We start from the raw sequence: 56,922 nt of genomic DNA, 5'->3' as shown, positions 1-56,922 counted from the left end.
GAGGGGCGGCGGGGTGGCGATAGTCCTGAGCTTCCTGCTGGCGCTGCTGCTGTCCTGGGGGATGGGCCTGACCGATACGCGCGCCATGCTTGCCCTGCTGCTGTCGGGGGGCTGGATAGCCCTGGTGGGTTTCATCGACGATCACCGACACGTACCGGCGCGCTGGCGCCTGCTCGGCCATTTCCTCGGCGCGGCCTTCCTGCTCTACATGCTGGGGGGGCTGCCGGCCCTGTCGTTCGCCGGCGTTCGCTGGGACCTGGGGCTATTCGGCTCGCTGCTGGCGTTGTTCTACCTGGTGTGGCTGCTGAACCTCTACAACTTCATGGACGGCATCGACGGCATCGCCAGCCTGGAGGCGATTACCGTCTGCGGCGGCGCGGCGCTCTGCTGCTGGTTGGCGGGGGCGGGGGCGGGGTCGGCCGCCTGGCTGCCGCTGTTGCTCGCCGCGGCCACCGCGGGGTTCCTGGCCTGGAACTACCCGCCCGCGCGGATATTCATGGGCGATGCCGGCAGCGGCTTCCTCGGCATCATGCTGGGCGGGCTCTCGCTGCAGGCGGCCTGGCAGGCGCCGCAGTTGTTCTGGTCGTGGCTGATCCTGCTGGGCGCCTTCGTGGTCGATGCCACCTGGACCCTGGCGCGGCGCTTGCTGCGCGGCGAACGGGTTCACGAAGCGCACCGCAGCCATGCCTATCAGCGGGCTTCGCGGCGTCTTGGCCAGCATCGCGCCATCAGTTTGTCGGTGGCTGCGATCAATCTGATATGGCTGTCGCCGATCGCCGTTTTCGTGGCGCTGGGCCGAATCGACGGCGTCGCCGGTCTGTTTCTTGCCTATGCTCCATTGGTGCTGGTCGTGGCATCGCTGGGCGCCGGTGGGCCTGAAAACGGCCAACCGAAGTGAACTCCATGGGAAATGGTGGTCAATGTAACGGGAGACTGCGCTCCCGGACTGGGAAGGATGAAAGGATATGCTGCGAGAGCGCCTGCTGAGGTTGCCCCGACGTTACAAGCGAATGCTGCAGGTCGTCACGGACGTGTTCCTGGTCTGGCTGGCCCTGTGGCTTTCTTTCGTGGTGCGCCTGGGCACGGATGACCTGACCTATCCCTTCCGTGTGCATGCCTGGCTGTTCATCGCCGCGCCCTTGATCGCGATACCGCTGTTCATCCGCTTCGGCATGTACCGGGCGGTCATGCGCTACCTGGGCAACGATGCGCTGATCGCCATCTGGAAGGCGGTGACCATTTCGGCTCTGGTGCTTTCGCTGGTGGTCTACTGGAACCGCTCGGTCGTCGAGGCGGTGCCGCGTTCCCTGGTGCTCAACTATTGGTGGCTGAGCCTGCTGATGGTCGGCGGGCTGCGCCTGGCCATGCGCCAGTACTTCATGGGCGACTGGTACCGCGCGATCCAGGTCGTGCCCTTCCTCAAGCAGGATGACGGCCTGATCAAGGTCGCGGTGTACGGCGCCGGCACTGCGGGTAACCAACTGGTCGCCGCGCTGCGCATGGGGCGGGTGATGCGGCCGGTGGCCTTCATCGACGACGACGACGAGATCGCCAACCGGGTGATCGCCGGCCTGCGGGTGTTCAAGCCCAAGCATATCCAGCAGATGATCGAGGAGACCGGGGCCCAGGAAATCCTCCTGGCGATTCCTTCCGCCTCGCGGGCGCGCCGTCGCGAAATCCTCGGTCTGCTCGAACCCTATCCGCTGCACGTTCGCAGCGTGCCCGGCATCATCGACCTGGCCAACGGCCGGGTGAAGGTGGACGACATCCAGGAAGTGGACATCGCCGACCTGCTGGGGCGCGACCCGGTGGCGCCGCGCAAGGAGCTGCTGGAGCACTGCATCCGCGGCCAGGCGGTGATGGTCACCGGGGCGGGCGGCTCCATCGGCTCGGAACTGTGCCGCCAGATCCTGCCTTGCGGGCCCACGGTGATGGTGCTGTTCGAGCACTGCGAGTTCAATCTCTACCGCATCCACCAGGAACTGGAGCAGCGCGTCCGGCGGCAATCCCTGCCGGTGCAGCTCGTGCCCATCCTGGGCTCGGTGCGCAGCGCCGAGCGCCTGCTGGAGGTGCTGGGCAGCTGGAAGATCAACACCGTCTACCACGCGGCTGCCTACAAGCATGTGCCCATCGTCGAGCACAATATTTCCGAAGGGGTGCTGAACAACGTCCTGGGGACGCTGTATGCGGCCCAGGCCTCGATCCAGGCCGGCGTGCAGAACTTCGTGCTGATCTCCACCGACAAGGCCGTGCGACCGACCAACGTCATGGGCGGGACCAAGCGCCTGGCCGAGATGATCCTCCAGGCGCTCAGTCTGGAGCCGGCTCCGGTGCTCTTCGGCGACAAGACCGGGGTCCACCATGTGAACAAGACCCGCTTCACCATGGTGCGTTTCGGCAACGTGCTGGGCTCGTCCGGCTCGGTCATCCCGCTGTTCCGCGAGCAGATCAAGCGTGGCGGCCCGGTGACCGTCACCCATCCGGCGATCACCCGCTACTTCATGACCATTCCCGAGGCCGCGCAGCTGGTGATCCAGGCGGGCTCCATGGGGCGCGGCGGCGACGTCTTCGTGCTCGACATGGGCCAGCCGGTGAAGATCCTCGAGCTGGCCCAGCGGATGATCCACCTTTCCGGGCTCAGCGTGCGCTCGGAGAGTTCGCCCCACGGCGACATCGCCATCGAGTTCAGTGGCCTGCGTCCCGGCGAGAAGCTCTACGAGGAGTTGCTGATCGGCGACGAGGTAGGCGCCACCGAGCACCCGATGATCATGAAGGCGAACGAGGAAATGCTGCCCTGGGAGGCGTTCAAGACGGTGCTGGTCTCGCTGCTGAAGGCGGTGGAGCGGGGCGACTACGCCCAGGTGCGCATGCTGCTGCGCGAGACGGTCAACGGCTACTGCCCGGATGGCGACATCGTCGATCTGGTCCACCAGCAGCGCCGTATGGAGCCCTGACAGATCAAGGCCGGTGCTCGGTCGGACGCTGCCTTGTTGCAGGAGGGGCTCTTCGTCCAATCGGCGAGGAAGCCCCTGATTCATTCAAAGTGTGATTTTCCCTTCTTCCCCTTGCCCCGCTCCTGTCGCTAAAGGTGAATGGCGAGCCCGTTCTGGCTCGCCATACCCAGTGACTAAAAGGAGTTATTCATGCATAAGGCATTCGCGCTACTGCTGGTCGTGCTTTCCTCCCTTTCCCTGTCGGGCATGGCTGCCGCCGCTCCCGCGCCGGAGAAGCTGACGCCGGCGACGGTCACCGTGCACGACGAGCAGGAAGGGCTGGTCAGCCTCAACACGGCGGACGCAGAGACGCTGCAAAAGCGGCTCAAGGGGATCGGCAAGGCCAAGGCCGAAGCCATAGTGGCCTATCGGCAAGCCAATGGCCCCTTCACCAGCCTGGATCAGTTGCTGGAAGTGAAGGGCATCGGCAAGGCGATCCTGGAGAGCAACCGGGAGGCGATCAGTCTCGACTGAGGCACTCCGCGATGGAAAGGCCGGTCCGGGTGACCGGCCTTTTTCGTTGCACAGGCGGGATGACGCTTGACCCTGGCCAGCAGTGGGCATGGGGCGATCACCCTGGGAGGACAGGCCGAGGGTGTCTGGCGCTGGAGGCGTCCAGGCGACGAACCAGTGCTGTTCTCAGGGCAAGCAGAGAGCCTGCACCGGCGGGCTCGGGGTTGATGTCTGCGGGAGAGATGGGACGGGAGAGGCCGCTCTTGGCAGATGGCCGGCTCTCGATCTAGAATCTCCCGATATGGGAGAAGTGAGGCAGATGCGAGTTATTGCAAAGAGCACGCTGGTGAAGTTCTGGGGGGTTCCTGGCCAGGAAGATACCAAGGCCCCTTTGGAGAGTTGGTACGACGCGGCGATCAATGCTGAATGGAAGACTCCGCAGGACGTGAAGAATCAATTCGGCAGCGCGAGCATCTGCGGCAACAACCGCGTGGTGTTCAACATCGGCGGCAACAAGTATCGCCTGGTTGTGGAGATGCAGTACCGCTGCGGCATCGCCTGGGTGAAGTTCATCGGCACTCATGCCCGGTACGACCAGATAGACGTGGAGACGGTGAATGAATATTAGGCCCATCCGAAACGACGAGGACCTGCGCGCGGCTTTCCAGCGCCTGGAATCCATCTTCCAGGCGGAGGAGGGCACGGCTGAGGCTGACGAAATGGAAGTGCTGGTGACGCTGATCGAGGCGTATGAGAACAAGCACTACCCGATAGGCCCGGCCGATCCCGTCGAGGCCATCAAGTTCAGCATGGAGCAGCGAGGGCTGACGCCGCGGGACCTGGAACCTTTCATCGGCAGCAGCGGCCGTGTCTCGGAGGTGCTGAATCGCAAGCGTGGCCTCAGCCTGGCGATGATCAAGCGCCTGCATGATGGCTTGAATATTCCCTATGAGAGTCTGCTGGCCGGGGCTGCCTAGGCCGGTCCCAGCGTTCCGTCATCGGTTCTGTCGAGGACTGCTTTCTAGGCGCGTTGCGGTTAGGAGGCCCCGAAGGACGGGACACCCACAAAGAAAAAGCCCCCGGCATATGCCGAGGGCTTTTGAATTTGGCTCCGCGACCTGGACTCGAACCAGGGACCCAATGATTAACAGTCATTTGCTCTACCGACTGAGCTATCGCGGAACAACGGGGCGTATCTTACTGATTAAAAAGGGGAAGTCAACATTCTGCCGATGACTTCCCCGATTTTTTTCAGAGCACCTGGACGATGGCGCGGGTGACGGTTTCCAGGTTGCCGTTGTTCAGCGCGGCGACGCAGATGCGGCCGGTGCCGACGGCGTAGATGCCGAACTCGTTCTTCAGGCGTTCCACCTGCTCGGCGGTCAGGCCGGAGTAGGAGAACATGCCGCGCTGCTGGGCGACGAAGCCGAAGTCGCGCTTGGCGCCCAGGGCGGCCAGTTGCTCGACCATGGCGACGCGCATGTTGCGGATGCGGCTGCGCATTTCGCCCAGTTCCTCTTCCCACAGGGCGCGCAGTTCCGGGCTGTTGAGCACGGCGGAGACGACGCTGGCGCCGTGGGTCGGCGGGTTGGAGTAGTTGGTGCGGATCACGCGCTTGACCTGGGACAGGACGCGGGCGGATTCCTCGCGGCTGTTGGTGACCACCGACAGCGCGCCGACGCGCTCGCCGTACAGCGAGAACGACTTGGAGAAGGAGCTGGAAACGAAGAAGTTCAGGCCGGACTGGGCGAACAGGCGCACTGCGGCGGCGTCTTCGTCGATGCCGTCGCCGAAGCCCTGGTAGGCGATGTCGAGGAAGGGCACGTGGCCCTTGGCCTTGAGCACGTCCAGCACCTGTTTCCAGTCGTCCAGGCTCAGGTCGACGCCGGTCGGGTTGTGGCAGCAGGCGTGCAGGACCACGATGGACTGCGAAGGCAGGGCGTTGAGGTCTTCCAGCAGGCCGGCGCGGTTTACGCCGTGGCTGGCGGCGTCGTAGTAGCGGTAGTTCTGCACCGGGAAGCCGGCGGCCTCGAACAGCGCGCGGTGGTTTTCCCAGCTCGGATCGCTGATGGCCACGGTGGCGTTGGGCAGCAGGCGCTTGAGGAAGTCGGCGCCGGTCTTCAGCGCGCCGGTGCCGCCCACGGCCTGGGTGGTGACCACGCGGCCTTCGGCCAGCAGCTCGGAGTCGGCGCCGAACAGCAGCTTCTGCACGCCCTGGTCATAGGCGGCGATGCCTTCGATCGGCAGGTAGCCGCGCGGAGCGTGTGCTTCGATGCGGGCTTTCTCCGCGGCCTGTACCGCGCGCAGCAACGGGAGGCGACCCTCTTCGTTGTAGTACACGCCAACGCCCAGGTTGATCTTGCCCGGGCGGGTATCGGCGTTGAAAGCTTCGTTCAGGCCCAGGATGGGGTCGCGGGGGGCCATTTCGACAGCGGAGAACAGACTCATTTTGGCAGCAGCTCTAAGGCGGGAGTGAAGATGCAATTGCAACCCCCCGCGCACGGCGCTGGGGGATGCGTCGACGGGCCGGTATTATATAGGCCTCTATGGCAGGCGGCGAGTTGATCGCGCATGCTTTCGCCTGGTTTGACGCCGCAGCCGTGCCCGCGTCACACCCCACAGCGAGGTTCCCATGTCGACATTCCAACTGGATTCGCGCTTCAAGCCGGCGGGCGACCAGCCCGAGGCGATCCGACAGATGGTCGAAGGCCTGGAGGCGGGCCTTTCGCACCAGACGCTGCTGGGGGTGACCGGCTCCGGCAAGACCTTCAGCATCGCCAACGTCATCGCCCAGGTGCAGCGCCCGACCATGGTCCTGGCGCCGAACAAGACCCTGGCCGCGCAGCTCTATGGCGAATTCAAGACCTTCTTCCCGCACAACGCGGTGGAATACTTCGTCTCCTACTACGACTACTACCAGCCGGAAGCCTACGTCCCGTCCTCCGACACCTATATCGAGAAGGACTCGTCGATCAACGACCACATCGAGCAGATGCGCCTGTCGGCGACCAAGGCCCTGCTGGAGCGCGAGGACGCCATCATCGTCTGCACCGTGTCGTCGATCTACGGCCTGGGCGACCCGGCGTCCTACCTGAAGATGGTCCTGCACCTGGACCGCGGCGACCGCATGGATCAGCGCGAGCTGCTGCGCCGCCTGACCAGCCTGCAGTACACCCGCAACGACATGGATTTCGCCCGCGCCAGCTTCCGCGTGCGCGGCGACGTGATCGACATCTTCCCGGCGGAATCCGAGCTGGAGGCCATCCGTGTCGAACTGTTCGACGACGAGGTGGAGAGCATCTCCGCCTTCGACCCGCTGACCGGCGAGGTGATCCGCAAGCTGCCGCGCTTCACCTTCTACCCCAAGAGCCACTACGTGACGCCGCGGGAAACCCTGATGCAGGCGGTGGAGCAGATCAAGGAAGAGCTCAAGGTGCGCCTGGACTACCTGCGCAACAACAACAAGCTGGTGGAGGCCCAGCGCCTGGAGCAGCGCACCCGCTTCGACCTGGAGATGATCCTCGAGCTGGGCTACTGCAACGGCATCGAGAACTACTCGCGCTACCTCTCCGGGCGCGGCCCCGGCGAGCCGCCGCCGACCCTCTACGACTACCTGCCGGCCAACTCGCTGCTGGTGATCGACGAATCCCACGTCAGCGTTCCCCAGGTCGGCGCCATGTACAAGGGCGACCGTTCGCGCAAGGAAACCCTGGTGGAATACGGCTTCCGCCTGCCCTCGGCGCTGGACAACCGGCCGCTGCGCTTCGAGGAATGGGAGGCCATCAGCCCGCAGACCATCTTCGTCTCGGCCACCCCCGGCCCTTATGAAGAGCAGCACGCCGGGCGGGTGATCGAGCAGGTGGTGCGGCCCACCGGCCTGGTCGACCCGCAGATCGAGGTGCGCCCGGCCTCCACCCAGGTCGACGACCTGCTCTCGGAAATCCGCCTGCGCGTGGCCAGCGGGGAGCGCGTGCTGGTCACCACCCTGACCAAGCGCATGGCCGAGGACCTCACCGACTACCTGGGCGACCACGACGTGCGCGTGCGCTACCTGCACTCAGACATCGACACCGTCGAGCGCATGGAGATCATCCGCGACCTGCGCACCGGCGCCTTCGACGTACTGGTGGGCATCAACCTGCTGCGCGAGGGCCTGGACATGCCCGAGGTGTCCCTGGTGGCCATCCTCGACGCCGACAAGGAAGGCTTCCTGCGTTCCGAGCGCTCGCTGATCCAGACCATCGGCCGCGCCGCGCGCAACCTCAACGGCAAGGCGATCCTCTACGCCGACAACGTCACCGGCTCGATGCAGCGCGCCATGGACGAGACCGAGCGGCGGCGCAACAAGCAGATTGCCTTCAACGAGCAGCACGGCATCGTGCCCAAGGGCGTGAAGAAGGACATCAAGGACATCCTCGAAGGCGCCAGCGTGCCGGGCGCCAAGGGCAAGCGCCGCGGCGTGGCCAAGGTGGCCGAGGAGAGCGGGCGCTACGAGGGCGAACTGCGCTCGCCGAACGAGATCGGCAAGCGCATCCGCCAGCTCGAAGAGAAGATGTACCAGCTGGCCCGGGACCTGGAGTTCGAAGCCGCCGCCGCGGTGCGCGACGAAATCCACAAGCTGCGCGAACGCCTGGTGGAGGTCGGCTGACCTCCACCGCGGGGCTCAGTGCGCGCCGGCGCCGGCTCCAGCCTGGGCGCCCAGGCCCGCGGGCAGGGGGCGCGTCAGCAGGGCGGCGAGCATGCTCACGGCAAGGACGATGCCGATGGCGTGGAAGGCGTCGTTGTAGGCCATGATCGCCGCCTGCTGGTGGACGATCACGCTCACTTCGCCCAGCGCCGCCTGCTGGCTGCCCAGTTGCGCGGCCAACTGCGCCAGGCGCTCTTCCACCGCGCCATTCATCGGCACCACCGCTTCGCGCAGGTAGTCGTAGTAGACCTTGGCGCGGCTATCCAGCAGCGTCGCCAGCAGGGCGATGCCAATGGCGCCGCCGAGGTTGCGCAGGATGTTGAACAGGCTGGAGGCGGAGCCGGCGTCCTGCGGCTGCAGGTAGGCGGTGGCGATCAGCGAGATGGTCACCATCACCATCGGCTGGCCGAGGGCGCGCAGCAACTGGATCTGGTTGAACTGCGGACCGGCGAAGTCCGGGTTGAGCACCCCGGAGCTGAAGCTGGCCAGGCCGAACAGGCCGAAGCCCAGGGCGCACAGCAGGCGCGGCTCGATGATCTTCATCAGCTTGGGGATCAGCGGGATGAGGAACAGCTGCGGCACGCCCATCCACATGATCACCTCGCCGATCTGCATGGCGTTGTAGCCCTGGATCTGCGCCAGGTACAGCGGCAGCACGTAGATCGAGCCGTACAGCCCCATGCCCAGGCCGATGCTGGAGATGCTCGCCAGGCCGAAGTTGCGGTTGCGCAGGATGCCCAGGTTGATCAGTGGGTTGGGCCGCGAGGTCTGCAGGATGACGAAGAGGATCAGGCTGACCAGGGCGATGCTGCCCAGGGCGACGATCAGGTTCGACTCCAGCCAATCCTTGCGGTGGCCTTCCTCGAGGAACACCTGCAGGCAGCCCAGGCCGATGGCCATGGTGACGATGCCGGCGTAGTCGGTGCTCTTGAGCAGTTCCCAGTGCGGCGCCTTCTTCTCCAGGCCGTAGAGCAGCCCGGCGATCATCAGCAGCCCCGGCGGGATGTTGATGTAGAAGATGTATTCCCAGCCGAAGTTCTCGGTCAGCCAGCCGCCCAGGGTGGGGCCGATGGACGGCGCGAAGGTGGCGGTGATGGCGAACAGCGCCATGCCCTTGGGCCGGTGGTGCTCCGGCAGCTTGAGCAGGCTCAGGGTGAAGGCCAGGGGGATGAGCGCGCCGCCGGTGAAACCCTGCATGGCGCGGAACACGATCATGCTCTCCAGGTTCCAGGCGAAGGAGCACAGCAGCGAGGAGAACAGGAAACCGATCGACACCATCACCGCCAGGCGCCGCGCCGACAGCAGCTGCACCAGCCAGGCGGTGAGCGGGATCATGATGATCTCGGCCACCAGATAGGAGGTGGAGATCCACGAGCCTTCCTCCAGGGTCGCGGCCAGCGCGCCCTGGATGTCCTTCAGCGAGGAGTTGGTGATCTGGATGTCCAGCACCGCCATGAAGGCGCCGAGCATCGCCGAGAGCACGGCGATCCAGTCGCGCCGGGTGGGCTCCCCGGCGGGGCGGACGAGGACGTCAGCGCTCACCGAGCTGCACCTCGGCCTCGACCGACATGCCCGGGCGGATCAGGCCCTTGAGCGGGTTGTCGGCGGCGAAGGTGATCTTCACCGGGATGCGTTGCACCACCTTGGTGAAGTTGCCGGTGGCGTTGTCCGGCGGCAGCAGGCTGAACTGGGCGCCGGAGGCGGCGAAGAGGCTGTCCACGCAGCCTTCGATGGGCGTGTCGGGGAAGCTGTCGAGGACCAGCCGGGCCTTCTGCCCGGGGCGCATGTGGCCGACCTGGGTTTCCTTGAAGTTGGCCTGCACCCAGATGCCTTCGTCGGGCACCAGCGCCAGCAGCTGGCTGCCGACCTGCACGTACTGGCCCACCCGCGCGCTGCGCTGGCCGACCAGGCCGGCGACGGGCGCGCGGATCTCGGTGCGCGCCAGGTTGATCTCGGCCTGGGCGATCTCCGCCCGGGAGGCGTCGATCTGCGCCTGCAGGCGCTTGATGTCGGCATTCAGGGCGTCGATCTGGATGCGCTGGGCCTGCAGGTCGGCCTGGGCCTTGGCCACCTGCGAGCGGGCCACGTGGGAATCGGCGGTCAGGGTGGTGACGCGCTCCTCGGAAACGTAGCCGGGCTTGCGCAGGGTCTGGGCGCGGTTGAGGTCGATCTGGGTACGGCCGAAGGTGGCCTGGGTGGCGTTCAGGTCGGCCTCGCTGGCGGCGATCATGCTGCCCTGGCCCTTGAGCTTGCTGCGCGCCTGGGCCAACTCCGCCTCGTGGGTGGCGAGGGCGGCCTTGGCGCGGTCCAGGGCCAGGCGGAAGTCGGCATCCTCCAGCTTGACCAGCAACTGGCCTTTTTCCACGTGCTGGTTGTCGGTGACCAGCACCTGGTCGATGCGCGCGCCCAACTGGCTGGCGATGCGGGTGATCTCGCCCTGGACGTAGGCGTTGTCGGTGGTTTCCTGGAAGCGGCCGATGAAGTACCAGCGGCCCAGGAACGCCAGGGCGACCAGGCAGAAAATGACGAAGAAGATGCTCAGGCGGCGTTTCAATTGTGCGGGCATGATAAACGAGCGTTTGTTTGGCAGAATTTTTCCCGGCAATGTAACAGTGTTCCCGGCCGGGGCGCAGTCGCTACAATTCGGAAACTTTGTTGTTTATAAGGAACAATAATGGGGCTGGATGATGCGCTGATCTTCACCCGCGTCGTGGAATTCCACAGTTTCACCCAGGCCGCCCACAGCCTGGGCATGCAGAAGTCCACGGTCAGCCGGCGCATCGCGCTGCTGGAAGAGCGCCTGGGCGTGCGTCTGCTCAACCGCACCACGCGCAAGCTGCGCCTGACCGAGGTGGGGCAGGCCTACTACGACCGCTGCCGGCAGATCATGCTCGACTTCGCCGAGGCCGAGCAGGCGGTGATGCAGTTGCAGCAGGAGCCTTCGGGTCTGCTGCGGATCACCGCGCCCATCGAGTTCGGCCAACTGTACCTGGCTGAAGTGCTCGGCGATTTCATGCGTCTTTATCCGCAGATCACCGCGGAAGTGGAGCTCAGCTCGCGCACCGTCGATCCGCTGGAGGAGGGCGTGGACATCGCCATCACCGTCGGCCAGCCGGAGGACTCGACGCTGATCGCCCGCCGCCTGCTGGTGACCAGCCGCTGCCTGTGCGCCAGCCCCGGCTACCTGCAGCAGCACGGGCGGCCGCTGCACGTCGAGGACCTGGCGCGGCACCGCGCGGTGCTGCTGGCGCAGGACTCGCAACGCTACTGGCCGCTGCTGAACGAGAGCGTGCCCTGCCTGCGCGTGCTGTCCTGCAACAACATCTCCTTCGCCCGCGAGGCGGTGCTGGCCGGGGCGGGCATCGCCTCGCTGCCGGAGCTGATCGTCGATGTGGCACTGGAAAGCGGCCGCCTGGAGCGCCTGTTGCCGGAGGTGCAACTGCCCATCGGCGAGCTCTATGCGGTCTATCCCTCGCGGCGCTTCCAGGCCATGAAGGTGAAGACCTTCCTCGACTACCTGATCCACCGCCTGCCCATCGACGAAGCCCATCGGCTGGAGCCGGGGGCGGCGCGCCTGATAACATCGCACCCATGAATGCGGGCCGCGGTCCGCATCTTTCATTCCGGTTTTCACGAGAGCTTTCATGACCACTGTCCGCACCCGCATCGCGCCGTCCCCCACCGGCGACCCGCACGTCGGCACCGCCTACATCGCGCTGTTCAACCTGTGCTTCGCCCGCCAGCACGGCGGCAAGTTCATCCTGCGCATCGAGGACACCGACCAGGTGCGGTCCACCCGCGAGTCGGAACAGCAGATCTTCGACGCCCTGCGCTGGCTGGGCATCGAGTGGGACGAAGGCCCGGACGTCGGCGGCCCGCACGGCCCGTACCGGCAGAGCGAGCGCGGCGCCATCTACAAGCAGTACAGCGACGAGCTGGTGGAGAAGGGCCACGCCTTTCCCTGCTTCTGCTCCGCCGAGCGCCTGGACGCCATCCGCGCCGAACAGCAGGCGCGCAAGGAAACCCCGCGCTACGACGGCCACTGCATGCACCTGCCGAAAGAAGAGTCGCAGCGCCGCATCGCCGCCGGCGAATCCCACGTGGTGCGCATGAAGGTGCCGACCGAGGGCGTCTGCGTGGTTCCGGACATGCTTCGCGGCGACGTCGAGATTCCGTGGGACCGCATGGACATGCAGGTGCTGATGAAGGCCGACGGCCTGCCCACCTACTTCCTGGCCAACGTGGTCGACGACCACCTGATGGGCATCACCCACGTACTGCGCGGCGAAGAATGGCTGCCCTCGGCGCCCAAGCTGATCAAGCTGTACGAGTACTTCGGCTGGGAGCAGCCGGTGCTGTGCTACATGCCGCTGCTGCGCAACCCGGACAAGAGCAAGCTGTCCAAGCGCAAGAACCCCACCTCCATCACCTTCTACGAGCGCATGGGCTTCCTGCCCCAGGCGCTGCTGAACTACCTGGGCCGCATGGGCTGGTCGATGCCCGACGAGCGCGAGAAGTTCAGCCTGCAGGAGATGATCGACAACTTCGACCTGTCCCGCGTGTCCCTCGGCGGGCCGATCTTCGACATGGAGAAGCTGTCCTGGCTGAACGGCCAGTGGATCCGCGAGCAATCCGTCGAGGAGTTCGCCCGCGAAGTGCAGAAATGGGCGCTCAACCCCGAGTACCTGATGAAGATCGCCCCCCACGTCCAGGGCCGAGTGGAGAACTTCAGCCAGATCGCCCCGCTGGCCGGCTTCTTCTTCAGCGGCGGCGTGCCGCTGGACGCCAAGCTGTTCGAGCACAAGAAGCTCGACGCCACCCAGGTGCGCCAGGTCCTGCAACTGGTGCTGTGGAAGCTCGAAGCGCTGCGCCAGTGGGAGAAGGAGCGCATCACCGCGACTATCCAGGCCGTCGCCGAACACCTGGGCCTGAAGCTGCGCGACGTCATGCCGCTGATGTTCCCGGCCATCACCGGCCACGCCAGCTCGGTGTCGGTGCTCGACGCCATGGAAATCCTCGGCGCCGACCTGTCGCGCTATCGCCTGCGCCAGGCCCTGGAACTGCTGGGCGGGGCGTCGAAGAAGGAAGCCAAGGAGTGGGAGAAGATCCGCGACGCCATCGCCGGCTGACGGATCCCGCCTGACAAAAGGCCGGCCGCCTCCGGGCGCCCGGCCTTTTTCATGTCCATAATCCCTGGGGCCGGGCCGCGGCTTAAGGGGCCGAAGGTGCGGCGCAGGGGAGGGGAAGCTGGGCTCCTTTGCTAAGTGATTGTTCTTTGGGAGAAAAAATTTAAAAAAGTCGAAAATTCTTGTTGACAGGGTTACCTCCCGCCCCTAAGATGCGCCCCGTTCCAGCGACGAACTGAACGACAGAGCGAAGCGGAACGGTAGATGTAGCGGTACTTTGGGGCTATAGCTCAGCTGGGAGAGCGCTTGCATGGCATGCAAGAGGTCGACGGTTCGATCCCGTCTAGCTCCACCAAATTACCAGTAGGTTTCGCCACTTCGGGGCGGAGCCGAAAATCGAAGGTTTGCGTCCCCTTCGTCTAGTGGCCTAGGACACCGCCCTTTCACGGCGGTAACAGGGGTTCGAGTCCCCTAGGGGACGCCACTTATTCCAGCGACGATGCGTTCGCGTCGTCCGCCAGAGTCATCTGGGGCTATAGCTCAGCTGGGAGAGCGCTTGCATGGCATGCAAGAGGTCGACGGTTCGATCCCGTCTAGCTCCACCAAATCGCCAGAGTCCGCCAGGCGCGGATTTTCTCGAAGGATACGTCCCCTTCGTCTAGTGGCCTAGGACACCGCCCTTTCACGGCGGTAACAGGGGTTCGAGTCCCCTAGGGGACGCCAATTTTCCCGCTCTGCGGGGCCTATAGGGCCACTCAATTTTCGAGTGGCCTTTTGTTTTTTCCCCTTTCGAAAATCTTCTCGCCCGACCAGCGGTCGCCATCGCCGCTTGCCGATTTTTATTATGAGCATAATATTTCAATCATAATATTTTTGGAGTGCGTCATGAGCCCGAAGACCGGCAGCAACGAAAAAGGCCTGGGCGAGAAGAAGGCCCAGACCCGTGAACGCATTCTTTGCGCGGCCGCCGACGCTCTGGTCCGCCGCGGCCCGCTGGAGCCGAGCGTGGCCGAGGTGATGGGCGCCGCCGGGCTGACCGTCGGCGGCTTCTACGCGCACTTCCAGAGCAAGGATGCGCTGATGCTGGAAGCCTTCCGCCACCTGCTGTCTTCGCGCCGGGCCAAGCTCAAGCACTTCGACCCGGACATGCCATTCAGCGAGCGCCGGCAACTGGTCGCGGCCTTCTACCTGTCGCGCAAGCACCGCGACAGCGAGGAGCCGGGTTGCCCCATCCCCAGTTCCCTGGGCGACATGGCGCAACTGCCGGAGAGCTTCCACGAAGCCCTGGCCGAACACCTCGAACTCATGGTCGCCGAGCTGGCCGAGCGTCCCGAGGACGCCGACACCGTGCTCGCCGACATCGCCCTGATGGTGGGCGGACTGGCATTGGCGCGGGCCCTGGGCCCGAGCGACCTGTCCGACCGTGTCCTGCGTGCCGCCAAGAAAGCGGTGGATTGAGACCTCGAAGGAGGGCCTGGCAATGAGCAGCTTGACCTGGATCCGTGGCGTCAACGCCACCCTGGGGCGTGTGGCGCCGGAATGGGCGGCGCGCCGCATGCGTGAAGTCTTCATGACGCCGCGGGCGCTGCAGCCGCGCGACTGGGAGTTGCCGCTGCTGGCCAGTTCCGACCGCATCACCCTGCGCTTCGGCCTCTCCGCGCTGCGCTGGGGCGAGGGGCCGGCGGTACTGCTGATGCACGGTTGGGAAGGGCGGCCGACGCAGTTCGCCCACCTGATCCGCGAACTGGTCGGCGCCGGCTATGCCGTGGTGGCTCTGGATGGCCCGGCCCATGGCCGTTCGCCGGGGCGTGAGGCCCATCCGCTGCTGTTCGCCCGTGCCTTGCTGGAAGCGGCCAGCGAGTTGCCGCCGCTGCGCGCGGTGATCGGCCATTCCATGGGCGGCGCCAGCGCCCTGCTGGCGACGCAGATGGGGCTGCGCACCGAGGCACTGGTCAGCATTGCCGCGCCGAGCCGGGTCATCTCCGTGCTGCGCCGCTTCGCCGGCTTCATGGGGTTGCCGGCCGAGGCGAGGCACCGCTTCATCCGTCAGGTCGAGGCCTACACCGGCATGCCGGCGGCGCAACTGGACGTCAGCCGCTACACGCTGAATATGCCCGGGCTGGTGGTGCACGCCGAGGACGACCCGCAAGTGCCAGTGGCGGATGCGCAGGACATCCATGCGGCCTGGCCGCGCAGCCGCCTGTTGCGCCTGGAAGGCGGCGGCCACCAGCGCGTGCTGGCCGACCCGCGCCTGAGCGACGCCGTGCTGGCGCTGCTGGAAGGCCAGGAAGAGCGGTATCTGCTGCCCATGGCGCTGGCCTCCTGACGACAGGGGAGGGGCGGGACGCCGCCGAGCCCTGTAAACTGCCGGCTTCGATCATGCGGCCGGGTCCCCGGACCCGGCCCCGGACTGGAGCAAGTGCATGGCCTGGGACCTGCCCGACCCCTTCGTCATCGACATCAGCGTGAACGCCGAGGACATCGACGGCCTCGGCCACGCCAACAACGCCGTCTACGTGAGCTGGCTGGAGCGCTGCGCCTGGCGCCATTCGCAGCGCCTGGGCCTGGACCTGGCCGAATACCGCCGGCTCGACCGCGCCATGGCGGTGGTGCGCCACGAAATCGACTACCTCGCTGCCGCCTACGAGGGCGAGGAACTGCAGATGGCCACCTGGATCGTCGAGTCCGACCAGAAGCTGCGCATGGACCGCCGCTTCCAACTGGTGCGCCCGGCCGACGGCGTGACCCTGCTGCGCGCCCGCACCACCTTCGTCTGCATCGAACTGTCCAGCGGCCGGCCCAAGCGCATGCCGGTGGAGTTCATCGAAGGCTACGGCCGCGCGCTGCTTGGCGCCGCGCCGGCCTGACGGCACTTTGCGCGGGCGGCGAGTCCCCCTAGAATTCGCCGCCTTCGACAGTAAAGGTTCCCCGCCGTGCAAATTGCCCTGGCCCCGATGGAGGGGCTGGTCGACGAAATCCTCCGCGACGTACTGACCCGCGTCGGCGGCATCGACTGGTGCGTCACCGAGTTCATCCGCGTCACCGATCGCCTGCATCCGCTGGCCACCTACGAGAAGCTGGCGCCGGAGCTGCTGCACGGCAGCCGCACCCGCGCCGGCACGCCGATGCGCGTGCAGTTCCTCGGTTCCGACCCGCAGTGCCTGGCGGAAAACGCCGCCTACGCCTGCGATCTGGGCGCCCCGGTGATCGACCTGAACTTCGGCTGCCCGGCGAAGACGGTGAACAAGTCCCGCGGCGGGGCCGTGCTGCTCAAGGAGCCGGAGCTGATGTTCGCCATCGTCGAAGCCGTGCGCCGCGCGGTGCCGGCGCAGATCCCGGTGACCTCGAAGATGCGCCTGGGCTACGAGTCCCCGGATGGCGCGCTGGACTGCGCCCGCGCCCTGGCCGACGGCGGTTCCGCCCACGTGGTGGTCCACGCGCGGACCAAGACCGACGGCTACAAGCCGCCGGCGCACTGGGAGTGGGTGGCGAAGGTGGCGGACGCGGTGAAGGTGCCGGTATTCGCCAACGGCGAGGTCTGGACCCTCGACGACTACCTGCGCTGCCGCGCCATCAGCGGCGTCGACGACATCATGCTGGGCCGCGGCCTGGTCTCGCGCCCCGACCTGGCCCGGCAGATAGCCGCCTGGCGCGAGGGCCGGGAAGTGCAGCCGATGCCCTGGCACGAAGTGCGCGTGCTGCTCGACGACTTCTGGCGCCAGGCCCGGCGCAAGCTGGCGCCGCGCTACGCGCCGGGGCGCCTGAAGCAGTGGCTGGGCATGCTCACCCGCAGCTACCCCGAGGCGGTAGAGCTGTTCGCGCAGATCCGCCGCGAGAGCGACTGCGAGCTGATCGACCGGTTGCTGCAGGTCGAGGTGGAAGAAGCCGCGTAGGGAGGGTTGCGCCGGTGCTCTTCGTAGGAGCGGGCCCTGCCCGCGATTTCGCGCGCAGGGCGCGCTCCTACATGGAATGGTGCGGGTGGGGCGGCGTAGGAGCGGATCCTATCCGCGAATCGTGCCGGTGGTTCCGGCTATCGCGGACAAGGTCCGCTACGCCGCCCCGCCCACGTCATTCCCATGTAGGTGCGGGGGAAATGCGGTGCCTCACGGAGCGTGTAGGGGCACGGAATCGAGCGAGCAGGCCTGTGGCCCCCTCACCCCAGCCCTCTCCCGGAGGGAGAGGGGGCCGTTCGGAGTACGTTGGTGTTTCAGCGTTAGCCGGCTAGCACAGGGGTGCCGGCTGAAACCAGGGCTTCTCTCGGCACGGACTGACTCTCTCCCGGGGGGAGTGGGAGTGTTCGGAGTCCGTTGGTGATTCGGCGTTAGCCGGCTAGCACAGGGATCGCCGGCTGAAGCCAGGCCTCCTCTCGGCACGGACTAGCCCCCTCTCCCTCCGGGAGAGGGCTGGGGTGAGGGGAAAGCCCGAGCGCCGATGTCATTCCCCCTGTAGGAGCGCGCCCTGCGCGCGAATCGCGGGCAGGGCCCGCCTACAGTTCGCCGTGAGGCATGACGTTTCCTCGTCCTACCGCCCGCCACTGACGTCGACGAATGTCCCGGTGCTGTAGCTCGACTCGTCCCCGGCCAGGAACAGGATCGCCCGCGCCACTTCCTCCGGTTCCCCGCCACGGCCCAGCGGAATGGCGCTCTTCAGCCGCTCCACGCGCCCTGGCTCGCCGCCGCTGGCGTGGATTTCCGTGTCGATCAGCCCCGGTCGCACGGCGTTCACGCGGATGCCTTCGGCGGCGACTTCCTTGGCCAGGCCGATGGTCATGCTGTCGATGGCGCCCTTGGCCGCGGCGTAGTCGATGTACTCGTTGGGCGAGCCCAGGCGCGAGGCCATGGACGACACATTGACGATGCTGCCGCCCGCGCCGCCATGGGATTTCGCCATGCGCCGCACCGCCTCGCGGGCACAGAGGAAGCTGCCGGTGACGTTGACCGCGAACACCCGCTGCAGGCGCGCCGCGTCCATGTCTTCCAGGCGCATCTGGCGCTCCAGCATGCCGGCGTTGTTCACCAGCACGTCGAGGCGGCCGAAGGCCCGGTCCAGTTCCCGGAACAGCTTCACCACTTCCTCTTCGCAGGCGACGTCCGCGGCGAAGGCCTCGGCCTGGCCACCGGCGTCGCGGATGCGCCGTACCAGCGCGTCGGCGGCTTCGCGCTGGCGGTGGTAGTTAATGGCGACGGCATAGCCGCGTTCGGCGGCGAGCAGCGCGGTGGCGGCCCCTATGCCGCGGCTGGCGCCGGTGATCAGCATGACTTTGCGCATGTGGCTGTTCCTTCGACGAGTGGTCTTGAAAGGCTGCGAGGCGACCCTATCTGTATCCGTGCGGGAGGCCGAAACCGGGTCCCGCTTCCGGAGTCCTGCAGACAGGCTCCACCAATGACCTTGCTGATTATTCAGGAGATTCGCCATGAGCAACGTACTTTCTCTTGCCCCGCTGTTCCGCCAGTCGATCGGCTTCGATCGTTTCAACGACCTCTTCGAATCGGCGTTGCGCAGCGAGAACGGCAGTTCCTACCCGCCCTACAACGTCGAGAAGCACGGTGACGACCAGTACCGCATCGTCGTCGCCGCCGCCGGCCTGCAGGAAGAAGACCTGGAGCTGCAAGTGGAGCGCGATGTGCTGACCGTTAGCGGCGGCAAGCGCGAGAAGGCTGCCAGCGACGTCACCTACCTGCACCAGGGCATCGCACAGCGCGCCTTCAAGCTGTCCTTCCGCCTCGCCGACCACATCGAGGTCCGCGGCGCATCGCTGAAGAACGGCCTGCTGAGCGTCGAGCTGGTGCGCATCGTCCCGGAAGAGGCCAAGCCCAAGCGGATCGCCATCAACGGCCAGCGCCCGGCGCTGGAGGGTTGATGACCCAGCCATGAAAAAGGCGCCGAAAGGCGCCTTTTTCTTTTCCGCCGGTTCAGACCACGCAGGCCATGGGCGCCACCGCCTGGGCGTCGAGCAGGGCCATGAAGGCCCGCGCGGCGTTGGACAGGGTGCGCTCGGTGTGCAGGATGTAGCCCAGTTGGCGGCTGAGCTGGATGTCCTGCAGCGGCAGGCGCACGACGGTCTCGTCGAGCATGGTGCGCGGCAGCACGCTCCAGGCCAGGCCGATGGAGACCATCATCTTGATGGTCTCCATATAGTTGGTGCTCATGCCGATGTTCGGCGTCAGCCCCTCGGCCTCGAACATGCGCCGCACGATGTGATGGGTGAAGGTGTTGCCGCCGGGGAACACCGCCGGGTGCCGCGCCACGTCGGCGAGGAACACCGGGCCCTGCATGGCCAGCGGGTGCTCGGGGGCGGCGACGAAGTCCAGCGGGTCGTCCCACACCGGCACCGCGCGCACCGGCTCGGCGGTTTCCGGGGCCAGGGTGATCACCGCCAGCTCGGCGCGACCGTGGAGAATCTCCTCGTAAGCCACTTCCGAATCGAGGAACTGGATGTCCAGCGCCACCTGCGGGTGCGCCCGGGTGAAGGCGCGCAGCAGCGGCGGCAGGCGGTGCAGGCCGATGTGGTGGCTGGTGGCGAGCACCAGGCGGCCGCTGACCTCGCCGCTGAGGTTGGTCAGCGCGCGGCGTGTGTCGTCCAGCACGTTGAGGATCTGGTAGGCGCGCGGCAGCAGGGCGCGGCCGGCTTCGGTCAGGCTCACCTCGCGGCCGACGCGGTCGAACAGGCGCACGCCGAGCTGGCTTTCCAGGGCGGCGATGCGCTTGCTCACCGCCGGCTGGGTCAGGTGCAGGCGCTCGCCGGCCTCGGAAAAGCTGCCGGACTCGGCGATGGCGAGGAAGGTATTGAGGCTGGTCAGGTCCATTTTTTGGAGCTCCAAGCGGCAAGCCGCAAGCTTCAAGAAAAAAGCTGCGGCGTTCGCTTGCAGCTTGTGGCTTGAAGCTTATAGCTGGTGGATTCCATTTGGGAATCCTTTGAATAAAAAATATGAATTTGAGTTATTCGTCGACAGACCATAGCATCATCCCCACAAGCCCAAGGGGCATAGAAATACGCTGATGAGGAATCTCTGATGGCCGGCAAGACGCTCTACGACAAACTCTGGGAACTGCACGAGGTGAAGCGCCGCGATGATGGCTCGTCGCTGATCTACATCGACCGCCACATCCTCCACGAAGTGACCTCGCCGCAAGCCTTCGAAGGCCTGCGCCTGGCCGGCCGCAAGCCGTGGCGCATCGACGCCAACATCGCCACCCCGGACCACAACGTGCCGACCACCCGCGCCGAACGCCAGGGCGGCCTCGAAGCCATCGCCGACGAAGTCTCGCGCATCCAGGTCAAGACCCTGGACGAGAACTGCGACGACTTCGGCATCCTCGAATTCAAGATGAACGACGTGCGCCAGGGCATCGTCCACGTGGTCGGCCCGGAGCAGGGCGCGACCCTGCCGGGCATGACCGTGGTCTGCGGCGACTCGCACACTTCCACCCACGGCGCCTTCGGCGCGCTGGCCCACGGCATCGGCACCTCCGAGGTCGAGCACGTGCTCGCCACCCAGTGCCTGGTGGCCAAGAAGATGAAGAACATGCAGGTGCGCGTGGAGGGCAAGCTGCCCTTCGGCGTGACCGCCAAGGACATCGTCCTCGCGGTGATCGGCAAGATCGGCACCGCCGGCGGCAACGGCCATGCCCTGGAATTCGCTGGCAGCGCCATCCGCGACCTGTCCATGGAAGGCCGCATGACCATCTGCAACATGTCCATCGAGGCCGGCGCCCGCGTGGGTATGGTGGCGGTGGACGAGAAGACCATCGAGTACGTCAAGGGCCGTCCGTTCGCCCCGCAGGGCGCCGACTGGGCCAAGGCCGTGGAAGCCTGGAGCGACCTGGTTTCCGATGAAGACGCCCACTTCGACACCATCGTCGAGCTGCGCGCCGAGGACATCAAGCCGCAGGTCAGCTGGGGCACCTCGCCGGAAATGGTCCTGGCCGTCGACCAGAACGTGCCGGACCCGGCCGTCGAGGCCGACCCGGTCAAGCGCGACTCCATCGTCCGCGCTCTCAAGTACATGGGCCTGAACGCCAACCAGGCGATCACCGACATCCAGCTGGACCGCGTGTTCATCGGCTCCTGCACCAACTCGCGGATCGAAGACCTGCGCGCCGCCGCCGCCGTGGCCAAGGGCCGCAAGGTCGCCTCCAGCGTCAAGCAGGCGCTGGTGGTGCCGGGCTCGGGCCTGGTCAAGGCGCAGGCCGAGCGGGAAGGGCTGGACAAGATTTTCATCGAGGCCGGCTTCGAGTGGCGTGAACCGGGCTGCTCCATGTGCCTGGCGATGAACCCGGACCGCCTGGAGAGCGGCGAGCACTGCGCGTCCACCTCCAACCGCAACTTCGAGGGCCGCCAGGGCGCCGGTGGCCGCACCCACTTGGTGAGCCCGGCCATGGCCGCCGCCGCCGCGGTGACCGGCCGCTTCATCGACGTCCGTGAATTGATGCAGGCCTGAGGAGACCGAACATGAAAGCCTTTACCCAGCACACCGGTCTCGTCGCGCCGCTCGACCGCGCCAACGTCGACACCGACCAGATCATTCCCAAGCAATTCCTCAAGTCGATCAAGCGCACCGGCTTCGGCCCCAACCTGTTCGACGAGTGGCGCTACCTGGACGTCGGCCAGCCGAACCAGGACAACTCCAAGCGCCCGGTGAACAAGGACTTCGTGCTGAACTTCCCGCGCTACCAGGGCGCCAGCGTGCTCCTGGCCCGCGAGAACTTCGGTTGCGGTTCGTCTCGCGAGCACGCGCCCTGGGCGCTGGACGAGTACGGTTTCCGCACGGTGATCGCGCCGAGCTTCGCCGACATCTTCTTCAACAACAGCTTCAAGAACGGCCTGCTGCCGATCATCCTGAAGGACGAGGAAGTCGACGAACTCTTCCAGCAGTGCGAGGCCACCGAGGGCTACCAACTGACCGTCGACCTCGCTGCGCAGACCGTGACCCGCCCGGACGGCAAGCAGTACCGCTTCGAGGTGGACGCCTTCCGCAAGCACTGCCTGCTCAACGGCCTGGACGACATCGGCCTGACGCTGCAGGACGCGGACGCCATCCGCGACTTCGAGGCCGGCTACAGGCAGCGCCAGCCCTGGTTGTTCCGCGACGCCTGAATGGCGTCGTACTACCCCGCGAGGAGAACGTCATGACCCAGAGTCGCCACGAAGCCGTGGTCGAGCGCCAGTTCGGCGCCCAGGCCAACGCTTACCTGAACAGCGCCGTGCATGCCCAGGGCGAAGAGTTCGCCCAGCTGCGCAAGCGACTGTCGGCGAGCAGCGGCGCCCGCGTGCTGGACCTGGGTTGCGGGGCGGGGCACGTCAGCTTCCATGTCGCGCCGCTGGCCGGCGAAGTGGTGGCCTACGACCTCTCCGAGCAGATGCTCGCCGTGGTGGCCTCGGCCGCCGCCGAGCGTGGCCTGGACAACATCCGCACGCGTCAGGGCGTGGCCGAGCGCCTGCCGTTCGAGGATGGCGAGTTCGACTTCGTCTTCAGCCGCTACTCGGCGCACCACTGGCGCGACGTCGGCCAGGCCCTGCGCGAAGTGCGCCGGGTGCTGAAGCCGGGCGGCGTGGCCTGCTTCATCGACGTGGCGGCCCCCGGGCTGCCGCTGCTGGACACCCACCTGCAGGCGGTGGAAGTGCTACGCGACACCAGTCACGTGCGCGACTATTCGCCGTCCGAGTGGGCGCGCCTGGTCGGCGAGGCGGGCCTGGCGGTCACCGCGTGCAGCCGCCAGCGCCTGCGCCTGGAGTTCACCTCCTGGGTCGAGCGCATGCGCACGCCGGAGGTGATGCGCCAGGCCATCCGCGCCCTGCAGCTTTCCGTGGGCATTGAGGTGCGCGAGTATTTCGAGATCGACGCCGAGGGTTCCTTCAGCACCGACGTGCTGGTGCTCTGGGCGAACAAGTAACAGCTGCAAGCGATAGGCTGCAGGCGGCAAGCAAGCGTCTGCGGCCTTTTACCTATTCCGAAGGAAGAAAGTGATGAGCAAACAGATTCTGGTTCTCCCCGGCGACGGTATCGGCCCGGAAATCATGGCCGAGGCGGTCAAGGTCCTGCAGCTGGCCAACGACAGGTTCCAGCTGGGCTTCGAGCTGACCGAGGACGTCATCGGCGGCGCCGCCATCGACAAGCACGGCGTGCCGCTGGCCGACGAGACCCTGGAGCGCGCGCGCAAGGCCGACGCCGTGCTGCTGGGCGCCGTGGGCGGGCCGAAGTGGGACAAGATCGAGCGCGACATCCGCCCCGAGCGCGGCCTGCTGAAGATCCGTTCGCAACTGGGCCTGTTCGCCAACCTGCGCCCGGCCATCCTCTATCCGCAACTGGCCGATGCCTCCAGCCTGAAGCCGGAAATCGTCGCCGGCCTGGACATCCTCATCGTCCGCGAGCTGACCGGCGGCATCTACTTCGGCGCGCCGCGCGGCACCCGCGAGCTGGAGAACGGCGAGCGCCAGTCCTACGACACCCTGCCGTACAGCGAGAGCGAGATCCGCCGCATCGCCCGCGTCGGCTTCGACATGGCCCGCGTGCGCGGCAAGAAGCTGTGTTCGGTGGACAAGGCCAACGTCCTGGCCTCCAGCCAGCTGTGGCGCGAGATCGTCGAGGAAGTGGCCAAGGACTACCCGGACGTCGAGCTGAGCCACATGTACGTCGACAACGCCGCCATGCAGCTGGTGCGCGCGCCCAAGCAGTTCGACGTGATGGTCACCGACAACATGTTCGGCGACATCCTGTCGGATGAGGCTTCCATGCTCACCGGTTCCATCGGCATGCTGCCTTCAGCGTCCCTGGATGCGAACAACAAGGGCATGTACGAGCCGTGCCACGGCTCGGCGCCGGACATCGCCGGCAAAGGCATCGCCAACCCGCTGGCGACCATCCTCTCGGTGTCCATGATGCTGCGCTACAGCTTCAACCAGGGCGCCGCGGCGGACGCCATCGAGAAGGCGGTGAGCCAGGTCCTCGACCAGGGCCTGCGCACCGGCGACATCTGGTCCGAAGGCTGCAAGAAGGTCGGAACCCGCGAAATGGGCGATGCGGTAGTCGCCGCGCTGCGGAATCTGTAATCTCTCCGGTTCGCCCGCCCCTGGGCACCCGCACAGAACGGGCAGGGGCGGCGGTCCACTACTTATTCGAAGGTGTAGTAGCGATGAAGCGTGTAGGTCTGATCGGTTGGCGCGGCATGGTGGGTTCGGTGCTCATGCAGCGGATGCTGGAAGAGCGGGACTTCGACCTGATCGAGCCGGTGTTCTTCACCACCTCCAACGTCGGTGGCGAAGGTCCGTCCATCGGCAAGGACATCGCCACCCTCAAGGACGCCTACAGCATCGAGGAACTCAAGACCCTCGACGTCATCCTGACCTGCCAGGGCGGCGACTACACCAACGAAGTCTTCCCCAAGCTGCGTGAAGCCGGCTGGCAGGGCTACTGGATCGACGCCGCCTCCAGCCTGCGCATGCAGGACGACGCGGTGATCGTCCTCGACCCGGTGAACCGTCGCGTTATCGACCAGTCGCTGGACGCCGGCGCCAAGAACTACATCGGCGGCAACTGCACCGTCAGCCTGATGCTGATGGCCCTGGGCGGCCTGTTCGAAGCCGGCCTGGTCGAGTGGATGAGCGCCATGACCTACCAGGCCGCCTCCGGCGCCGGCGCGCAGAACATGCGCGAGCTGATCAAGCAGATGGGCGCGATCAACGCCGCCGTGGCCGACGACCTGGCCAACCCGGCCAGCGCCATCCTCGACATCGACCGCAAGGTCGCCGAGGCCATCCGCAGCGAAGCCCTGCCCACCGAGCACTTCGGCGCGCCCCTGGCCGGCAGCCTGATCCCCTGGATCGACAAGGAACTGCCCAACGGCCAGAGCCGCGAGGAGTGGAAGGGCCAGGCCGAGACCAACAAGATCCTCGGCCGCTTCAAGAACCCGATCCCGGTGGACGGCATCTGCGTGCGCATCGGCGCCATGCGCTGCCACAGCCAGGCGCTGACCATCAAGCTGAACAAGGACGTGCCGCTGACCGACATCGAAGGCCTGATCAGCCAGCACAACCCCTGGGTCAAGCTGATCCCCAACCAGCGCGAAGCCAGCATGCGCGAGCTGACCCCCGCCGCCGTCACCGGCACCCTGAGCGTCCCGGTCGGCCGCCTGCGCAAGCTCAACATGGGCTCGCAGTACCTCGGCGCCTTCACCGTCGGCGACCAACTGCTGTGGGGCGCGGCCGAGCCGCTGCGGCGCATGCTGCGCATCCTGCTGGAGCGCTGATCGCAGCCTCCCCGAAGACGCCGGCCCTGTGCCGGCGTCTTGCTTTGTACAGGCGGAAAAAGTCGATCACTCGACAGAACGGCGAAGTCGCCGGCGCCGGTGTCGTTTTCTGTGACGGAGCGCGGGCTGGCGTCTGGCGCCCTGTGATTATCCTCGCTGCCCGGCCCGTTCGGGCCGGCCGGTGGGTTGGGGCCGCCGGGGGAGTCATCGACAGCAGGGGATGGGGATGTTCCGCTTCGCGCACGTATTTCTGGCCGCCGCCGTCGCGGCCGCTTTCCTGCCAGCACGCGCCAGCGCGCTGGAACTGGGGGATATCGCTTCGCAGGCCGCGCTGGGCCAGACGCTGGATGCGCGGATCGAGCTGCGCGGCATGGGCGATCTCGGCGCCGATGACCTCAAGGTCAGTCTGGTGCCGCAGCAGGAGGCCGAGCGGCTGGGCATGGAGCCCAACTACGTCTTCCTTTCCGGCTTGCGCTTCACTCCGGAGGTCGGGCGCAACGGCCGCGGGGTGATCCGCGTGCAATCCAGCGGCCCGGTGCGCGAGCCCTACGTCAATTTCGTCCTGCAGGTGGCCTGGCCGCAGGGGCGGGCCATGCGCGAATACACCCTGCTGCTCGACCCGCCGAACTACCAGGCCGTCGCCCAGGCGCCCAGCGCGCCGGTCGTTTCCGCCGCGCCGTCGGCGGCCATCGCGGCGCCGGTGAAGGCGCCCGGCGTTGCCGCACCGGTGCCTTCGGGCAGCCACCGCATCGTCGCCGGCGACACCCTGTGGGCCATCGCCTCCCGCCACCGGCCGGCCGGGGATGCCTCGGTAATGCAGACCATGCGGGCGATCCAGGCGCTGAACCCGCAGGCCTTCATCGACGGCAACGCCAACCTGCCGCGGGTCGGCGCCGTGCTGCGCCTGCCCGACGCCAGCCAGGCCCGTGCCCAGGGGCATGCCGAGGCGGTGAGCCACTTCCAGGCCCAGGAAGCCCGCTGGCGCGAACGCCCCCGCGCACTGGACGCCACCCGCAAGGCGGCGCCCGGCGCCGCGCCTGCCGTGGCGGAGGTGCGCGACCAACTGCGCCTGCAGTCCGGGCAGGCCTCGAAGCAACCCCAGGCGAAGGCCGCCGCGGAACGCCTGGCGCTGCTGCAGGAAGACCTGGACAGCGCGCGCCGCCAGGGCGAGGAGCTGACCAGCCGGATCGGTGACCTGCAGAGCCAGTTGGACAAGCTGAACAAGCTCATCGAACTCAAGGACGCGCAGATCGCCACCCTGGTGGCGCGCCTGGCAGCGCAGTCGCGGCAACAGGCCGCGCCCACCGAGGCTGAGCCGCCGGTCGCCGTGGCGGGCAGCCCAACGCCGCAGGCGGCGCCGGCCGCCGCGCAGGAAGTCGCCCGATAGGGGGAAGGCGAACGGTGATCGACGGGCACCGGCACGATTGCCTGGGCAGGGAAGGGGGCAGTAAAGTGCTGCGTCTTGTTTCCTTCTAGCCCATGGGATTTTCGATGTCCGTCGACGTTGCTGTAGTAGGGGCCACCGGTCTGGTTGGCGAAGCGCTGGTCGAATTGCTGGAAGAGCTGGATTGCCCAGTGGCCGAGCTGCACCTGCTGGCCAGCGGCGAGTCCGCCGGCAAGAGCGTGCCCTTCCGCGGCCGCAACCTGCGGGTGCGCGAGCTGGACGGTTTCTCCTTCGCCCAGGTGAAGCTGGCGCTGTTCGCCACCTCGGCCGAGGTCGCCGGCGAGCACGCCGCGCGCGCCCTGGCCCAGGGTTGCACGGTGATCGACCTGAGCGGCAGCGTGGAAGGCGCCCTGGTGCTGTCGGCGCTGAACCCGGCGCGCCTGGACGAGCTCAGCTTCCCGGCGCTGCTGCGCGTACCCTGCGCCCCGGCTGCCGAGGTGGCCGAAGTGGTCGCCGCCCTGGGCGATTGCGTCGAACTGCAGGAACTGTCGCTGACCGCCTGCCTGTCCGCCTCGCAACTGGGCCGCGAAGGCGTGCAGGAGTTGGCCCGGCAGACCGCCGAGCTGCTCAACGCGCGCCCGGTGGAGCCGCGCCTGGTCGACCGCCAGTACGCCTTCAACCTGCTGGGCCTGGTCGGTGCGGCCGACGCCTCGGGCTACAGCGCCATCGAGCGGCGCCTGAACGCCGAGCTGAACGAACTGCTGCCGCAACTGCAGGGCAGGGTGCAGGCGGACTGCCTGTTGGCCCCGGTGTTCTTCGGCGACGCCCTGAACCTCAACTTGCGCAGCGCCGTGCCGATAGCCTTGTCGGAAGTCCGGGCCGCTCTGGAGGCGGCCGAGGGCATCGAGCTGGTCGAGGACGATTACCCGACGGTGATCGGCGATGCCCTGGGCCAGGATGCCATTCACGTCGGCCGGGTGCGTCAGGGTGCCGCCGGCCCTTGCAACCTCAATTTGTGGATTGCGTCTGATAATGTGCGAAAAGGCCTGGGACTGAATGCTGCGAACCTGGCTGCATTATTGATAAAACACTATCTGTAAAAGATACTTATCGAATATTTGAAGAAGCATTCTAGCTTGGCAATACTGGCTTGGACGGCCCTGGCGGGGGGATATCCCGGCGTTTTCGACGCCGGGCATAGCGGGCGCCAGGTGTTGTTCCGAAACGCTCGAATCCAGAAGAAAGCTGTTAAAACAAGGGATTAGATTATGGTCCGGCTTCGTAAACTGGTGCAGGCAATTGCGGCTGCTTCGGCGTTGACCACCGGCATGGCGCATGCGCTGGGGTTGGGAGACATCCACCTGCACTCGGCGCTGAACCAGCCGCTGAATGCCGATATCGACGTGACGGACGTCCGCGACCTGACGGCCGGCGAGATCATTCCCAAGCTGGCTTCGCCGGAGGACTTCAGCAAGTCCGGCGTCGATCGCAACTTCTTCCTCACCGGGCTCAAGTTCACCGCGGTGGTCCAGCCCAACGGCAAGAGCGTCATCCATGTGACCTCCGACAAGCCGGTGCAGGAGCCCTACCTGAACTTCCTCGTGGAAGTGCTCTGGCCCAGCGGCCGGGTGCTGCGCGAATACACCGTGCTGCTCGACCCGCCGCTGTACTCGCCGCAGGTGGCTGCCGCCGCCGCGCCGCGTGCGCCGGTCGCCGCGCCCGCGCCCATCGCGCGCCAGCCCGTGGCCCCGGCCGCGCCCCGCGCCGTGGAGCCGGCCCCCGCGGCCAGCGCGCCGCGCCAGGCCCGCCTGGACGGTAACGAATACCGCACCGGTTCCCGCGACACCCTGTGGGAAATCGCCTCGCGCGCGCGGCCCGATGGCAGCGTGACCGTCAACCAGACCATGCTGGCCATCCAGGATCTCAACCCCGACGCCTTCATCGACGGCAACATCAACCGCCTGAAGAGCGGCCAGGTGCTGCGCCTGCCCGATGCCGAGCAGATCCGCAGCCGCTCCGCGGGCGAGGCCGACGTGCAGGTGCGCGAGCAGCGCAGCGCCTGGCGCGAAGGCCGCAGCCTGGCCGGTTCCTCCCGCCAGTTGGACGCCACCCGCCGCGCCAATGCCGGCGCGGCGCCCGAGCAGGCCGAGAGCAAGGACAACCTGCGCCTGGTCTCCGGCGAAGCCGGCAAGGCCAAGGGCTCCGACAAGGGCGCGAAGAACGGCAAGGCGCTTTCCGACAAGCTGGCCGTCACCCAGGAAAGCCTGGACAGCACCCGCCGCGAGAACGACGAACTGCAGAGCCGCATGACCGACCTGCAGAGCCAACTGGACAAGCTGCAGAAGCTGATCGAGCTGAAGGACGCGCAACTGGCCAAGTTGCAGGGCGAGCTGGCGACTACGCCGCAGCCCGCCGCGCCGGGCTCCGCGCCCGCCGGCCAGCCGCCGGCGCCCGGCGCCGAAGCACCCGCCGCCCCGGCAGCGGCTCAGCAGCCCGATGCCACGGCTGCCGCCCCCGCTCAACCGGCCGCGCCGGCAGCCGCCAAGCCGGCCGAACCCAAACCGGCGGCGCCCAAGCCCGCTGCACCTGCACCGGCCGCCGAAAACGAGCCGGGGCTGATCGAGGAACTGCTGGCCAACCCGACGCTGCTGGCCGCCATCGGCGGCAGCCTGGTGCTGGTCCTGCTGCTGGTGCTGCTCCTGCTGCGCCGCCGCGCGGCCCAGGCCGAGGCCGCCAAGGTCGAGCCCGCCGTGGCCGGCCCGAGCGGAACGGACGAGCCGCTGGAACTGGCTGCCGGCGAATTCGACAGCCTGAGCCTGGAAGACGAGGACGCAGCCCCGGCAAGCGCGCCGGTCGCCGGTGAAAAGGTCGCCGCGCAGACCAGCGATCCACTGGGCGAGGCCGACATCTACATCGCCTACGGCCGCTTCAACCAGGCCGCCGAACTGCTGCAGGGCGCCATCTACGACGAACCGCAGCGCGCCGACCTGCGCCTGAAGCTGATGGAGGTCCTGGCCGAGATCGGCGACCGCGAAGGCTTCGCCCGCCAGGAAAACGAACTGCGCGAACTGGGCGGCGCCGAACCGCAGGTGGAGCAGTTGAAGTCGCGCTACCCGGGCATGGTCGCGGCGGCTGCCGTGGCCGGCGGCCTGGCCGCGGCCGCAGCCAGCAGCGACGAGCTGGATCACTTCAGCCTCGATGACCTCGACCTGACCCACGACGGCGATGCGCCCGCCGGCGAACCGGTCGCGCAGGCCGCCGGCGACCTGGACGACGCCTTCGACCTGGGCCTGGACGACCTGCAGCTCGACGACGAGGTGCCGCACGCCGCAGCCGAGCCGCAAGCCAAGGCCGGCGAACTGTCGCTGGAGGGCTTCGACCTCGACGACGACCTGCGCCTGGACGAGCCCGCCGCGGCAGCCCAGCCGGCCCAGTCGGACGACGACTTCGCCTTCGACCTCGACCTGGAAGACGATCTGGCCAAGGCCGCCCCCGCGGCACCCACGGCCAGCGACGCGCTGGACGATTTCACCCTGGACCTGCCGGACGAGCCGGCGGCTCCCGCGGTCAAGGACGAGGACTTCCTCTTCGACCTGGGCGAGGAGGGCGCCGGGCTCGCCGCGAGCGCCGACGACGACTTCAGCTTCGACCTGGGCGCCGAGAGCGAGCCTGCGGCCAAGCCGGTCGAGGGCCTGGCGGACGACTTCGACCTGTCGCTGCCCGAAGAGGCTCCCCAGGAGCTGCCGGCCGACGACAGCTTCGCGGCCCAGCTGGACCAGGTCAGCGCCGAGCTGGACAAGCTCGCCAGCGACCTCGAGCAGCCGGCCAGCCCGGCGGCGGCGCTGGAGCCCGAGATCGAGCCGTCGCTGGACTCCGCGCTGGACGAGGGCGACATGGACGACGAGTTCGACTTCCTCTCCGGCGCCGACGAGGCCGCGACCAAGCTCGATCTGGCCCGTGCCTACATCGACATGGGCGACGCCGAGGGCGCGCGCGACATCCTCGACGAGGTCATCAGCGAAGGCAGCGACCAGCAGCAGCAGGAAGCCCGCGAGCTGCTCGAACGCCTGTCCTGAGCAGGTCGCAGGTAAAGCGATGGCAGCCTTCGGGCTGCCATCGCCGTTTCAGGGCGCGGACATTGCGCGCCTGGCGGCGCCGCGCCGATCGCGGCGCATCGCCCGGGCGCGGCAATCCAGGCAGAATAGCCCGCTGAATTGCCTTTTCGGATGGCCTGAGCAGTTGAACGAGTTCGAGAGTGCGGTGGGCGAAGTCGCCACCGCTGATGTCACCAGGATCGCCCTGGGCGTCGAATACAAGGGCGCGCGCTACCGCGGCTGGCAGCGCCAGGAGGACGGCGTGCCGTCGGTGCAGGGAGCGCTGGAGCGTGCCCTGTCCAAGGTGGCTGCCGAGCCGGTGAGCGTCATGTGCGCCGGGCGCACCGACGCCTCGGTGCACGGCAGTGGCCAGGTGGTGCACTTCGACACCCGCGTCGAGCGCCCGCTGAAGGCCTGGGTGATGGGCAGCAACGCCAACCTGCCGGCGGATATCAGCGTGACCTGGGCCAAGGTCATGCCGGCGGACTTCCATGCGCGCTTCTCGGCCGTGGCGCGGCGTTACCGCTACGTCATCTACAACGATCCGATCCGCCCCGCGCACATGGCCGAGGAGGTCACCTGGAACCACCGGCCGCTGGACGTCGAGCGCATGCGCGCGGCGGCGCAGAAGCTGGTCGGCACCCATGACTTCACCTCGTTCCGCGCCGTGCAGTGCCAGGCCAAGTCGCCGATCAAGACGGTGCACCACCTGCAGGTGTTGGAGCATGGCCGCTTCATCGTGCTGGACGTGCGCGCCAACGCCTTCCTCCACCACATGGTGCGCAACTTCGCCGGGGTGTTGATGACGGTCGGGGCGGGCGAGCGGGAGCCGGAATGGGTCGACGAGGTGCTGGCGGCGCGCGACCGCCGCGCCGGCGGCGTGACCGCGCACCCCTTCGGGCTCTACCTGGTGCGGGTGGAATACCCGGAAGCCTTCGAGCTGCCGCAGCGCTACCTGGGGCCACATTTCCTTTCATCTTTGCCCGATACGCTCGGCTGACGCTGTCCGGGGCATTTGCTACCATCGACGGATTGCTTTGAAGGAAGGTCGCCGCATCTTGTCCGCCGTTCGCATCAAAATCTGTGGCATTACCCGTGTCGAGGACGCCCTGGCCGCCGCCGAGGCGGGCGCCGACGCCATCGGCATGGTGTTCTACGCCAGGAGCCCGCGCGCGGTCAGCGTGCAGCAGGCGCGCGCCATAGTCGCGGCGCTGCCGCCCTTCGTCACCAGCGTGGGCCTGTTCGTCAATGCCAGCCGCTGCGAGCTGGGGGAAATCCTTGATGCGGTGCCGCTGGACATGCTGCAGTTCCACGGCGACGAGCGCGCCGCGGACTGCGAGGGCTACCACAAGCCGTACCTGAAGGCGCTGCGGGTGAAGGCCGGCGACGACATCGCCGCTCAGGCCGCGCTTTATCCCGGCGCCGCCGGCATCCTGCTGGACACCTACGTCGAGGGCGTTCCCGGTGGAACCGGCGCGGCCTTCGACTGGTCCCTGATTCCCGAAGCCCTGCCGCGCCCGCTGGTGCTGGCCGGCGGCCTGAACGCCGACAACGTCGCCGCGGCGATCCGCCAGGTGCGCCCCTATGCCGTGGACGTCAGCGGCGGGGTGGAGGCGAGCAAGGGAATCAAGGACGCCGAGAAGATCCGCGCCTTCATCCGCCGCTGCCGCGAGGCGGATTCCCGGTGAGGTGCATGTGACGGCAGGCGGTCTGCCACCGTCATTAGGAGCTGTTGACGTTTTGTCATGCCAGCGCCGACCCCGTGTCGGCCTGGCGAAGGCGCCGCCCAGGGCGCGCCGCGATTTCGAGGGGCCGTGGCCGAGCCACGGCGCCGATGGTGATTTTTTCTGCTCACGGGCAGGCGCAAGGCTTCGGGCCGCTGAGCGCACTGTCCCCGCATTGGAGAACAGAGCATGAGCAACTGGCTGGTAGACAAGCTGATCCCTTCCATCATGCGTTCCGAGGCGAAGAAGAGCTCGGTACCGGAAGGCCTGTGGCACAAGTGCCCGTCCTGCGACGCCGTGCTGTATCGGCCGGAGCTGGAAAAGACCCTGGACGTCTGCCCCAAGTGCGACCACCACATGCGCATTGGCGCGCGCACCCGCCTGGACATCTTCCTCGACGAGGAAGGCCGCGAGGAGCTGGGCGCCGAGCTGGAGCCGGTGGATCGCCTGAAGTTCCGCGACACCAAGAAGTACAAGGACCGCCTGGCCGCCGCGCAGAAGGACACCGGCGAGAAGGACGCGCTGATCGCCATGAGCGGCAAGCTGCAGGGCCTGCCCGTCGTGGCCGCGGCCTTCGAGTTCTCGTTCATGGGCGGTTCCATGGGCTCCATCGTCGGTGAGCGCTTCGTGCGCGCCGCCAACTACGCCCTGGAGCACCGCTGCCCGATGATCTGCTTCTCCGCCTCCGGCGGCGCGCGCATGCAGGAAGCGCTGATCTCGCTGATGCAGATGGCCAAGACCTCCGCCGCCCTGGCGCGCCTGCGCGAGGAAGGCATCCCGTTCATTTCCGTGCTGACCGACCCGGTCTACGGCGGCGTTTCCGCAAGCCTCGCCATGCTCGGCGACGTGATCGTCGGCGAGCCCAAGGCCCTGGTCGGCTTCGCCGGCCCGCGGGTGATCGAGCAGACCGTGCGCGAGAAGCTGCCCGAAGGCTTCCAGCGCAGCGAGTTCCTCCTCGAACACGGCGCCATCGACATGATCGTGCACCGCGCGGAAATGCGCGACCGCCTGGCCAAGCTGCTGGCCAAGTTCACCAACACCCCCAGCACCGCCCTCGCAGGATGAGCCAGCGTTCCCTGGCCGACTGGCTCGGCTACCTCGAACAGCTGCATCCCTCGGCCATCGACATGGGCCTGGAGCGCTCCCGCGAGGTGGCCGTCCGCCTCGGCCTGGGGCGCCCGGCGCCGCGCGTGGTGACCGTCACCGGCACCAACGGCAAGGGCTCCACCTGCGCCTTCCTCGCCGAGTTGCTCGGCGAGCAGGGCCTGAAGGTCGGCGTGTACGCCTCGCCGCACCTGCTGCGCTACAACGAGCGCGTGCTCATTCAGGGCCGCGAGGCCAGCGATGAAGCGCTCTGCGAGGCCTTCGCCGCGGTCGAGGCGGCGCGCGGCGAAATCTCCCTGACCTATTTCGAGATGGGCACCCTGGCGGCCTTCTGGCTGTTCGAGCGCGCCGGTCTCGATGCGGTGGTGCTGGAAGTCGGCCTTGGCGGCCGGCTGGACGCGGTGAACCTGGTGGACGCCGACGTCGCCGTGGTCACCAGCATCGGCCTCGACCATGCCGAATGGCTGGGCGACAACCGCGACAGCGTGGCCTTCGAGAAGGCCGGCATCTTCCGCGCCGGCAAGCCGGCCGTGTGCGGCGACCTGGAACCGCCGCAGCCGCTGCTGGACCAGGCCCGCGCCCTGGGCGCGCCGCTGCTGCTGCGCGGCCGCGACTTCGACCTGGCCATCGGCGAGCACGACTGGCACTGGCACGGCCGTGGCGCCGACGGCACCCCGCTGCGCCTGCACCACCTGAGCCTGCTCGACCTGCCCATGGAGAATGCCGCCCTGGCGCTGCAGGTCTATGCGCTGCTGGGCCTGCCTTGGCAGCCCGAGCGCCTGCTCGCGGCCCTGCTGCGGACCCGCGTGAGCGGCCGCCTGGACCGCCGCGAGGCGACCTGGCAGGGGCAGCCGCGCCACCTGCTGCTGGACGTCGGGCACAACCCCCATGCCGCCGACTACCTGGCCCGCCGCCTTGCCGCGCGGCCGCCGAAGGGCCGGCGCCTGGCGGTTTTCGGCCTGCTTTCGGACAAGGATCTGGACGGGGTGCTGGAACCCTTGCTCGGCTTGGTGCAGGATTGGGCGGTCGCCCCCTTGCCCACGCCGCGCTCGCGCCCGGCCGGCGAGCTGGCGGCAGCCTTGCTTGCGCGTGGCGCGCAGGCCAGCGTGCATGACGACATCGCCGCGGCGCTCGAAGCACAGTGCGCGCAGGCGTCGGCGGACGACGAGATCCTGGTGTTCGGCTCCTTCTACAGCGTGGCGGATGCCCTGAGCTGGCTGGACGGCAACCAGGACTGACAAGCGGTCAAGAAACGGGGGAGTGGCAATGGCTTTGCTGGATAAGGGGCTCAAGCAGCGGATCGTCGGTGCGCTGGTGTTGCTGGCGCTGGCGGTGATCTTCCTGCCGATGCTGTTCAGCCGCCAGGACGAGGTGCGCCAGGTGACGGTCGACGCCCCGGCGATGCCGAAGACGCCGGCCATGCCTGCGGTGGAAGTGCAGCCGACGCCGGTGCCCGAACCCCAGGCCCCGGTGGCCGAAGCGCCACAGGCCCCCGACGCTCAGCCCCAGGTTCAGGCGCCGGTGCCCAGTCCCGCGCCGACCACTGCGCCTTCCACGCCCATCGCCAGCCTGCCGCAAACGCCGGCCCAGCAGCCCGCCGCCCCGGCGCCGCGCCCTGCCCAGCAACCGGCCACGCCGCCGGCCCAGGCCAGCGCGCCCGCCGCGCCGGCCCAGCGCCTGGACGCCGACAAGCTGGCGGTGAGCTGGTCGGTGCAATTGGCCAGCCTGTCCAACCGCGCCCGCGCCGAGGAACTGCAGAAGAGCCTCCGCAGCCAGGGCTACAACGCCTACGTGCGCAGCTTCGACGGCATGAACCGGGTGTTCGTCGGGCCGGTGATCGAGCGCGCCGAGGCCGACCGCCTGAAGGCGCAGCTGAGCAAGCAGCAGAAGCTCAACGGCTTCGTGGTGCGCTTCCAGCCCGAACGCGGCTGACACCGATGAGCGGCTCCCGATGCATCGGGGGCTCCGCTAAACCCCGGGGCTCTGCTAAAATGCGGGGCCTTTTTCGTTTCTGGGCCGCAACGTGGCATTTACCTGGGTCGATTGGACGATGATCGGCATCATCGTCATTTCCAGCCTGATCAGTCTGAGCCGCGGCTTCGTCAAGGAAGCCCTGTCCCTGCTCACCTGGATTGTCGCGGGTGCGGTCGCCTGGATGTTCGGCGGCGCGCTGGCCGAACGTCTCGCGCCTTACATCCAACTGCCCTCCGGCCGCGTCATCGCCGCCTGCGCGCTGCTTTTCGTGGTCACCCTGCTGCTGGGGGCGCTGGTCAATTTCCTCATCGGCGAACTGGTCCGGGTGACCGGCATGTCCGGCACCGACCGCGTGCTCGGCATGGCCTTCGGCGGTGCCCGCGGCGTGCTGCTGGTGGTTTTGCTGGTCGGCTTGCTGAGCCTGGCGCCGGTGCAACAGGACCCGTGGTGGCAGCAGTCGGTGCTGCTGCCGCACTTCCTGCTGGTCGCCGACTGGTCGAAGAACATCGTCCTCAACCTGGCCGGGCACTGGTTCGCCAGTGGCCAGCTGGCACCGCCGGTCGGGATGGGGAGTATGCTGCCCAGCCAGTGACGGCTGGGCCAGGGTGGCGCAGTGCGCCGCCCGACGCCGGCCCGGGTGGGGCGGCGGGAACGGAATTTTTTAGCCTGTAAACCAACTAGGGGTTGCGTCGCATGTGTGGCATCGTCGGTATCGTGGGCAAGTCGAACGTCAATCAGGCGTTGTATGACGCGCTCACCGTTCTCCAGCATCGCGGCCAGGACGCTGCCGGCATCGTCACCTGTCAGGACGACAGGCTCTACCTGCGCAAGGACAACGGCCTGGTCCGTGACGTCTTCCAGCAGCGCCACATGCAGCGCCTGGTGGGCAAGGTCGGCATCGGCCACGTGCGCTATCCGACCGCCGGTAGCTCCAGCTCCGCCGAGGCCCAGCCGTTCTACGTCAACTCGCCCTACGGCATCACCCTGGCGCACAACGGCAACCTGACCAACGTCGAGCAGCTGGCCAAGGAGATCTACGAATCCGACCTGCGCCACGTCAACACCAACTCCGACTCGGAAGTGCTGCTCAACGTCTTCGCCCATGAGCTGGCGGTGCGCAACAAGCTGCAGCCCACCGAGGAAGACGTCTTCGCCGCGGTGGCCGGCGTGCACGCCCGCTGCGTCGGCGGCTATGCCGTGGTGGCGATGATCACCGGCTACGGCATCGTCGGCTTCCGCGACCCCAACGCGATCCGCCCGATCGTCTTCGGCCAGCGCCACACCGAGAACGGCGTGGAATACATGATCGCCTCGGAAAGCGTGGCCCTGGACGTCCTCGGCTTCACCCTGATCCGCGACCTGGCGCCGGGCGAAGCGGTGTACATCACCGAGGAAGGCAAGCTGTTCACCCGCCAGTGCGCGGCCAACCCGAAATACTCGCCGTGCATCTTCGAACACGTCTACCTGGCCCGCCCGGACTCGCTGATGGACGGCATCTCGGTGTACAAGGCGCGCCTGCGCATGGGCGAGAAGCTGGCCGAGAAGATCCTCCGCGAGCGCCCGGAGCACGACATCGACGTGGTCATCCCGATCCCCGACACCAGCCGCACCTCCGCCCTGGAGCTGGCCAACCGGCTGGGCGTGAAGTTCCGCGAAGGCTTCGTGAAGAACCGCTACATCGGCCGTACCTTCATCATGCCCGGCCAGGCCGCGCGCAAGAAGTCGGTGCGCCAGAAGCTCAACGCCATCGAGCTGGAATTCCGCGGCAAGAACGTGATGCTGGTGGACGACTCCATCGTCCGCGGCACCACCAGCAAGCAGATCATCCAGATGGCCCGCGAGGCCGGGGCGAAGAAGGTCTACTTCTGCTCCGCAGCCCCAGCCGTGCGCTACCCCAACGTCTACGGCATCGACATGCCGAGCGCCCACGAACTGATCGCCCATGACCGCAGCACCGAAGAGGTGTGCGAACTGCTCGGCGCCGACTGGCTGGTCTACCAGGACCTGTCGGACCTGATCGACGCGGTCGGCGGCGGCAAGATCAAGATCGAGCACTTCGACTGCGCGGTCTTCGACGGCCAGTACGTGACCGGCGACGTCAACGAAGCCTATCTGAACCGGATCGAGCAGGCGCGCAACGACGCGACCAAGGCCAAGGCCAACGCGGTCAGCGCCATCATCGATCTGTACAACGACTGAAGGAGAGCAGGGGATGGCACAGGAATGGGAAGCCGGTCGCCTGGACAGTGACCTGGAAGGCGCCGCCTTCGACACCCTGGCGGTACGCGCCGGGCAGCAACGCACCCCGGAGGCGGAGCACGGCGAAGCGCTGTTCCCCACCTCCAGCTACGTATTCCGCAGCGCCGCCGACGCCGCCGCGCGCTTCGCCGGCGAGGTGCCGGGCAACGTCTACTCGCGCTACACCAACCCGACGGTGCGCACCTTCGAAGAGCGCATCGCCGCCCTGGAAGGCGCCGAGCAGGCGGTGGCCACCTCCACCGGCATGTCGGCCATCCTCTCGCTGGTGATGACCCACTGCAGCGCCGGCGACCATGTGCTGGTCTCGCGCAGCGTGTTCGGCTCGACCATCAGCCTGTTCGAGAAGTACTTCAAGCGCTTCGGCGTGCAGGTGGACTACCCGCCGCTGAGCGACCTGAAGGCCTGGGAAGCGGCGATCAAGCCGAACACCAAACTGCTGTTCGTCGAGTCGCCGTCCAACCCCCTGGCCGAGCTGGTGGACATCGCCGCCCTGGCCGAGATCGCCCACGCCCATGGCGCGCTGCTGGCGGTGGACAACTGCTTCTGCACCCCGGCGCTGCAGCAACCGCTGAAACTCGGCGCGGACGTGGTGATCCACTCGGCGACCAAGTACATCGACGGCCAGGGCCGCAGCATGGGCGGCGTGGTCGCCGGCAGCCGCAAGCTGATGGAAGGCGTGGTCGGTTTCCTGCGCACCGCCGGCCCGACCCTGAGCCCGTTCAACGCCTGGATCTTCCTCAAGGGCCTGGAAACCCTGCGCGTGCGCATGCAGGCGCATTGCGCCGCGGCCCAGGACGTGGCCGAGTGGCTGGAACAGCAGCCGGGCATCGAGCGCGTCTACTACGCCGGCCTGGCCAGCCACCCGCAGCACGAACTGGCCAAGCGGCAGCAGAAGGGCTTCGGCGCGGTGGTCAGCTTCGAGGTGAAGGGCGACAAGGCCGCGGCCTGGCGCTTCATCGACGCCACCCGGATGATCTCCATCACCACCAACCTGGGTGACACCAAGACTACCATCGCCCACCCGGCGACCACCTCCCACGGCCGCCTGTCGCCGCAGGAGCGCGAGAACGCCGGCATCCGCGACAACCTGATCCGCGTCGCGGTGGGCCTGGAGGACGTCGACGACATCAAGAAGGACCTGGCACGAGGCCTGGCGGCACTGTGAGCGACCTGGCAGCGATCATCGGCAACGGCAAGGTCGCGCTGGTCACCGGCGCGGCGCGGGGCATCGGCCTGGGGATCAGCGCCTGGCTGATCGCCGAGGGCTGGCAGGTGGTGCTGGTCGACCAGGACCGCGAGCGCGGCGCCAAGGTCGCCGAGGCGCTGGGCGACAAGGCCTGGTTCATCGCCCTGGACGTATCCCAGGAAAGCCAGGTGGCGCAGACCGTGGCCGAGGTGCTCGGGCAGTTCGGCCGCCTCGACGCCCTGGTGTGCAACGCGGCTATCGCCCGCCCGGGCGTCACGTCGCTGGAGAGCCTGACGCTCAACGAGTGGAACCGCACCCTGGCGGTGAACCTCAGCGGCCCCATGCTGCTGGCCAAGCACTGCGCGCCCTACCTTCGGGCGCACCAGGGCAGCATCGTCAACATCGCCTCGACCCGCGCGCACCAGTCCGAGCGCAGCTCCGAAGCCTACGCGGCGAGCAAGGGCGGCATCCTCGCCCTGACCCACGCGCTGGCCATGAGCCTGGGCCCGGAAATCCGCGTCAACGCGGTCAGCCCCGGCTGGATCGACGCCCGCGACCTCCACGAGCGCCAGGCGGCGCCGCTCACCGAGCTGGACCACGACCAGCACCCGGTCGGCCGCGTCGGCACGGTGGAAGACGTCGCTGCGCTGGTGGCCTGGCTGCTGGGCGACAACGCTGGCTTCGTTACTGGCCAGGAGTTCGTCGTCGACGGCGGCATGACGCGCAAGATGATCTATCTCGACTGAGGTCGGGGGGGGCTCCGTGACCGTCCCCGAAGCGCGCCTGGAATCGAGGTCAAACGGCGGATAGCGCCGTAGGCGTTATGCGCCCTACGCCAAGGTCGAGACTGGCGTAGGGCGAATAACCGTTCGCGGTTATCCGCCGTTTCACAGAGCTTATGCCCGGCGTCGCGGTCGAGCTCGAAGCGCCCTGAAAGCGGATGCTCGCAGCGGCGCGCTACGCCCAACCCCAAAGGCAACTGGCTTCCCGCGTTCCCCCAAAGCACGAAATTTCAAAAAAAATCCAACCAGGGCATTGACTTAGGAAATGCCGCCGGTAGAATGCGCCCCACTTCGAGACGAAGGGTGATTAGCTCAGCTGGGAGAGCATCTGCCTTACAAGCAGAGGGTCGGCGGTTCGATCCCGTCATCACCCACCATCTCGCAAGTTACGCGCAGCGGTAGTTCAGTCGGTTAGAATACCGGCCTGTCACGCCGGGGGTCGCGGGTTCGAGTCCCGTCCGCTGCGCCATCTTCCCCCTCCTGGAGTTCACCACCCCGAACTCGCCGCCACGTAGAGTCAAGGCTCCGTAGCGACAGGCAGGATGGAAGGCCGTAACACCCTTGGACGCAAGTCCAGCCGACGCGCAGCGGTAGTTCAGTCGGTTAGAATACCGGCCTGTCACGCCGGGGGTCGCGGGTTCGAGTCCCGTCCGCTGCGCCATATTCCAAGCCCTCAGGCAGCCATGCCTGGGGGCTCTTTCATTGCGCCGGGAAAAGCCGGCGGTCATGCGCCATTCATCCGCGCCGGCTAGTCTGCATCCATGACCTTGTCGAACGCGATGGGAGGCAGCCATGGACGACTACCAGGAAGAACTGCTCGAAGAACACCGCGCCGAGTGCGATCCGCCGGAGCCGGCGGACGACGCCACCGAGATGTGATCAGCCGGCCTGCCGCTGCGCGCGGCGGTATTCCCCCGGCGGCTGGCCGCTCCAGCGCTTGAAGGCGCGCTGGAAGGCCTCGGCCGAGGCGAAGCCGAGCAGGTAGGCGATCTCGCCGAAGGCCAGGTCGGTGTCGCGGATGTAGATCATCGCCAGGTCGCGGCGCGTCTCGTTGAGGATGCTGCGGAACTGCGTGCCTTCCTCGGCCAGCTTGCGGCGCAGCGTCCAGGTCGGCAGCTTGAGGCGCGCGGCGACCTCTTCCAGGTCCGGCTCGCGGCCGTTGAGCAGCGGCCCCAGCAGTTGCACCACGCGCTCGCGCAGGGTGCGCGTGCGGGTGCGCAGCTCCAGTTCCTTCTCGCAGATTTCCTGCATCTGCCGCCAGGTGCTGGGGCAGTGCTCGCGGTTGCCCAGGGCCAGGCTGGCCTGGTCCAGGCGCAGGCGGTTGGCGCCGGCGGCGAACTCCACCGGGCAGCCGAAGAATTCCTCGTAGCGGGCCGCATAGTCCGGCGCCGGGTACTCGATCTCCACCCGGAGCGGGCGCAGCGGCTGCCCGGCGATGCGCGCCAGGTAGCTGAGCCAGCCGGCCAGCACCGAATCCACCACGAAGCGGTTGTAGGCGTTGTACGGGCTGATGGAATAGAAGCTCAGCCAGGCGCCGCCGGCATCCTCGGTCAGGCTGGAGCGGCCGCGGTAATTCTGCGCGTAGAGCGGTTCGAAGCGGATCAGCGCGCGGCTGGCGGCGCGCAGGTCGGGGGCCAGGGCGGCTGTGACGCCGGGCAGGCCGAGTTGCTGGATGCGGCTGAACTGGCCCATGCGCAGGCCCAGGGCGGGGTCGCCGCTGAGCTGGATGGCCGCGTGGCCCAGGCGCATGTAGCGCGGGATCGACAGGCGCCCGCCGGGTTCGGCGAAGCGCGCTGCGTCCAGCCCGTACTGCAGCAGCAGCGGCTGCGCCGGCACGCCGCGGTCTTCCAGGGCGTCGGCCAGGCCGTGGACGAAGCCTATGGAGAGGTCGCCCAGCCGCATGCCCGGTTGCTTCATGGTCACAGCCAGAGGTTGATCAGGCGTGCGCCCGGGCCGTCTTCGGCGAGCCGCTGGCCGCCACGGTCGACCACCAGGCCGGGGCCGGAGCTGCCCAGATCCCACAGCTGCCCGCGGAGGAACACCGCGATGCCGGCCTGGGCGCCGCTGGCGGCCAGGCGCCCGCCGAGGGCCAGTTGCTGCCAGGCCTGGCCTTCGCTCAGCTCGCCGGGCTTGAGCTGCACGTCGGAAGGCGTGCGCGCGCCGTTGTAGCCGCGCCAGGGCTGTTGCCACTGGCCGTTGCCGGTGAGGAAGGCGGGCACCGCCAGCAGCTCGACCTTTTCCGAGGCCAGCACCGCGTAGTTGATCGGGTACCAGCTGTCGGCGCAGATCAGCACGCCCAGGCGCCCGGCCGGCGTGTCCAGCACCTGCAGGTTGTCGCTGTGGCCGGCGCGGATGAAGGGCTTCTCGTCGTCGATGGGGAAGACCTTGCGCTGCGGCTGGCCCAGCGGCCTGCCGTCGCTGCCGAACACCAGGCTGGCGTTGTACAGGCTGCCGTTGCCGGTGACCAGCACGCCGTCCTCCACCTTGGGGTTGGGCAGGACGATGGAGCCGGCCACCAGGGTGACGCCGAACTGCCGGGCCAGGCCGCCGAACAGCGTCTGGTAGTCGTGGGCCATGTCCACCGCCTTCATGCGGAACAGGGCGTCGGTGAAGCGGTCGCGGCCCTTGGCGATGAGCCAGCCGCGGGCCAGCTTCACCGGGTTGCTGACGGCCATCCACTGCATGGCCTCGGCCAGGTGCCGGGCCTGGTAGACCTCGGGCTTCTCGCCGGCGGCCACCAGCCAGGTGCCGATGTGCTCGGGGAACACCACCACCGTGCGCGGGCCGAGCAGGCCTTCGCTGCGGGCCTTCTCCAGGTAGGCCGCGAGCTTCAGGCGCAGGCGCTCGACGTTCTGGTAGTCGGGGGCGTAGAGCTCGGGCTGCACGCCCAGCAGGTTGCCGCGTGCGGAAGGCGCGCCCTGGTTGAGCACCACCTGGCTGCGCAGGTCGGACAGGTAGTGGCCCACCGGGCGGCGCTCGGCCCAGCCGGCGTAGGCGGCGAAGAGGGTGACCAGGATGAGGAATGTCAGCTTGCGCATGCGGGGCTCCGGGACTGGCTGCCAGGGTAGGGGAGCGGCGCCGGCTTGCCAAGCCGTGCTGTCATCTTCGATCAGTAAGTTGTCATTTCCGGTCATTGAGCGCGCCCTGGGCGCTGCTTAGAGTCTGCCCCATACCGACCGTGGCCCGTCCGAGGCCCCGGCACCATGCCCGATGTGGAGGAATCATGACCGCCGCCCGCTACCCGCACCTGCTCGCGCCCCTGGACCTGGGCTTCACCACCCTGCGCAACCGCACCCTGATGGGCTCGATGCACACCGGCCTGGAAGAGAAGCCCAACGGCTTCGAACGCATGGCCGCCTATTTCGCCGAGCGCGCCCGCGGCGGCGTCGGCCTGATGGTCACCGGCGGCATCGGCCCGAACGAGGAAGGCGGCGTGTACGCCGGCGCAGCCAAGCTGACCACCGCCGAGGAGGCCGAGAAGCACAAGGTCGTCACCCAGGCGGTGCACGAGGCCGGCGGCAAGATCTGCATGCAGATCCTCCACGCCGGGCGCTACGCCTACAGCCCGAAATCCGTGGCGCCCAGCGCCATCCAGGCGCCGATCAACCCGTTCAAGCCGCGCGAGCTGGACGAGGAGGGCATCCAGAAGCAGATCCAGGACTTCGTCACCTGCTCGGCCCTGGCCCAGCAGGCCGGCTACGACGGCGTCGAGATCATGGGTTCGGAAGGCTACTTCATCAACCAGTTCCTGGTCGCCCACACCAACCAGCGCACCGACCGCTGGGGCGGCAGCTACGAGAACCGCATGCGCCTGCCGGTGGAGATCGTCCGCCGCGTGCGTGAGGCGGTGGGGCCGAACTTCATCATCATCTACCGCCTGTCGATGCTCGACCTGGTGGAAGGCGGCAGCACCTGGGACGAGATCGTCCTGCTGGCCAAGGCCATCGAGCAGGCCGGCGCCACCCTGATCAACACCGGCATCGGCTGGCACGAGGCGCGCATCCCGACCATCGCCACCAAGGTGCCGCGCGCGGCCTTCACCAAGGTCACCGCCAAGCTGCGCGGCGAGGTGGGCATCCCGCTGGTCACCACCAACCGCATCAACACCCCGGAAGTGGCCGAGAAGGTGCTGGCCGAGGGCGACGCCGACATGGTCTCCATGGCCCGGCCGTTCCTCGCCGACCCGGACTTCGTCAACAAGGCCGCCGAAGGCCGCGCGGACGAGATCAACACCTGCATCGGCTGCAACCAGGCCTGCCTGGACCATACCTTCGGCGGCAAGCTGACCAGTTGCCTGGTCAACCCGCGCGCCTGCCACGAGACCGAGCTGAACTACATCCCCACCACCCACGTGAAGAAGGTCGCCGTGGTCGGCGCCGGCCCGGCCGGCCTGGCCGCCGCCACCGTGGCCGCCGAGCGTGGCCACCAGGTGACGCTGTTCGACGCCGCCGGCGAGATCGGCGGACAGTTCAACGTGGCCAAGCGCGTGCCGGGCAAGGAAGAGTTCTACGAGACCCTGCGCTACTTCAAGCGCAAGCTGGAGACCACCGGCGTCGACCTGCGCCTGAACACTCGCGTGTCGGTCGACGACCTGGCCAAGGGCGGCTTCGACGAGATCCTCCTGGCCACCGGCATCGTCCCGCGCACCCCGGCCATCCCCGGCATCGACAGCCCGAAGGTGATCAGCTACCTGGACGCCATCCTCGAGCGCAAGCCGGTGGGGCAGAAGGTGGCGGTGATCGGCGCCGGCGGCATCGGCTTCGACGTCTCCGAGTACGTCACCCATGACGGCGAATCCACCAGCCTGGATCGCCACGCCTTCTGGAAGGAGTGGGGCATCGACGAGAACCTGGAAGCCCGCGGCGGCGTCGCCGGCATCCAGCCGCACCCGCATGCCGCGGCGCGCCAAGTGTTCCTGTTGCAGCGCAAGAAGTCCAAGGTCGGCGACGGCCTGGGCAAGACCACCGGCTGGATTCACCGCACCGGGCTGAAGAACAAGCGGGTGCAGATGCTCAACAGCGTGGAGTACCTCAAGGTCGACGACGCCGGGCTGCACATCCGCATCGCCGAGGGCGAGCCGCAGGTGCTGCCGGTGGATACCGTGATCGTCTGCGCCGGCCAGGAGCCGCTGCGCGAGCTGCACGACGGCCTGGTCGCCGCCGGGCAGAAGGTGCACCTGATCGGCGGCGCCGACGTGGCCGCCGAACTGGATGCCAAGCGCGCCATCAACCAGGGCTCGCGCCTGGCTGCCGAACTCTGATCCCTTGCCTTTGCCGCCCGGATGCGCCGTCCGGGCGGCAAAGGGCGGAGCCCGTCACAGTTTTCTGTCTGTCGTACGTCGCCTTCTTACAGCCAGCCGAGTGACTGCCAACCCAGTCACATCGCCTGCGTCACTATTTCCCCTAGACTTGCCCCGGCAGCGGTGCGTTCGAAGCCCGGCTGCCGGCCCCTGTGCGGGCCCAACCCTGTTCGCGACAGTCCAGAGGTCCCGTCATGAGCCTGCAGAAAAAGCCTCAGATGGTCGAGGCCGTGGCCTTCTTCGATGAGCGAGGCATCTGCAAGCAGATGCTCTATCCCGAATTCGAGGCCCTGCTCGACAACGTCGTGCAGATGCACGAGTTCGCCGACCGGCAGATGCGCCTGGCCTATGTGCTGATCAACGGGCGCCTGCAGGTCAAGGCGGCGGTGTTCTTCTACCTGGATTTCGACGAGAACGGCGAGGCCGACCGCGGCTGGAACCTGCCGCTGCGCCAGCTCGCCGACCGCGCCGGGCGCGGCCCGGACATGGGCGCCGGGCCGATCCGCCTGGCCTGCCGCAGCCAGTGCCCGGTGTCCTGGCACCAGATGCACCTGTGGGACCCGAGCCTGGTGACGGGCAACAACCACCTGGTGATGCTGCGCGACGCGATCCGGCGCAACCACCTCGGCCTGCTGGTGGAGGAGGAGCCCGTCGCCGTCGAGCCGCAGCGCCTGAAGGTCGCCGCCGAGCACCAGTGGTACGCGACGCCGGCGCAGGACCCGCAGGAGCAGGCCGAGAAGCTGGCCCAGGCGATGCTGGAAGAACACCGGCAGAAGACCGCCGAGCTGCTCGGCCAGCAGGCCTCGCGCCTGTCCAGCCTGAGCCAGCAGCACGAGCAGGAGCTGCAACGCCTGCGCCTGGGCGCCGAGGAACAGGTCAAGGTGCTGCAGGCCGAACTGGCCGCGCTGCGCGAGGGGCTCAAGCGCGAGGAAGAAATCAATGCCGGCCTGCGCCGCGAGCTGGATGAGCGGGTGGACGGCTTCCAGCGCGGCCGCGAGGAACTGACCGCGCAACTGCGCAGCATCGAGCAGCAGGGGCGCGCGGAGCTGGAGGAACTGCGCACGCAGTTCGAGGGCGAGGCCGATGCGAAGGTCGCGGCGGTGATCGCCCAGTACAAGGAACAACTGGCGCTGCGCGATGCCGAGCTGAGCTACCGCAACGAACTGGACCGCCAGCTGCAGCAGGACAACGAGGCCCTGCGTCGCGAGCTGGCTGCCCAGGCGGCGCGGGCGCAGAGCGATGCGCTGCTGGAGAAGCTGACCTCGCTCGGGGTGATCTTCGTCGTCTATCATCCCGGCGCCGGGCACCTGACCATTCCGCTGCAGGACATCCCGCGCTACCAGGAAAACCCCATGGCCTACGCCGCCGCCAAATGCTTCGTCTCCGAAGCCCAGTACTGCCAGTGGCTGGCCCACTACCAGCAGCCGACCTGCGACGGCCGCCTGTCCAACGGCGAACGCTGCGCGCTGCCGGTCGACCGCGTGGATACCCCGGGCCGCTTCGTCGACGGCGACAGCAACTGCTGCGCCCGGCACAAGACCAGCGGCGGCCTGCGTGGCGTGACCGCGGGCTAGGTGGCTGCCCTGCGATTCCCCGATTGGCGCCCGCTACCTCCCTTGCAACAGCTGCGCCTCGACTGGCTGGAACAAGCTGGCGTCGAGCTGGCACTGTTGCGCCTGGACCTGGTCGACGAGCGGGTGTCCGGCAACAAGTGGTTCAAGCTGGCGCCCTACCTGCGCCAGGCCGCCGAACAGGGCCTGGAAGGCCTGATCAGCCTGGGCGGCGCCCATTCCAACCACCTGCACGCCCTGGCCGCCGCCGGCCAGCGCTTCGGCTTCGCCACCGTCGGCCTGCTGCGCGGAAACGAACAGGACACGCCCACGGTGCGCGACCTGCGCGCCTGGGGCATGCAACTGCACTGGCTCGGCTACGCCGGCTACCGCGAGCGCCATGCCGAAGGTTTCTGGGCGCCCTGGCGCGAACGCTACCCACACCTGCTGGCGGTGGACGAGGGCGGTGGCGGTTTGCCCGGCGCGCTGGGTTGCGCGCCATTGGTGGAACAGTTGGGTGAGCAATTGCCGGGCATCGGCTGGAACGGTTACGACCAGCTCTGGGCCGCCTGTGGCACTGGCACCACCCTGGCCGGGCTGGTGCTGGGCGAGCAGGGCGCGCACCCGCTGATCGGCGCCCTGGCGGTGCCGCCTGGCCATGGCGTGGAAGCCATGCTGCCGCGGCTGCTGGCCGAGGCGGGGCATGAAGACGCCGGTTATCGTCTGCTGAACGCCAGCCGCGGCGGTTTCGGCAAGGTGGATGCCGGGCTGGTGCACTTCATGGCTGACTTCGAGGCCGCAACCGGCGTGCCGCTGGAGCCGCTGTACACCGGCAAGCTGCTGCTGGCCCTGCACGACGAGGTAAGCGCCGGGCGGGTGCCCCGCGGCAGCCGCCTGGTCGCCGTGCACAGCGGCGGCCTGCAGGGTAGGCGGACGATGGAAGAGCGTTTGCGGCGATTGCCGTAGGGTATTCGTTCGCGTCGGACGGATATATCGGCGCGGATCGCGGATAAGATCCGCTACGACCCACCCACGTCATTCGCGCGCCCTGCGCGCGGAATCGCGGGCAGGGCGCGCTACAGGTGTAGGCCGTACTCCACGGCGAACACGTAGGGCACGGTTGTAGGCGCGACTGTCTTGCCGACCGCGCCGAGATGCTCTTCGTAGGATGGGTTGAGCTTGCGAAACCCATGCTGCCATGGCGATGGGTATCGCTTCGCTCAACCCATCCTACGGAACCACCCCGCCGCTCCGGGCAGCCATCAGTGGGAATAGCCGTTATGCACCCGCGGCCACTGGTCACCGACCAGGAACAGCCGTTCGGCCTCGTACCATTCCCCCTGCTGTTCCTCCAGGCGCACCAGCAACTGCGGGAAGGCATCCGCCGGCAACTGCGCCAGCCAGGCGTCGAAGCGCTCCGGCGTCCAGCTCTGCTCGGCGGTCTTGCGCGCCGGAGCCAGCCATTCGCTGCGTGGCAGCGGCTGCCAGCGCCCCGTGCCCTGGGCGCGGTACAGCGGCCAGTGACTGCGGTGCAGCCAGGAGCCGCTCAGGTGATCGGGGTTGGCGCCCTCCGGCGCCGCGCACTCGCCGGGCCAGGGGTAGAACAGGTAGCCGCCCAGCCAGAGCGCGGCTTGCACCGGGGCGCTGCTGAAACCGGCGATCAGGGCGCGGCCGTGCGGGGTGGAGGAGAGCGGTAGCTGGTGCTCGCGCAGGTGGCGCAGCTTGTTCGCCAGGCGGTCTTCGGCGCCGGGGCCGAGCCAGTCTTCCGGGCCTTCGCGGCTGGGGCCCAGGTAGAGCTTGATGGCCAGCTCCAGGTGGTGCAGGCCGTCGTCGTCCTCCAGCAGCAGGTCCAGCTCGCCCAGGGTGTGGCCGTTGTCGCGCACCGCCAGGTTGGCGCCGAGCAGGCGCAGGTCCGGAGCCTGTTGCAGGGCGAACTGCCAGAGGCGTTCGTAGTAGCGGCCCAGGCGTTGTTGCGGCGAACGCTGCAGCCAGGCTTGCAGCGCTTCGCTGTGCCTTTCCTGTTCGCGCAGCCAGCCGCCCAGAAGCTCCGGCTCGGCCAGCCAGCGGCTCGCCGCCAGCGGATGACGCAGGGGCAGGGCGCCACCGGCATCCAGCAGGGGTTCGCCGAGCAGGGTCCAGGCGAGGTCGCGTACCGCGGGTTGGCGCAGTTCGGCTAGCAGCTCAGCGAGCAGGTAGGCGGTCGACTTCATCCGTGCAGCCTAGCCGAACGCCCGCGCTGGTGCGCGGGTTTGCCGCTGTTCGGGGGTTTCCCCCATAATTCCGGGCACTACCCGCTCGCACCCGCCGCCTGGAGTCTCATGGAATCCTTTCGCAATATCGGCATCATCGGCCGCCTCGGCAGCACCCAGGTGCTGGAAACCATCCGCCGGCTGAAGCGCTTCCTGACCGAGCGGCACCTGCACGTGATCCTCGAGGACACCATCGCCGAAGTGCTGCCCGGCCACGGCCTGCAGACCTGCTCGCGGAAGATCATGGGCGAGATCTGCGACCTGGTCGTCGTCGTCGGCGGCGACGGCAGCATGCTCGGCGCGGCGCGCGCGCTGGCCCGGCACAAGGTGCCGGTGCTGGGCATCAACCGCGGCAGCCTGGGCTTCCTCACCGACATCCGCCCGGACGAGCTGGAGACCAAGGTGGACGAGGTGCTCGGCGGCCAGTACATCGTCGAAAGCCGCTTCCTGCTCGACGCCCAGGTGCGCCGCCACGGCGAATCCATCGGCCAGGGCGACGCGCTCAACGACGTGGTGCTGCACCCCGGCAAGTCGACGCGGATGATCGAGTTCGAGCTGCACATCGACGGCCAGTTCGTCTGCAGCCAGAAGGCCGACGGCCTGATCGTCGCCACGCCCACCGGCTCCACCGCCTACTCGCTGTCCGCCGGCGGCCCGATCATGCATCCGAAGCTGGACGCCATCGTCATAGTGCCGATGTACCCGCACACCCTGTCCAGCCGGCCGATCGTGGTCGACGGCAACAGCGAGCTGAAGATAGTGGTGTCGCCGAACATGCAGATCTACCCGCAGGTCTCCTGCGACGGGCAGAACCACTTCACCTGCGCGCCGGGCGACATGGTCACGGTGAGCAAGAAGCCGCAGAAGCTGCGCCTGATCCACCCGATAGACCACAACTACTACGAGGTCTGCCGGACCAAGCTCGGCTGGGGCAGCCGGCTGGGGAGCAGCGAGTGAGCGAACTCGACCCGGGCCGTGGCTACGACCTGATCGGCGATGTCCACGGCTGCGCACACACCCTCGACCGCCTGCTGGAGCGGCTGGGCTACCAGTTGCACGGCGGCGTCTGGCGCCACCCGCGGCGCCAGGCGCTGTTCCTCGGCGACATCGTCGACCGCGGCCCGCGCATCCGCGAGGCCCTGCACCGGGTGCACGACATGGTCGCCGCCGGCGAGGCCCTGTGCATCATGGGCAACCACGAGTACAACCTGCTCGGCTGGTCCACCCCGGCGGCGCCGGGCAGCGGCCGCCAGTACCTGCGCGAGCACACCCCGCGGCACGCGCGGCTGATCCAGGAAACCCTCGACCAGTTCGAGGGCCACCCCGGCGACTGGCGCGACTTCCTCGGCTGGTTCCGGCGCCTGCCGCTGTTCCTCGACGCCGGGCGCTTCCGCATGGTCCACGCCTGCTGGGACAACGAGCTGATCGACTCGCTGCGCCGGCAGTTCCCCGACGGGCGCATCGACGAGGCCTTCCTGCAGTCCTCCGCCGAGCACGGCAGCTTCGCCTACCAGGTGTGCAACCGCCTGCTGCGCGGCACCGACATGCGCCTGCCCAACGGCATGACCCTGACCGGCAGCGACGGCTTCACCCGCGCGTTCTTCCGCACCAAGTTCTGGGAAGAGGACCGCGAGCCGGAGACCTACGGCGACATCGTCTTCCAGCCCGACGCGCTGCCCGACGAGGTGGCCGCCGAGCGCCTGAGCGCCGAGCAGAAGTCCAGCCTGCTGAGCTACGGCGCCGACGAGCCGTTGCTGTTCGTCGGCCACTACTGGCGTCGCGGCACGCCGGCGCCGATCCGCCCGAACCTGGCCTGCCTGGACTACAGCGCGGTCATGTACGGCAAGCTGGTGGCCTACCGGCTGGACCAGGAAACGCGCCTGCAGCGCGACAAGTTCGTCTGGGTGGACGTGAAGCGTCCGGGAGAGGATGAGTGAGCGCGGTAGTGGCCATGCGCCTGCCCCTGGCGGCGGACCTCGCCGGTTTCGTCGGCCTGCTGCAACGCCTGAACCTGCCCTTCCGGGTCAGCGAGGAGGCCGGCGAACAGGTGCTCTGGGTGCCGGACGAAAGCCTGGCCGAGCAGGTGCGCGACCTCTACCGGCGCTACCCGCAGGGCGACCCCGAGCTGGCTTCCAATACCTTGCCGCAGCGCCGCGGCCCGGGCTTCCTGGCCCAGGTGCGGGCCAGCAGGGTGACCGCCGCGGTGCTGCTGGTGACCTTCGCGGTCGCCGCCCTGACCCTGCTCGGCGGCAACCCGGACACCCTGCGCTGGTTCACCTTCCAGGACTTCCAACTGGTCGGCAGCGACCGGGTGCTGTTCCAGCCGCTGGCCGAGGGCCTGGCGGCGGGGCAGTGGTGGCGCCTGTTCACGCCCATGCTGATCCACTTCGGCTGGCTGCACCTGGCGATGAACGCCATGTGGTACTGGGAACTGGGCCGGCGCATCGAATACCGCCAGGGCGGCGTCATGCTGCTGGGCCTGAGCCTGGGCTTCGGCCTGGTGTCCAACGTCGTGCAGTACCTGGCCTCCGGGCCGAGCCTGTTCGGCGGCCTGTCCGGCGTGCTCTACGGCCTGCTCGGGCACTGCTGGATATTCCAGCTGCTGGCGCCGACCCCGGCCTACCGCCTGCCCAGGGGCGTGGTGGCGATGATGCTGATCTGGCTGCTGGTGTGCCTGTCCGGCGTCATCGACCTGCTGGGCTTCGGCTCCATCGCCAACGGCGCCCACGTCGGCGGGCTGGCGATCGGCTGCCTGACCGGCGCGCTGGGCGGCATGCTGGCGCGCGGGCGCCAGGCCTGATCCTTGGCGCCGTAGGATGGCGTTGAGCGAAGCGATACCCATCGCCGCAACATCCAATTCATCACCGGCACCAGGGTTATCGGTTTCCCGCATGACCGCGAGCAGGCCGGCGGCCACGGCCAACCGGCGTATAACGCGGAGCGTCATACGCCCTACGTCCATGCCACCGTTTGACCTCTGTTCGTGCGCCAGGCCGCCCGGCCCGGTAGAATGCCGGTTTTGCCCCCAGCAGGAGCCGGCCCCATGTCGTCCTTCGCCGAAACCATCGAGAACATCACCCCGGAAATCTACGAGAGCCTCAAGCTCGCCGTGGAGATCGGCAAGTGGCCGGACGGCCGCAAGCTCACCCAGGAACAGAAGGAGCTGTGCCTGCAGGCGATGATCGCCTGGGAGCTGCAGAACCTGCCCGAGGACCAGCGCACCGGTTACATGGGCCCGCAGGAGTGCGAGTCCCACGCCGAGCCGATCCCCAACATCCTCTTCTCGTCCAATTCGCTGCACTGATGGCCGGGCTTTGATGGAAGAGCTAGGACGCGGCGCCCTGAGCAAGATGTCGGCGCGCCTTGAAAGCCCCGTGCAGTACGCCTTCCGCCTCGGCGAGGAGGAAATCGCGGTCAACCCGCTGATCGGCAAGACCCTGCGCCTGGAATACCTGGGCGCCATCCACTGCTGCCATTGCGGGCGCAAGACGAAGAAGAGCTTCAGCCAGGGCTACTGCTACCCCTGCTTCACCAAGCTGGCGCAGTGCGACAGCTGCATCGTCAGCCCGGAGAAGTGCCACTACGACGAAGGCACCTGCCGCGAGCCTGCGTGGGGCGAGCGTTTCTGCATGACCGACCACGTGGTCTACCTGGCCAACTCCTCGGGCGTGAAGGTGGGCATCACCCGCGCCACCCAGGTGCCGACGCGCTGGATCGACCAGGGCGCGCGCCAGGCGCTGCCGATCCTGCGGGTGGCCACGCGCCAGCAGTCCGGGCTGGTGGAAGACCTGCTGCGCAGCCAGGTGGCCGACCGCACCAACTGGCGCGCCCTGCTCAAGGGCGAGGCCGAGCCGCTGGACCTGGCGGCCATCCGCGAGCAGCTGTTCGACCACTGCGCCGAGGGCCTGCGCGAGCTGCAGCAGCGCTTCGGCCTGCAGGCCATCCAGCCGGTGAGCGACATCGAGCCGATCGAGATCCGCTACCCGGTGCAGGCCTACCTGGCCAAGATCACCAGCTTCGATCTGGACAAGACGCCGGTGGTGGAGGGTACCCTGCAAGGCATCAAGGGCCAGTACCTGATCTTCGACACCGGCGTCATCAATATCCGTAAGTACACAGCTTATCAGCTAGCCATCAGCTATAAGCCTCAAGCGGCAAGCTGAGCCGGCGAACCACGAACTTGCGGCTTGAAGCTCGAAGCTTGAAGCTGCCCGGAGGGCCACATGCGCACTGATCAACCGAAAGTCATCTACCTCAAGGACTACCAGGCGCCCGAGTACCTGATCGACGAGACCAACCTGACCTTCGAGCTGTACGAGGACCACACTCTGGTCCACGCGCAACTGGTCATGCGCCGCAACCCCGAGCGCGGCGAGGGCCTGCCGCCGCTGGTGCTCGACGGCCAGCAGCTGGAGCTGCAATGGGTGGCCCTGGACGACCGCGTGCTGGAAGAGGGCGACTACCAGCTGGACGAGAACCACCTGACGCTGCAGCCGACCGCGAAACAGTTCACCGTCGACAGCACCGTGCGCATCCACCCGGAGAAGAACACCGCGCTGGAAGGCCTGTACAAGTCCGGCAAGATGTTCTGCACCCAGTGCGAGGCCGAGGGCTTCCGCAAGATCACCTACTACCTCGACCGCCCGGACGTGATGAGCAGCTTCACCACCACCGTCTCTGCCGAGCAGCATCGGTACCCGGTGCTGCTGTCCAACGGCAACCCGGTGGCCAGCGGTTCGGAAGAGGATGGGCGGCACTGGGCCACCTGGCAGGACCCGTTCAGGAAGCCGGCCTACCTGTTCGCCCTGGTCGCCGGTGACCTCTGGGCGGTGGAAGACACCTACACCACCCTGAGCGAGCGCGAAGTCGCCCTGCGCATCTACGTCGAGCCGGAGAACATCGACAAGTGTCAGCACGCCATGGACAGCCTGAAGAAGGCCATGCGCTGGGACGAGAAGGTCTACGGCCGCGAGTACGACCTGGACATCTTCATGATCGTCGCGGTCAACGACTTCAACATGGGCGCCATGGAGAACAAGGGGCTCAACATCTTCAACTCCAGCTGCGTGCTGGCCAAGGCCGAGACCGCCACCGACGCCGCGCACCAGCGCGTCGAGGGCGTGGTGGCCCACGAATACTTCCACAACTGGTCGGGCAACCGCGTGACCTGCCGCGACTGGTTCCAGCTGTCGCTCAAGGAAGGCTTCACCGTGTTCCGCGACAGCGAGTTCTCCGCCGACATGAACTCGCGCACCGTCAAGCGCGTGGAGGACGTGGCCTTCCTGCGCACCAACCAGTTCGCCGAGGACGCCGGCCCCATGGCCCACCCGGTGCGCCCGGACTCCTTCATCGAGATTTCCAACTTCTACACCCTGACCGTCTACGAGAAGGGCTCGGAAGTGGTGCGCATGATCCACACCCTGCTCGGCGCCGAGGGCTTCCGCAAGGGCACCGACCTGTACTTCGAACGGCATGACGGCCAGGCGGTGACCTGCGACGACTTCGTCAAGGCCATGGAAGACGCCAACGGCGTCGACCTGACGCAGTTCAAGCGCTGGTACAGCCAGGCCGGCACCCCGCGCCTGGCGGTGGAGGAAAGCTACGACGCCGCCGCCCAGAGCTACACCCTGACCTTCCGCCAGAGCTGCCCGCCGACCCCGGGCCAGAAGGACAAGCAGCCCTTCGTCATCCCGGTGGAAATGGGCCTGCTCGACCACCTGGGCAACTCGCTGCCGCTGCGCCTGGCCGGCGAGGAACACGCCCACGGCAGCAACCGCGTGCTGCAGGTGACCGAGGCCGAGCAATCCTTCACCTTCGTCGGTCTGGCCGAGAAGCCGCTGCCGTCGCTGCTGCGCGGCTTCTCCGCGCCGGTGAAGCTGAGCTTCCCCTACGACCGCGACCAGCTGATGTTCCTCATGCAGTACGACGAGGACGGCTTCAACCGCTGGGAAGCCGGCCAGCAGCTGTCGGTGCAGGTGCTCCAGGAACTGATCGGCCAGCACCAGCGCGGCGAGCAACTGGTGCTCGACGAACGTCTGATCGCTGCCTTCCACACCCTGCTGCAGGACAACGCCCTGGACCAGGCGATGGTCGCCGAGATGCTCTCGCTGCCCAGCGAGGCCTACCTCACGGAGCTGAGCGAAGTGGCCGACGTCGAGGCCATCCACGCCGCCCGCGAATTCGCCCGCAAGCGCATCGCCGAGGCCCTGCGCGAGCCGCTGTGGCAGCGTTACCAGGCCAACCGCGAAGCCTCGCGCAAGACGCCGTACCTGGCCGAGGCCGAGCACATCGCCCGGCGCAGCCTGCAGAACATCGCGCTGTCCTACCTGATGCTGGTGGGCGGCGACGAAGTGCTGGCGGCCTGCCTCGAGCAGTACGAGGCCTGCGATAACATGACCGAACGCCTGACCGCCCTGGCGGTGCTGGTCAACTCGCCGTATGACGACGAGAGGGCCAAGGGCCTGGAAATGTTCGCCGACTACTTCAAGGACAACCCGCTGGTGATGGACCAGTGGTTCAGCGTTCAGGCCGGCTGCACCCTGCCCGGCGGCCTGGAGCGCGTGCAGGCGCTGATGGGCCACCCGGCCTTCACCCTGAAGAACCCGAACAAGATCCGTGCCCTGATCGGCGCCTTCGCCAACCAGAACCTGGTCAACTTCCACCGCGCCGACGGCGCGGGCTACCGCTTCCTGGCCGACCAGGTGATCACCCTCAACGCGCTCAACCCGCAGATCGCCTCGCGCCTGCTGGCGCCGCTGACCCGCTGGCGCAAATACGCCCCGGCGCGCCAGGCCCTGATGCGCGCCGAGCTGGAGCGCATCCTGGCCTCCGGCGAGCTGTCCAGCGACGTCTACGAGGTGGTCAGCAAGAGCCTCGCCTGACGCTGCTCTTGGCTGACGAAAAAAGGTGTTATCGGCCCTGCCGGTAACACCTTTTTTTCGCCTGTGGACTTGCTGTCTCGCCAATCGCGCCGAGGCGTTCTTCGTAGGATGGGTTGAGCCTGCGAAACCCATCGGACCCTGGCGATGGGTATCGCTTCGCTCAACACCATCCTACGGTGCCCTCCTGCCAGGCAGGGGCAAGGGTTTCGCCGACAGCGCCGAGGTGCTTTTCGTAGGATGGGTTGAGCCTGCGAAACCCATGCTGTCGTGGTGATGGGTATCGCTGCGCTCAACGCCATCCTACGGTGGTGCTCCTCCTGCCATGCAGGCCGACGGCGCCGAGGCGCTTTTCGTAATTGGATGGACTCACCCTCACCGAGGCGTCGAGGCGCCACGGTGGCGGTCTAAGAAGCCACCGACAGTGAGGGTGAGTCCATGAAAAAGCATACGACGATGAATAAGCCGATGTCTGCAACCGATGTATCGGTGTGCATGACAGTCGCCGTGGATCTGGCGAAAAAGGTCTTCCAGGTGGCGGGGGAAGACGCCCAAGGTCAACTGGCGTACGAACAGCGAATCAAGTCGCGTGAAGCGTTTCAGGTGTTTCTGCAGAAGCTGCCGGAGGGCGTGACGGTGCTGATGGAGACCGGCCCTGGAGCACAAGCCTGGGCTCGGCTGCTGCAGGCGCAGGGCAACCTGGTGCGTATCCTGCCGGCCCAGCGGGTGGCCGAGCACCGGAGCGGAGCGAAGAATGATCGCAATGATGCCCACGCCATTCTGCGGGCGGGCCGGGATAGCAGTATTGCGTCGGTACCGGTGAAGAGCGTCGCGGCACTGGCGATGCAGGCCTGGCACCGTGTCCGGCGGGGCTATGTGCGGCGGCGCACCGCCATGGGTAATCAGATCCGCGGGCTGCTGCTGGAGCAGGGTA

Annotated in this window: 48 protein-coding genes and 8 tRNA genes (1 of these 56 only partly in view); 47 read left to right on the top strand and 9 right to left on the bottom strand. The window is 67.7% G+C overall.

The genetic code is table 11. From position 1 onward, the window contains the following. The 5 genes from QSJ95_RS23725 to QSJ95_RS23705 all read left to right on the top strand — a co-directional run. On the top strand, window positions 1-898 hold the 3' portion of the coding sequence (locus tag QSJ95_RS23725; protein ID WP_285645684.1) for an MraY family glycosyltransferase. Its footprint begins 131 nt before the window's first position; 898 of the gene's 1,029 nt are visible here — the last part of the coding sequence; its start codon lies off the left edge, out of view; it ends in the stop codon at window positions 896-898. 67 nt (window positions 899-965) lie between these two features. After that, window positions 966-2,954 (top strand): polysaccharide biosynthesis protein, encoded by a 1,989-nt coding sequence (locus QSJ95_RS23720; protein WP_285645682.1) that lies wholly within the window; start codon window positions 966-968, stop codon window positions 2,952-2,954. A gap of 189 nt (window positions 2,955-3,143) precedes the next feature. Then, on the top strand, window positions 3,144-3,467 hold the full coding sequence (locus QSJ95_RS23715) for a ComEA family DNA-binding protein (protein ID WP_009621023.1): 324 nt from the start codon (window positions 3,144-3,146) through the stop codon (window positions 3,465-3,467). A gap of 298 nt (window positions 3,468-3,765) precedes the next feature. Beyond that, complete coding sequence (locus QSJ95_RS23710; protein WP_009621025.1) at window positions 3,766-4,074, top strand: type II toxin-antitoxin system HigB family toxin; 309 nt, start codon at window positions 3,766-3,768, stop codon at window positions 4,072-4,074. After that, a complete protein-coding gene (locus QSJ95_RS23705; RefSeq protein ID WP_009621028.1) occupies window positions 4,064-4,423 on the top strand; it encodes a helix-turn-helix domain-containing protein in 360 nt (119 codons plus the stop codon). The genes QSJ95_RS23710 and QSJ95_RS23705 overlap by 11 nt, the downstream gene beginning before the upstream one ends. Window positions 4,424-4,552: 129 nt before the next feature. On the opposite strand, the gene QSJ95_RS23700 is transcribed toward QSJ95_RS23705, so the two are convergent. Further along, a tRNA-Asn gene (locus QSJ95_RS23700) sits at window positions 4,553-4,628 on the bottom strand. Window positions 4,629-4,697: 69 nt separating this feature from the next. Next, window positions 4,698-5,894, bottom strand: coding sequence for an amino acid aminotransferase (locus QSJ95_RS23695; protein ID WP_285645678.1), 1,197 nt, complete (start codon window positions 5,892-5,894; stop codon window positions 4,698-4,700). A gap of 184 nt (window positions 5,895-6,078) precedes the next feature. Between QSJ95_RS23695 and uvrB the strand changes: the two genes are divergently transcribed. Continuing rightward, window positions 6,079-8,094, top strand: a complete 2,016-nt coding sequence (uvrB, locus tag QSJ95_RS23690; protein WP_285645676.1) for an excinuclease ABC subunit UvrB — start codon at window positions 6,079-6,081, stop codon at window positions 8,092-8,094. A 15-nt stretch (window positions 8,095-8,109) separates the two neighbouring features. Here uvrB and QSJ95_RS23685 read toward each other — a convergent pair whose 3' ends face one another. Further along, entirely contained in the window at window positions 8,110-9,675 is a 1,566-nt protein-coding gene (locus tag QSJ95_RS23685) for an MDR family MFS transporter (RefSeq protein WP_009621031.1), read from the bottom strand. Continuing rightward, on the bottom strand, window positions 9,665-10,699 hold the full coding sequence (locus QSJ95_RS23680; RefSeq protein ID WP_043313521.1) for an HlyD family secretion protein: 1,035 nt from the start codon (window positions 10,697-10,699) through the stop codon (window positions 9,665-9,667). The genes QSJ95_RS23685 and QSJ95_RS23680 overlap by 11 nt, the downstream gene beginning before the upstream one ends. A 108-nt stretch (window positions 10,700-10,807) precedes the next feature. Here QSJ95_RS23680 and QSJ95_RS23675 point away from each other — a divergent pair, with 108 nt between their 5' ends. The 10 genes from QSJ95_RS23675 to QSJ95_RS23630 all read left to right on the top strand — a co-directional run bounded on the left by QSJ95_RS23675 (window position 10,808) and on the right by QSJ95_RS23630 (window position 17,152). Continuing rightward, window positions 10,808-11,728 carry a LysR family transcriptional regulator gene (locus QSJ95_RS23675; protein WP_281688587.1) on the top strand — a complete coding sequence of 307 codons (921 nt, stop codon included), beginning with the start codon at window positions 10,808-10,810 and terminating at the stop codon, window positions 11,726-11,728. Window positions 11,729-11,777: 49 nt separating this feature from the next. Then, on the top strand, window positions 11,778-13,262 hold the full coding sequence (gltX, locus tag QSJ95_RS23670) for a glutamate--tRNA ligase (protein ID WP_058072026.1): 1,485 nt from the start codon (window positions 11,778-11,780) through the stop codon (window positions 13,260-13,262). 276 nt (window positions 13,263-13,538) lie between these two features. Continuing rightward, a tRNA-Ala gene (locus tag QSJ95_RS23665) sits at window positions 13,539-13,614 on the top strand. Between the two features lie 53 nt (window positions 13,615-13,667). Beyond that, a tRNA-Glu gene (locus QSJ95_RS23660) sits at window positions 13,668-13,743 on the top strand. Between the two features lie 45 nt (window positions 13,744-13,788). Next, a tRNA-Ala gene (locus QSJ95_RS23655) sits at window positions 13,789-13,864 on the top strand. 42 nt (window positions 13,865-13,906) lie between these two features. Continuing rightward, a tRNA-Glu gene (locus tag QSJ95_RS23650) sits at window positions 13,907-13,982 on the top strand. A gap of 195 nt (window positions 13,983-14,177) precedes the next feature. Continuing rightward, the gene (locus QSJ95_RS23645; RefSeq protein ID WP_043267950.1) at window positions 14,178-14,717 is read left to right on the top strand and encodes a TetR/AcrR family transcriptional regulator; all 540 of its coding nucleotides are present in this window, start codon (window positions 14,178-14,180) and stop codon (window positions 14,715-14,717) included. Window positions 14,718-14,739: 22 nt separating this feature from the next. Further along, window positions 14,740-15,585 carry an alpha/beta fold hydrolase gene (locus QSJ95_RS23640; protein WP_285645672.1) on the top strand — a complete coding sequence of 282 codons (846 nt, stop codon included), beginning with the start codon at window positions 14,740-14,742 and terminating at the stop codon, window positions 15,583-15,585. 97 nt (window positions 15,586-15,682) lie between these two features. After that, entirely contained in the window at window positions 15,683-16,126 is a 444-nt protein-coding gene (locus QSJ95_RS23635) for an acyl-CoA thioesterase (RefSeq protein ID WP_043267492.1), read from the top strand. 66 nt (window positions 16,127-16,192) lie between these two features. Beyond that, window positions 16,193-17,152, top strand: a complete 960-nt coding sequence (locus tag QSJ95_RS23630) for a tRNA dihydrouridine synthase (protein ID WP_285645670.1) — start codon at window positions 16,193-16,195, stop codon at window positions 17,150-17,152. 628 nt (window positions 17,153-17,780) lie between these two features. Here the strand turns inward: QSJ95_RS23630 and QSJ95_RS23625 are convergent. Then, on the bottom strand, window positions 17,781-18,527 hold the full coding sequence (locus QSJ95_RS23625; RefSeq protein WP_285645668.1) for an SDR family oxidoreductase: 747 nt from the start codon (window positions 18,525-18,527) through the stop codon (window positions 17,781-17,783). A gap of 145 nt (window positions 18,528-18,672) precedes the next feature. Between QSJ95_RS23625 and QSJ95_RS23620 the strand changes: the two genes are divergently transcribed. Then, window positions 18,673-19,119 (top strand): Hsp20 family protein, encoded by a 447-nt coding sequence (locus QSJ95_RS23620; protein ID WP_043313526.1) that lies wholly within the window; start codon window positions 18,673-18,675, stop codon window positions 19,117-19,119. Window positions 19,120-19,171: 52 nt separating this feature from the next. Here QSJ95_RS23620 and QSJ95_RS23615 read toward each other — a convergent pair whose 3' ends face one another. After that, the gene (locus tag QSJ95_RS23615; RefSeq protein ID WP_043267485.1) at window positions 19,172-20,065 is read right to left on the bottom strand and encodes a LysR family transcriptional regulator; all 894 of its coding nucleotides are present in this window, start codon (window positions 20,063-20,065) and stop codon (window positions 19,172-19,174) included. 207 nt (window positions 20,066-20,272) lie between these two features. Between QSJ95_RS23615 and leuC the strand changes: the two genes are divergently transcribed. The 20 genes from leuC (at window position 20,273) to QSJ95_RS23515 (ending at window position 40,673) form a co-directional block, all read left to right on the top strand. Continuing rightward, complete coding sequence (leuC, locus tag QSJ95_RS23610) at window positions 20,273-21,700, top strand: 3-isopropylmalate dehydratase large subunit (RefSeq protein WP_009621042.1); 1,428 nt, start codon at window positions 20,273-20,275, stop codon at window positions 21,698-21,700. Between the two features lie 11 nt (window positions 21,701-21,711). Beyond that, on the top strand, window positions 21,712-22,356 hold the full coding sequence (gene leuD / locus QSJ95_RS23605; RefSeq protein ID WP_058072017.1) for a 3-isopropylmalate dehydratase small subunit: 645 nt from the start codon (window positions 21,712-21,714) through the stop codon (window positions 22,354-22,356). 32 nt (window positions 22,357-22,388) lie between these two features. Continuing rightward, window positions 22,389-23,153: a class I SAM-dependent methyltransferase gene (locus tag QSJ95_RS23600; protein ID WP_285645660.1), complete on the top strand. Its 765-nt coding sequence runs from the start codon at window positions 22,389-22,391 to the stop codon at window positions 23,151-23,153. Window positions 23,154-23,226: 73 nt separating this feature from the next. Further along, the gene (gene leuB / locus QSJ95_RS23595; RefSeq protein WP_074984791.1) at window positions 23,227-24,309 is read left to right on the top strand and encodes a 3-isopropylmalate dehydrogenase; all 1,083 of its coding nucleotides are present in this window, start codon (window positions 23,227-23,229) and stop codon (window positions 24,307-24,309) included. A gap of 83 nt (window positions 24,310-24,392) precedes the next feature. Continuing rightward, entirely contained in the window at window positions 24,393-25,505 is a 1,113-nt protein-coding gene (gene asd, locus QSJ95_RS23590; RefSeq protein ID WP_009621046.1) for an aspartate-semialdehyde dehydrogenase, read from the top strand. 226 nt (window positions 25,506-25,731) lie between these two features. After that, on the top strand, window positions 25,732-26,892 hold the full coding sequence (locus tag QSJ95_RS23585; RefSeq protein ID WP_285645654.1) for a type IV pilus assembly protein FimV: 1,161 nt from the start codon (window positions 25,732-25,734) through the stop codon (window positions 26,890-26,892). A gap of 104 nt (window positions 26,893-26,996) precedes the next feature. Beyond that, window positions 26,997-27,989, top strand: a complete 993-nt coding sequence (locus QSJ95_RS23580) for an aspartate-semialdehyde dehydrogenase (RefSeq protein ID WP_009621050.1) — start codon at window positions 26,997-26,999, stop codon at window positions 27,987-27,989. A gap of 168 nt (window positions 27,990-28,157) precedes the next feature. Further along, complete coding sequence (locus QSJ95_RS23575) at window positions 28,158-30,965, top strand: motility hub landmark protein FimV (protein WP_285645653.1); 2,808 nt, start codon at window positions 28,158-28,160, stop codon at window positions 30,963-30,965. A 19-nt stretch (window positions 30,966-30,984) separates the two neighbouring features. Continuing rightward, window positions 30,985-31,983: a tRNA pseudouridine(38-40) synthase TruA gene (gene truA, locus QSJ95_RS23570; protein ID WP_285645652.1), complete on the top strand. Its 999-nt coding sequence runs from the start codon at window positions 30,985-30,987 to the stop codon at window positions 31,981-31,983. Between the two features lie 58 nt (window positions 31,984-32,041). Further along, window positions 32,042-32,671, top strand: coding sequence for a phosphoribosylanthranilate isomerase (locus QSJ95_RS23565; RefSeq protein WP_009621056.1), 630 nt, complete (start codon window positions 32,042-32,044; stop codon window positions 32,669-32,671). 225 nt (window positions 32,672-32,896) lie between these two features. Beyond that, the gene (gene accD / locus QSJ95_RS23560) at window positions 32,897-33,772 is read left to right on the top strand and encodes an acetyl-CoA carboxylase, carboxyltransferase subunit beta (protein ID WP_009621059.1); all 876 of its coding nucleotides are present in this window, start codon (window positions 32,897-32,899) and stop codon (window positions 33,770-33,772) included. Beyond that, the gene (folC, locus tag QSJ95_RS23555) at window positions 33,769-35,049 is read left to right on the top strand and encodes a bifunctional tetrahydrofolate synthase/dihydrofolate synthase (RefSeq protein ID WP_285645651.1); all 1,281 of its coding nucleotides are present in this window, start codon (window positions 33,769-33,771) and stop codon (window positions 35,047-35,049) included. Before accD ends, folC begins: the two co-directional genes overlap by 4 nt. Before the next feature lie 28 nt (window positions 35,050-35,077). Next, window positions 35,078-35,743 (top strand): SPOR domain-containing protein, encoded by a 666-nt coding sequence (locus tag QSJ95_RS23550; RefSeq protein ID WP_285645649.1) that lies wholly within the window; start codon window positions 35,078-35,080, stop codon window positions 35,741-35,743. Window positions 35,744-35,834: 91 nt separating this feature from the next. Continuing rightward, on the top strand, window positions 35,835-36,377 hold the full coding sequence (locus QSJ95_RS23545; protein WP_134163391.1) for a CvpA family protein: 543 nt from the start codon (window positions 35,835-35,837) through the stop codon (window positions 36,375-36,377). Window positions 36,378-36,478: 101 nt separating this feature from the next. After that, the gene (gene purF / locus QSJ95_RS23540) at window positions 36,479-37,984 is read left to right on the top strand and encodes an amidophosphoribosyltransferase (protein ID WP_043267465.1); all 1,506 of its coding nucleotides are present in this window, start codon (window positions 36,479-36,481) and stop codon (window positions 37,982-37,984) included. Window positions 37,985-37,997: 13 nt separating this feature from the next. Continuing rightward, the gene (locus QSJ95_RS23535) at window positions 37,998-39,209 is read left to right on the top strand and encodes an O-succinylhomoserine sulfhydrylase (RefSeq protein ID WP_043313545.1); all 1,212 of its coding nucleotides are present in this window, start codon (window positions 37,998-38,000) and stop codon (window positions 39,207-39,209) included. A gap of 5 nt (window positions 39,210-39,214) precedes the next feature. Beyond that, window positions 39,215-39,976: an SDR family oxidoreductase gene (locus QSJ95_RS23530; protein ID WP_134163509.1), complete on the top strand. Its 762-nt coding sequence runs from the start codon at window positions 39,215-39,217 to the stop codon at window positions 39,974-39,976. A gap of 337 nt (window positions 39,977-40,313) precedes the next feature. Beyond that, window positions 40,314-40,389, top strand: a tRNA-Val gene (locus QSJ95_RS23525). 15 nt (window positions 40,390-40,404) lie between these two features. Further along, window positions 40,405-40,481, top strand: a tRNA-Asp gene (locus QSJ95_RS23520). Between the two features lie 115 nt (window positions 40,482-40,596). Continuing rightward, window positions 40,597-40,673, top strand: a tRNA-Asp gene (locus tag QSJ95_RS23515). Between the two features lie 218 nt (window positions 40,674-40,891). Here the strand turns inward: QSJ95_RS23515 and QSJ95_RS23510 are convergent. Further along, the gene (locus QSJ95_RS23510; protein ID WP_285645645.1) at window positions 40,892-41,929 is read right to left on the bottom strand and encodes an AraC family transcriptional regulator; all 1,038 of its coding nucleotides are present in this window, start codon (window positions 41,927-41,929) and stop codon (window positions 40,892-40,894) included. 2 nt (window positions 41,930-41,931) lie between these two features. Beyond that, complete coding sequence (locus tag QSJ95_RS23505) at window positions 41,932-43,050, bottom strand: carbon-nitrogen hydrolase family protein (protein ID WP_285645642.1); 1,119 nt, start codon at window positions 43,048-43,050, stop codon at window positions 41,932-41,934. Between the two features lie 185 nt (window positions 43,051-43,235). Between QSJ95_RS23505 and QSJ95_RS23500 the strand changes: the two genes are divergently transcribed. The 3 genes from QSJ95_RS23500 (at window position 43,236) to QSJ95_RS23490 (ending at window position 47,827) form a co-directional block, all read left to right on the top strand. Further along, complete coding sequence (locus QSJ95_RS23500) at window positions 43,236-45,272, top strand: NADPH-dependent 2,4-dienoyl-CoA reductase (protein ID WP_285645640.1); 2,037 nt, start codon at window positions 43,236-43,238, stop codon at window positions 45,270-45,272. A 233-nt stretch (window positions 45,273-45,505) separates the two neighbouring features. Then, window positions 45,506-46,885 carry a hypothetical protein gene (locus QSJ95_RS23495; RefSeq protein ID WP_058072007.1) on the top strand — a complete coding sequence of 460 codons (1,380 nt, stop codon included), beginning with the start codon at window positions 45,506-45,508 and terminating at the stop codon, window positions 46,883-46,885. Between the two features lie 42 nt (window positions 46,886-46,927). Beyond that, on the top strand, window positions 46,928-47,827 hold the full coding sequence (locus QSJ95_RS23490) for a 1-aminocyclopropane-1-carboxylate deaminase/D-cysteine desulfhydrase (protein ID WP_285645638.1): 900 nt from the start codon (window positions 46,928-46,930) through the stop codon (window positions 47,825-47,827). A 296-nt stretch (window positions 47,828-48,123) separates the two neighbouring features. Here QSJ95_RS23490 and QSJ95_RS23485 read toward each other — a convergent pair whose 3' ends face one another. Further along, a complete protein-coding gene (locus tag QSJ95_RS23485) occupies window positions 48,124-49,071 on the bottom strand; it encodes a DUF1853 family protein (protein ID WP_285645637.1) in 948 nt (315 codons plus the stop codon). 108 nt (window positions 49,072-49,179) lie between these two features. Between QSJ95_RS23485 and QSJ95_RS23480 the strand changes: the two genes are divergently transcribed. From QSJ95_RS23480 to QSJ95_RS23450, 7 genes are all read left to right on the top strand, one after another. Beyond that, window positions 49,180-50,067 (top strand): NAD(+) kinase, encoded by an 888-nt coding sequence (locus QSJ95_RS23480; protein ID WP_009621081.1) that lies wholly within the window; start codon window positions 49,180-49,182, stop codon window positions 50,065-50,067. Next, window positions 50,064-51,047: a metallophosphoesterase gene (locus QSJ95_RS23475; RefSeq protein WP_009621082.1), complete on the top strand. Its 984-nt coding sequence runs from the start codon at window positions 50,064-50,066 to the stop codon at window positions 51,045-51,047. The genes QSJ95_RS23480 and QSJ95_RS23475 overlap by 4 nt, the downstream gene beginning before the upstream one ends. Then, window positions 51,044-51,910 (top strand): rhomboid family intramembrane serine protease, encoded by an 867-nt coding sequence (locus QSJ95_RS23470; RefSeq protein WP_285645632.1) that lies wholly within the window; start codon window positions 51,044-51,046, stop codon window positions 51,908-51,910. Before QSJ95_RS23475 ends, QSJ95_RS23470 begins: the two co-directional genes overlap by 4 nt. Before the next feature lie 243 nt (window positions 51,911-52,153). Continuing rightward, window positions 52,154-52,414, top strand: a complete 261-nt coding sequence (locus tag QSJ95_RS23465) for a YeaC family protein (RefSeq protein WP_009621084.1) — start codon at window positions 52,154-52,156, stop codon at window positions 52,412-52,414. 13 nt (window positions 52,415-52,427) lie between these two features. After that, a complete protein-coding gene (locus QSJ95_RS23460; RefSeq protein ID WP_285645628.1) occupies window positions 52,428-53,273 on the top strand; it encodes a DUF2797 domain-containing protein in 846 nt (281 codons plus the stop codon). 60 nt (window positions 53,274-53,333) lie between these two features. Continuing rightward, entirely contained in the window at window positions 53,334-55,991 is a 2,658-nt protein-coding gene (gene pepN, locus QSJ95_RS23455; protein ID WP_285645626.1) for an aminopeptidase N, read from the top strand. A 492-nt stretch (window positions 55,992-56,483) separates the two neighbouring features. Next, the coding region (locus tag QSJ95_RS23450; protein WP_502945315.1) for an IS110 family transposase at window positions 56,484-56,922 on the top strand (439 nt) is incomplete at its 3' end.

It is taken from the genome of Pseudomonas sp. NBRC 100443, from assembly GCF_030268185.1.
GTDB classification, from domain to species: domain Bacteria; phylum Pseudomonadota; class Gammaproteobacteria; order Pseudomonadales; family Pseudomonadaceae; genus Pseudomonas; species Pseudomonas citronellolis.
The sequence above is the reverse complement of the archived record's forward strand: the minus strand, read 5'-3'. Positions and strand labels throughout refer to the sequence as shown.

Excerpts from the sequence above, each read along its gene's own strand:
- QSJ95_RS23720 (WP_285645682.1), top strand. The coding sequence starts at position 966 with ATGCTGCGAGAGCGCCTGCTGAGGTTGCCCCGACGTTACAAGCGAATG.
- QSJ95_RS23715 (WP_009621023.1), top strand. The coding sequence starts at position 3,144 with ATGCATAAGGCATTCGCGCTACTGCTGGTCGTGCTTTCCTCCCTTTCC.
- QSJ95_RS23710 (WP_009621025.1), top strand. The coding sequence starts at position 3,766 with ATGCGAGTTATTGCAAAGAGCACGCTGGTGAAGTTCTGGGGGGTTCCT.
- QSJ95_RS23705 (WP_009621028.1), top strand. The coding sequence starts at position 4,064 with ATGAATATTAGGCCCATCCGAAACGACGAGGACCTGCGCGCGGCTTTC.
- QSJ95_RS23695 (WP_285645678.1), bottom strand. The coding sequence starts at position 5,894 with ATGAGTCTGTTCTCCGCTGTCGAAATGGCCCCCCGCGACCCCATCCTG.
- uvrB (WP_285645676.1), top strand. The coding sequence starts at position 6,079 with ATGTCGACATTCCAACTGGATTCGCGCTTCAAGCCGGCGGGCGACCAG.
- QSJ95_RS23680 (WP_043313521.1), bottom strand. The coding sequence starts at position 10,699 with ATGCCCGCACAATTGAAACGCCGCCTGAGCATCTTCTTCGTCATTTTC.
- QSJ95_RS23675 (WP_281688587.1), top strand. The coding sequence starts at position 10,808 with ATGGGGCTGGATGATGCGCTGATCTTCACCCGCGTCGTGGAATTCCAC.
- gltX (WP_058072026.1), top strand. The coding sequence starts at position 11,778 with ATGACCACTGTCCGCACCCGCATCGCGCCGTCCCCCACCGGCGACCCG.
- QSJ95_RS23640 (WP_285645672.1), top strand. The coding sequence starts at position 14,740 with ATGAGCAGCTTGACCTGGATCCGTGGCGTCAACGCCACCCTGGGGCGT.
- QSJ95_RS23635 (WP_043267492.1), top strand. The coding sequence starts at position 15,683 with ATGGCCTGGGACCTGCCCGACCCCTTCGTCATCGACATCAGCGTGAAC.
- QSJ95_RS23625 (WP_285645668.1), bottom strand. The coding sequence starts at position 18,527 with ATGCGCAAAGTCATGCTGATCACCGGCGCCAGCCGCGGCATAGGGGCC.
- QSJ95_RS23620 (WP_043313526.1), top strand. The coding sequence starts at position 18,673 with ATGAGCAACGTACTTTCTCTTGCCCCGCTGTTCCGCCAGTCGATCGGC.
- QSJ95_RS23615 (WP_043267485.1), bottom strand. The coding sequence starts at position 20,065 with ATGGACCTGACCAGCCTCAATACCTTCCTCGCCATCGCCGAGTCCGGC.
- leuC (WP_009621042.1), top strand. The coding sequence starts at position 20,273 with ATGGCCGGCAAGACGCTCTACGACAAACTCTGGGAACTGCACGAGGTG.
- leuD (WP_058072017.1), top strand. The coding sequence starts at position 21,712 with ATGAAAGCCTTTACCCAGCACACCGGTCTCGTCGCGCCGCTCGACCGC.
- QSJ95_RS23600 (WP_285645660.1), top strand. The coding sequence starts at position 22,389 with ATGACCCAGAGTCGCCACGAAGCCGTGGTCGAGCGCCAGTTCGGCGCC.
- leuB (WP_074984791.1), top strand. The coding sequence starts at position 23,227 with ATGAGCAAACAGATTCTGGTTCTCCCCGGCGACGGTATCGGCCCGGAA.
- asd (WP_009621046.1), top strand. The coding sequence starts at position 24,393 with ATGAAGCGTGTAGGTCTGATCGGTTGGCGCGGCATGGTGGGTTCGGTG.
- QSJ95_RS23585 (WP_285645654.1), top strand. The coding sequence starts at position 25,732 with ATGTTCCGCTTCGCGCACGTATTTCTGGCCGCCGCCGTCGCGGCCGCT.
- QSJ95_RS23580 (WP_009621050.1), top strand. The coding sequence starts at position 26,997 with ATGTCCGTCGACGTTGCTGTAGTAGGGGCCACCGGTCTGGTTGGCGAA.
- QSJ95_RS23575 (WP_285645653.1), top strand. The coding sequence starts at position 28,158 with ATGGTCCGGCTTCGTAAACTGGTGCAGGCAATTGCGGCTGCTTCGGCG.
- truA (WP_285645652.1), top strand. The coding sequence starts at position 30,985 with ATGGCAGCCTTCGGGCTGCCATCGCCGTTTCAGGGCGCGGACATTGCG.
- accD (WP_009621059.1), top strand. The coding sequence starts at position 32,897 with ATGAGCAACTGGCTGGTAGACAAGCTGATCCCTTCCATCATGCGTTCC.
- folC (WP_285645651.1), top strand. The coding sequence starts at position 33,769 with ATGAGCCAGCGTTCCCTGGCCGACTGGCTCGGCTACCTCGAACAGCTG.
- QSJ95_RS23550 (WP_285645649.1), top strand. The coding sequence starts at position 35,078 with ATGGCTTTGCTGGATAAGGGGCTCAAGCAGCGGATCGTCGGTGCGCTG.
- purF (WP_043267465.1), top strand. The coding sequence starts at position 36,479 with ATGTGTGGCATCGTCGGTATCGTGGGCAAGTCGAACGTCAATCAGGCG.
- QSJ95_RS23535 (WP_043313545.1), top strand. The coding sequence starts at position 37,998 with ATGGCACAGGAATGGGAAGCCGGTCGCCTGGACAGTGACCTGGAAGGC.
- QSJ95_RS23510 (WP_285645645.1), bottom strand. The coding sequence starts at position 41,929 with ATGAAGCAACCGGGCATGCGGCTGGGCGACCTCTCCATAGGCTTCGTC.
- QSJ95_RS23505 (WP_285645642.1), bottom strand. The coding sequence starts at position 43,050 with ATGCGCAAGCTGACATTCCTCATCCTGGTCACCCTCTTCGCCGCCTAC.
- QSJ95_RS23500 (WP_285645640.1), top strand. The coding sequence starts at position 43,236 with ATGACCGCCGCCCGCTACCCGCACCTGCTCGCGCCCCTGGACCTGGGC.
- QSJ95_RS23495 (WP_058072007.1), top strand. The coding sequence starts at position 45,506 with ATGAGCCTGCAGAAAAAGCCTCAGATGGTCGAGGCCGTGGCCTTCTTC.
- QSJ95_RS23485 (WP_285645637.1), bottom strand. The coding sequence starts at position 49,071 with ATGAAGTCGACCGCCTACCTGCTCGCTGAGCTGCTAGCCGAACTGCGC.
- QSJ95_RS23480 (WP_009621081.1), top strand. The coding sequence starts at position 49,180 with ATGGAATCCTTTCGCAATATCGGCATCATCGGCCGCCTCGGCAGCACC.
- QSJ95_RS23465 (WP_009621084.1), top strand. The coding sequence starts at position 52,154 with ATGTCGTCCTTCGCCGAAACCATCGAGAACATCACCCCGGAAATCTAC.
- QSJ95_RS23460 (WP_285645628.1), top strand. The coding sequence starts at position 52,428 with ATGGAAGAGCTAGGACGCGGCGCCCTGAGCAAGATGTCGGCGCGCCTT.
- pepN (WP_285645626.1), top strand. The coding sequence starts at position 53,334 with ATGCGCACTGATCAACCGAAAGTCATCTACCTCAAGGACTACCAGGCG.